The sequence below is a fragment of the Streptomyces sp. NPDC028907 genome, from assembly GCF_055564995.1.
Window position 1 is genome coordinate 225418 of sequence record NZ_JBVHVE010000008.1, and the last position, 54624, is coordinate 280041.

56 protein-coding genes, 2 pseudogenes and 1 riboswitch (1 of these 59 only partly in view) are annotated in these 54624 nt (G+C 70.4%); of the genes and pseudogenes, 36 read left to right on the plus strand and 22 right to left on the minus strand.

What is annotated here, in order from left to right; translation table 11 throughout:
• The 3 genes from ACZ4UU_RS25465 to ACZ4UU_RS25475 form a co-directional block, all read left to right on the plus strand.
• On the plus strand, positions 1-188 hold the final stretch of the coding sequence (locus ACZ4UU_RS25465; protein WP_471905676.1) for a nuclear transport factor 2 family protein. Its footprint begins 253 nt before the window's first position; the window shows 188 of its 441 coding nt (coding positions 254-441); its start codon lies off the left edge, out of view; the stop codon is at positions 186-188.
• Positions 185-739, plus strand: a complete 555-nt coding sequence (locus tag ACZ4UU_RS25470; protein WP_471905677.1) for a TetR/AcrR family transcriptional regulator — start codon at positions 185-187, stop codon at positions 737-739. Before ACZ4UU_RS25465 ends, ACZ4UU_RS25470 begins: the two co-directional genes overlap by 4 nt.
• A 453-nt stretch (positions 740-1192) precedes the next feature.
• On the plus strand, positions 1193-2008 hold the full coding sequence (locus tag ACZ4UU_RS25475; protein WP_471905678.1) for an SOS response-associated peptidase: 816 nt from the start codon (positions 1193-1195) through the stop codon (positions 2006-2008).
• 78 nt (positions 2009-2086) lie between these two features.
• Here the strand turns inward: ACZ4UU_RS25475 and cuyB are convergent, their stop codons facing one another.
• The 3 genes from cuyB to ACZ4UU_RS25490 are packed head-to-tail and all read right to left on the minus strand — an operon-like array spanning position 2087 to position 4584.
• On the minus strand, positions 2087-2791 hold the full coding sequence (gene cuyB, locus ACZ4UU_RS25480) for a cysteate racemase (RefSeq protein WP_471905679.1): 705 nt from the start codon (positions 2789-2791) through the stop codon (positions 2087-2089).
• Between the two features lies 1 nt (position 2792).
• On the minus strand, positions 2793-3569 hold the full coding sequence (locus ACZ4UU_RS25485; protein WP_471905680.1) for a sulfite exporter TauE/SafE family protein: 777 nt from the start codon (positions 3567-3569) through the stop codon (positions 2793-2795).
• Positions 3562-4584 carry a TauD/TfdA family dioxygenase gene (locus ACZ4UU_RS25490; RefSeq protein ID WP_471905681.1) on the minus strand — a complete coding sequence of 341 codons (1023 nt, stop codon included), beginning with the start codon at positions 4582-4584 and terminating at the stop codon, positions 3562-3564. Before ACZ4UU_RS25490 ends, ACZ4UU_RS25485 begins: the two co-directional genes overlap by 8 nt.
• 63 nt (positions 4585-4647) lie before the next feature.
• Here ACZ4UU_RS25490 and ACZ4UU_RS25495 point away from each other — a divergent pair, with 63 nt between their 5' ends.
• Both ACZ4UU_RS25495 and ACZ4UU_RS25500 read left to right on the plus strand, forming a co-directional pair.
• Positions 4648-4794 carry a hypothetical protein gene (locus tag ACZ4UU_RS25495; RefSeq protein WP_159058753.1) on the plus strand — a complete coding sequence of 49 codons (147 nt, stop codon included), beginning with the start codon at positions 4648-4650 and terminating at the stop codon, positions 4792-4794.
• 88 nt (positions 4795-4882) lie between these two features.
• Positions 4883-5917 (plus strand): annotated as a pseudogene (locus ACZ4UU_RS25500) (benzoate/H(+) symporter BenE family transporter); the annotation flags it as partial.
• A 12-nt stretch (positions 5918-5929) separates the two neighbouring features.
• Here ACZ4UU_RS25500 and ACZ4UU_RS25505 read toward each other — a convergent pair.
• Complete coding sequence (locus ACZ4UU_RS25505) at positions 5930-6994, minus strand: helix-turn-helix transcriptional regulator (RefSeq protein WP_471905682.1); 1065 nt, start codon at positions 6992-6994, stop codon at positions 5930-5932.
• Between the two features lie 129 nt (positions 6995-7123).
• On the opposite strand from ACZ4UU_RS25505, the gene ACZ4UU_RS25510 reads away from it, so the two are divergent.
• The 9 genes from ACZ4UU_RS25510 to ACZ4UU_RS25550 all read left to right on the plus strand — a co-directional run bounded on the left by ACZ4UU_RS25510 (position 7124) and on the right by ACZ4UU_RS25550 (position 16230).
• On the plus strand, positions 7124-7753 hold the full coding sequence (locus ACZ4UU_RS25510) for an alpha/beta hydrolase family protein (RefSeq protein ID WP_471905856.1): 630 nt from the start codon (positions 7124-7126) through the stop codon (positions 7751-7753).
• A gap of 258 nt (positions 7754-8011) precedes the next feature.
• Positions 8012-8707, plus strand: a complete 696-nt coding sequence (sigR, locus tag ACZ4UU_RS25515) for an RNA polymerase sigma factor SigR (protein ID WP_234768037.1) — start codon at positions 8012-8014, stop codon at positions 8705-8707.
• Entirely contained in the window at positions 8704-9006 is a 303-nt protein-coding gene (rsrA, locus tag ACZ4UU_RS25520; RefSeq protein WP_394726703.1) for a mycothiol system anti-sigma-R factor, read from the plus strand. Before sigR ends, rsrA begins: the two co-directional genes overlap by 4 nt.
• Before the next feature lie 107 nt (positions 9007-9113).
• Entirely contained in the window at positions 9114-10415 is a 1302-nt protein-coding gene (locus tag ACZ4UU_RS25525) for an HD-GYP domain-containing protein (protein WP_471905683.1), read from the plus strand.
• Positions 10412-11653 carry an HD-GYP domain-containing protein gene (locus tag ACZ4UU_RS25530; protein ID WP_471905684.1) on the plus strand — a complete coding sequence of 414 codons (1242 nt, stop codon included), beginning with the start codon at positions 10412-10414 and terminating at the stop codon, positions 11651-11653. The genes ACZ4UU_RS25525 and ACZ4UU_RS25530 overlap by 4 nt, the downstream gene beginning before the upstream one ends.
• A gap of 109 nt (positions 11654-11762) precedes the next feature.
• Entirely contained in the window at positions 11763-12743 is a 981-nt protein-coding gene (locus ACZ4UU_RS25535) for a tetratricopeptide repeat protein (protein WP_471905685.1), read from the plus strand.
• 75 nt (positions 12744-12818) lie between these two features.
• Entirely contained in the window at positions 12819-13469 is a 651-nt protein-coding gene (def, locus tag ACZ4UU_RS25540) for a peptide deformylase (protein WP_370264639.1), read from the plus strand.
• A 299-nt stretch (positions 13470-13768) separates the two neighbouring features.
• Positions 13769-14854 (plus strand): epi-isozizaene synthase, encoded by a 1086-nt coding sequence (gene cyc1 / locus ACZ4UU_RS25545; RefSeq protein ID WP_471905686.1) that lies wholly within the window; start codon positions 13769-13771, stop codon positions 14852-14854.
• On the plus strand, positions 14851-16230 hold the full coding sequence (locus ACZ4UU_RS25550; protein WP_471905687.1) for a bifunctional albaflavenone monooxygenase/terpene synthase: 1380 nt from the start codon (positions 14851-14853) through the stop codon (positions 16228-16230). Before cyc1 ends, ACZ4UU_RS25550 begins: the two co-directional genes overlap by 4 nt.
• 1 nt (position 16231) lies before the next feature.
• On the opposite strand, the gene ACZ4UU_RS25555 is transcribed toward ACZ4UU_RS25550, so the two are convergent.
• Positions 16232-17197, minus strand: a complete 966-nt coding sequence (locus ACZ4UU_RS25555; protein ID WP_471905688.1) for a helix-turn-helix domain-containing protein — start codon at positions 17195-17197, stop codon at positions 16232-16234.
• A 92-nt stretch (positions 17198-17289) separates the two neighbouring features.
• Between ACZ4UU_RS25555 and ACZ4UU_RS25560 the strand changes: the two genes are divergently transcribed.
• Entirely contained in the window at positions 17290-17544 is a 255-nt protein-coding gene (locus ACZ4UU_RS25560; protein ID WP_471905689.1) for a hypothetical protein, read from the plus strand.
• Here ACZ4UU_RS25560 and ACZ4UU_RS25565 read toward each other — a convergent pair.
• The 6 genes from ACZ4UU_RS25565 to ACZ4UU_RS25590 all read right to left on the minus strand — a co-directional run bounded on the left by ACZ4UU_RS25565 (position 17457) and on the right by ACZ4UU_RS25590 (position 25033).
• Positions 17457-18482, minus strand: coding sequence for a ribonucleotide-diphosphate reductase subunit beta (locus ACZ4UU_RS25565; protein WP_471905690.1), 1026 nt, complete (start codon positions 18480-18482; stop codon positions 17457-17459). The two genes, ACZ4UU_RS25560 and ACZ4UU_RS25565, sit on opposite strands and share 88 nt — an antisense overlap.
• Complete coding sequence (locus tag ACZ4UU_RS25570; RefSeq protein ID WP_471905691.1) at positions 18482-20857, minus strand: ribonucleoside-diphosphate reductase subunit alpha; 2376 nt, start codon at positions 20855-20857, stop codon at positions 18482-18484. The genes ACZ4UU_RS25565 and ACZ4UU_RS25570 overlap by 1 nt, the downstream gene beginning before the upstream one ends.
• Positions 20858-20959: 102 nt before the next feature.
• A riboswitch (cobalamin riboswitch) is annotated at positions 20960-21129 on the minus strand.
• 42 nt (positions 21130-21171) lie between these two features.
• The gene (locus tag ACZ4UU_RS25575; RefSeq protein WP_471905692.1) at positions 21172-21678 is read right to left on the minus strand and encodes a GNAT family N-acetyltransferase; all 507 of its coding nucleotides are present in this window, start codon (positions 21676-21678) and stop codon (positions 21172-21174) included.
• Positions 21679-21766: 88 nt separating this feature from the next.
• Complete coding sequence (gene mctP, locus ACZ4UU_RS25580) at positions 21767-23377, minus strand: monocarboxylate uptake permease MctP (protein WP_471905693.1); 1611 nt, start codon at positions 23375-23377, stop codon at positions 21767-21769.
• A complete protein-coding gene (locus tag ACZ4UU_RS25585; RefSeq protein WP_471905694.1) occupies positions 23374-23637 on the minus strand; it encodes a DUF3311 domain-containing protein in 264 nt (87 codons plus the stop codon). Before ACZ4UU_RS25585 ends, mctP begins: the two co-directional genes overlap by 4 nt.
• A 631-nt stretch (positions 23638-24268) precedes the next feature.
• On the minus strand, positions 24269-25033 hold the full coding sequence (locus ACZ4UU_RS25590; protein WP_471905695.1) for a GntR family transcriptional regulator: 765 nt from the start codon (positions 25031-25033) through the stop codon (positions 24269-24271).
• A 309-nt stretch (positions 25034-25342) separates the two neighbouring features.
• Here ACZ4UU_RS25590 and ACZ4UU_RS25595 point away from each other — a divergent pair, with 309 nt between their 5' ends.
• The 6 genes from ACZ4UU_RS25595 to ACZ4UU_RS25620 all read left to right on the plus strand — a co-directional run bounded on the left by ACZ4UU_RS25595 (position 25343) and on the right by ACZ4UU_RS25620 (position 30913).
• Positions 25343-26620: an extracellular solute-binding protein gene (locus ACZ4UU_RS25595; RefSeq protein WP_471905696.1), complete on the plus strand. Its 1278-nt coding sequence runs from the start codon at positions 25343-25345 to the stop codon at positions 26618-26620.
• Positions 26621-26735: 115 nt separating this feature from the next.
• Positions 26736-27722: a carbohydrate ABC transporter permease gene (locus ACZ4UU_RS25600; protein WP_471905697.1), complete on the plus strand. Its 987-nt coding sequence runs from the start codon at positions 26736-26738 to the stop codon at positions 27720-27722.
• Entirely contained in the window at positions 27719-28549 is an 831-nt protein-coding gene (locus ACZ4UU_RS25605; protein WP_471905698.1) for a carbohydrate ABC transporter permease, read from the plus strand. Before ACZ4UU_RS25600 ends, ACZ4UU_RS25605 begins: the two co-directional genes overlap by 4 nt.
• Positions 28550-28558: 9 nt before the next feature.
• Positions 28559-30052 carry a glycoside hydrolase family 3 protein gene (locus tag ACZ4UU_RS25610; RefSeq protein ID WP_471905699.1) on the plus strand — a complete coding sequence of 498 codons (1494 nt, stop codon included), beginning with the start codon at positions 28559-28561 and terminating at the stop codon, positions 30050-30052.
• Positions 30053-30131: 79 nt separating this feature from the next.
• On the plus strand, positions 30132-30380 hold the full coding sequence (locus tag ACZ4UU_RS25615) for a helix-turn-helix transcriptional regulator (RefSeq protein ID WP_471905700.1): 249 nt from the start codon (positions 30132-30134) through the stop codon (positions 30378-30380).
• Positions 30377-30913, plus strand: coding sequence for a hypothetical protein (locus tag ACZ4UU_RS25620; RefSeq protein WP_471905701.1), 537 nt, complete (start codon positions 30377-30379; stop codon positions 30911-30913). The genes ACZ4UU_RS25615 and ACZ4UU_RS25620 overlap by 4 nt, the downstream gene beginning before the upstream one ends.
• Before the next feature lie 31 nt (positions 30914-30944).
• On the opposite strand, the gene nagB is transcribed toward ACZ4UU_RS25620, so the two are convergent.
• Positions 30945-31730: a glucosamine-6-phosphate deaminase gene (nagB, locus tag ACZ4UU_RS25625; protein ID WP_471905702.1), complete on the minus strand. Its 786-nt coding sequence runs from the start codon at positions 31728-31730 to the stop codon at positions 30945-30947.
• A gap of 230 nt (positions 31731-31960) precedes the next feature.
• Between nagB and ACZ4UU_RS25630 the strand changes: the two genes are divergently transcribed.
• From ACZ4UU_RS25630 to ACZ4UU_RS25640, 3 genes and pseudogenes are all read left to right on the plus strand, one after another.
• Positions 31961-33049, plus strand: a complete 1089-nt coding sequence (locus ACZ4UU_RS25630; protein WP_471905703.1) for an SIS domain-containing protein — start codon at positions 31961-31963, stop codon at positions 33047-33049.
• Positions 33050-33058: 9 nt separating this feature from the next.
• A pseudogene (locus ACZ4UU_RS25635) lies at positions 33059-33142 on the plus strand (TetR/AcrR family transcriptional regulator); the annotation flags it as partial.
• A gap of 434 nt (positions 33143-33576) precedes the next feature.
• Positions 33577-35043, plus strand: coding sequence for a sensor histidine kinase (locus tag ACZ4UU_RS25640; protein WP_471905857.1), 1467 nt, complete (start codon positions 33577-33579; stop codon positions 35041-35043).
• A gap of 190 nt (positions 35044-35233) precedes the next feature.
• Here the strand turns inward: ACZ4UU_RS25640 and ACZ4UU_RS25645 are convergent, their stop codons facing one another.
• Entirely contained in the window at positions 35234-35491 is a 258-nt protein-coding gene (locus tag ACZ4UU_RS25645) for a WhiB family transcriptional regulator (protein WP_016639615.1), read from the minus strand.
• A gap of 320 nt (positions 35492-35811) precedes the next feature.
• A complete protein-coding gene (locus tag ACZ4UU_RS25650) occupies positions 35812-36780 on the minus strand; it encodes a diacylglycerol/lipid kinase family protein (protein WP_471905704.1) in 969 nt (322 codons plus the stop codon).
• 221 nt (positions 36781-37001) lie between these two features.
• Between ACZ4UU_RS25650 and ACZ4UU_RS25655 the strand changes: the two genes are divergently transcribed.
• Positions 37002-37448: a hypothetical protein gene (locus ACZ4UU_RS25655; protein ID WP_471905705.1), complete on the plus strand. Its 447-nt coding sequence runs from the start codon at positions 37002-37004 to the stop codon at positions 37446-37448.
• Positions 37449-37458: 10 nt separating this feature from the next.
• Here ACZ4UU_RS25655 and ACZ4UU_RS25660 read toward each other — a convergent pair whose 3' ends face one another.
• From ACZ4UU_RS25660 to ACZ4UU_RS25670, 3 genes are all read right to left on the minus strand, one after another.
• On the minus strand, positions 37459-38589 hold the full coding sequence (locus ACZ4UU_RS25660; RefSeq protein WP_471905706.1) for an RNA polymerase sigma factor SigF: 1131 nt from the start codon (positions 38587-38589) through the stop codon (positions 37459-37461).
• A 17-nt stretch (positions 38590-38606) separates the two neighbouring features.
• Positions 38607-39020 carry an ATP-binding protein gene (locus ACZ4UU_RS25665; protein WP_004925829.1) on the minus strand — a complete coding sequence of 138 codons (414 nt, stop codon included), beginning with the start codon at positions 39018-39020 and terminating at the stop codon, positions 38607-38609.
• 249 nt (positions 39021-39269) lie between these two features.
• Positions 39270-39530: a UBP-type zinc finger domain-containing protein gene (locus ACZ4UU_RS25670; RefSeq protein WP_062717999.1), complete on the minus strand. Its 261-nt coding sequence runs from the start codon at positions 39528-39530 to the stop codon at positions 39270-39272.
• 62 nt (positions 39531-39592) lie between these two features.
• On the opposite strand from ACZ4UU_RS25670, the gene ACZ4UU_RS25675 reads away from it, so the two are divergent.
• Positions 39593-41188, plus strand: a complete 1596-nt coding sequence (locus tag ACZ4UU_RS25675; protein WP_471905707.1) for a Na+/H+ antiporter — start codon at positions 39593-39595, stop codon at positions 41186-41188.
• Here the strand turns inward: ACZ4UU_RS25675 and ACZ4UU_RS25680 are convergent.
• A complete protein-coding gene (locus tag ACZ4UU_RS25680) occupies positions 41170-42096 on the minus strand; it encodes a 1-aminocyclopropane-1-carboxylate deaminase/D-cysteine desulfhydrase (RefSeq protein WP_471905708.1) in 927 nt (308 codons plus the stop codon). The two genes, ACZ4UU_RS25675 and ACZ4UU_RS25680, sit on opposite strands and share 19 nt — an antisense overlap.
• A 64-nt stretch (positions 42097-42160) precedes the next feature.
• Positions 42161-42751, minus strand: a complete 591-nt coding sequence (locus ACZ4UU_RS25685) for an N-acetylmuramoyl-L-alanine amidase (RefSeq protein WP_471905709.1) — start codon at positions 42749-42751, stop codon at positions 42161-42163.
• A gap of 330 nt (positions 42752-43081) precedes the next feature.
• On the opposite strand from ACZ4UU_RS25685, the gene ACZ4UU_RS25690 reads away from it, so the two are divergent.
• From ACZ4UU_RS25690 to ACZ4UU_RS25700, 3 genes are all read left to right on the plus strand, one after another.
• Positions 43082-44488 carry a family 2B encapsulin nanocompartment shell protein gene (locus tag ACZ4UU_RS25690; RefSeq protein WP_471905710.1) on the plus strand — a complete coding sequence of 469 codons (1407 nt, stop codon included), beginning with the start codon at positions 43082-43084 and terminating at the stop codon, positions 44486-44488.
• 141 nt (positions 44489-44629) lie between these two features.
• Positions 44630-45769: a family 2 encapsulin nanocompartment cargo protein polyprenyl transferase gene (locus tag ACZ4UU_RS25695; RefSeq protein WP_471905711.1), complete on the plus strand. Its 1140-nt coding sequence runs from the start codon at positions 44630-44632 to the stop codon at positions 45767-45769.
• Positions 45770-46033: 264 nt separating this feature from the next.
• Complete coding sequence (locus ACZ4UU_RS25700) at positions 46034-46627, plus strand: GNAT family N-acetyltransferase (protein WP_471905712.1); 594 nt, start codon at positions 46034-46036, stop codon at positions 46625-46627.
• A 16-nt stretch (positions 46628-46643) separates the two neighbouring features.
• Here ACZ4UU_RS25700 and ACZ4UU_RS25705 read toward each other — a convergent pair whose 3' ends face one another.
• A complete protein-coding gene (locus ACZ4UU_RS25705) occupies positions 46644-47234 on the minus strand; it encodes a TetR/AcrR family transcriptional regulator (RefSeq protein ID WP_471905713.1) in 591 nt (196 codons plus the stop codon).
• Positions 47235-47358: 124 nt separating this feature from the next.
• Between ACZ4UU_RS25705 and ACZ4UU_RS25710 the strand changes: the two genes are divergently transcribed.
• From ACZ4UU_RS25710 to ACZ4UU_RS25730, 5 genes are all read left to right on the plus strand, one after another.
• Complete coding sequence (locus ACZ4UU_RS25710; protein WP_471905714.1) at positions 47359-47943, plus strand: dihydrofolate reductase family protein; 585 nt, start codon at positions 47359-47361, stop codon at positions 47941-47943.
• Between the two features lie 26 nt (positions 47944-47969).
• Complete coding sequence (locus tag ACZ4UU_RS25715) at positions 47970-48194, plus strand: hypothetical protein (RefSeq protein ID WP_471905715.1); 225 nt, start codon at positions 47970-47972, stop codon at positions 48192-48194.
• A gap of 94 nt (positions 48195-48288) precedes the next feature.
• Positions 48289-48702, plus strand: a complete 414-nt coding sequence (locus tag ACZ4UU_RS25720; RefSeq protein ID WP_471905716.1) for a YciI family protein — start codon at positions 48289-48291, stop codon at positions 48700-48702.
• A gap of 31 nt (positions 48703-48733) precedes the next feature.
• Positions 48734-49960, plus strand: a complete 1227-nt coding sequence (locus ACZ4UU_RS25725) for an RNA polymerase sigma factor (protein ID WP_471905717.1) — start codon at positions 48734-48736, stop codon at positions 49958-49960.
• A gap of 9 nt (positions 49961-49969) precedes the next feature.
• Positions 49970-50302, plus strand: coding sequence for a DUF952 domain-containing protein (locus ACZ4UU_RS25730; RefSeq protein ID WP_471905718.1), 333 nt, complete (start codon positions 49970-49972; stop codon positions 50300-50302).
• A gap of 145 nt (positions 50303-50447) precedes the next feature.
• Here the strand turns inward: ACZ4UU_RS25730 and ACZ4UU_RS25735 are convergent, their stop codons facing one another.
• On the minus strand, positions 50448-51212 hold the full coding sequence (locus tag ACZ4UU_RS25735) for a VOC family protein (RefSeq protein WP_471905719.1): 765 nt from the start codon (positions 51210-51212) through the stop codon (positions 50448-50450).
• Between the two features lie 131 nt (positions 51213-51343).
• Between ACZ4UU_RS25735 and ACZ4UU_RS25740 the strand changes: the two genes are divergently transcribed.
• Positions 51344-52498: an inorganic phosphate transporter gene (locus ACZ4UU_RS25740; RefSeq protein WP_471905720.1), complete on the plus strand. Its 1155-nt coding sequence runs from the start codon at positions 51344-51346 to the stop codon at positions 52496-52498.
• 19 nt (positions 52499-52517) lie between these two features.
• A complete protein-coding gene (locus tag ACZ4UU_RS25745; protein ID WP_471905721.1) occupies positions 52518-52751 on the plus strand; it encodes a hypothetical protein in 234 nt (77 codons plus the stop codon).
• Between the two features lie 76 nt (positions 52752-52827).
• On the opposite strand, the gene ACZ4UU_RS25750 is transcribed toward ACZ4UU_RS25745, so the two are convergent.
• Positions 52828-54135, minus strand: a complete 1308-nt coding sequence (locus ACZ4UU_RS25750; protein WP_471905722.1) for a glycosyltransferase family 39 protein — start codon at positions 54133-54135, stop codon at positions 52828-52830.
• Between the last annotated feature and the right edge of the window lie 489 nt (positions 54136-54624).

Genomic DNA, 54624 nt, shown 5'->3' on the forward strand with positions numbered 1-54624 from the left:
TGACGCGGCGGGCCGTGCTGGTGGCGTGGCGCTTCTCGGGGACCCTCGCCGGCACCGGTCAGCGCGTGGAGTTCCACGGCGACGACCGTCTGGAGCTGGGCGAGGACGGGCTGATCCACGCCTACCGATGCCTGTACGACAACCACCTCGTGCTGAGCCAGCTCAGCCGCGCGGAAGCCGAGAAGTGACCGAGCCGGGCCGCTCTCGTAAGCCCGCGGCGGTGCGGCGGGCCGAGATCATGGAGGCGGCCGACGCGGAGTTCGCTCTGAAGGGGCTGTCGGGTGCGGGGATCGAGGCGATCGCCGCCCGTGTCGGGATCTCGCACCCCCGCATCGTGCAGATGTTCGGCTCGAAGCGTGATCTGTTCCTTCAGGTCGTCCATGCGGCCTACGACAGGATCGAGGCCACGTTCGAGAGCGCCGAACCGACGCTGAGCGCGCTCGGTGACGCCTACCGGCATCTCCTGCAGACCCGGCCCACCGTCGGTCCCGTCCTGTTGCAGGCTTACGCCGCGGCAGGCGATGCGGTGGTCCAGGAGTCGGTACGGCGGCGCCAGCTCGACCTCCAGCAGACGATCACCCGTCTGTCGGGTGCCGACCCGATGCAGGTGCGCTCCTTCTTGGCCACCGGTCTCGTACTGACGGTTTCCTCGGTGCTGGAACTGCCCGGGCGGCGCGCCGACCTGGAGTGGTGCGCCTGGATCATCGGCCTCACGGACACCCCCGCCGACGGGCTATGAGATCCAAGCGGCGACAGAACCGTCCCCGGGGGGGGGGGGCACCCGCAGCGCCGCCACACCGTGCGGTCGACGGGCCGTCGACCTCGGGTCGCTGCGGCCGTCGCCGCATCTCCACCCGCCGCCCCGCCCTGGCGGTCACGCGCGGCTTTCGCCGTTCGAGACCGGTTGGGGGGCTCGCCGCATCCTGCTCACGGTTCGGATGCCATCGTCCTGGCCGTCATCTACTCGTCTCGCCTCCGTAAAGCAGTGAGAACCGTGGGCCACGACCGGTCGCCTCGCAACCTGCCACACTGGTTCGCCACGGCGGCGCTCGGACAACTGTCTGCCCGGTGGTCAAGGTGATGGATGTGGCGCTGACCGGGCACCGTACTGACTTGGTGCCGGCTAAAGCGACATGACCTGGCGTTTGCACAGGTCGGAGGGTTGTTGTGATAGGCGTGGACGGGGTTTGACATGTGCGGACGGTATGCGGCCAGTCGTGGGCCCGAGGATCTCGCAGGAATCTTTGAGATCGAGAAGTGGGAGCCCGAGGAGACCCTGGAACCTGACTACAACGTGGCCCCCACCAAAGAGGTCCACGTCGTCCTCGACCGTCCTCTGAAAGACGCGCCGGACCCGCGGCCGGTTCGCCAGCTGCGCAAGTTGAAGTGGGGACTGGTGCCCAGCTGGTCCAAGACCCCCGAGACCGCCTTCAAGATGATCAACGCGCGCGCGGAGACGGTCCACGAGAAGCCGTCGTACCGGCGGGCCTTCACCTCCCGGCGGTGCGTCATCCCCGCCGACGGCTACTACGAGTGGGTCACCGGCAAGCAGGAGTTGGACCTGGAGCAGGAGGGCCGGCGCAAACGGCCGCGCAAGCAGCCGTACTTCGTGCTGCCCGCCGACGGGTCGGTCTTCGCGATGGCGGGGCTGTACGAGTTCTGGCGGGACAGGACGCTGCCCGACGAGCATCCGCAGGCCTGGTGGGTGACCTGCTCCGTCATCACGACGGAGGCGGAGACGACCCCGCTGGCGGTGACGCCGCCCGAGGGCCCGCACTCGCTGGCCGACATCCACCCCCGGATGCCGCTGATGCTGACCCCGGACCGCTGGGACGCCTGGCTCGACCCGGCCCGCACCGACCCCGAGGAGCTGCGCACGCTGCTCGACCCGCCCCCGGCCGGGCTGATGCGCGCCTACCCCGTCTCCACGTTGGTCAGCAACGTCCGCAACAACGGCCCGGAGCTGCTGAAGGAGCTGGACGGGCCCGAAGAGGGCACCCTCTTCTAGGCGCACTCCTCGGACCCGGCCCACCGCCCGGACCACGGCTCGACCCACTGCCCGGCCCACCGCCCGGACCAGCCCCGATCAGACGGCTTCGGTCGGCGTCAGGGCCTCCCGTACCGTCGCCCGGGCCAGTGCGGCCGTGGGGTCCACCACCGGGAGGCCCACGCTGTGGTCGCCGAGCAGGAGGGGCAGCTCGGTGCAGCCCGCCACCAGCAGGCCCGCCCCTCGGACCGCCAGCTCCTCGGCCGCCCGCTCGATCAGGGCGGCCGGGGCCGGGCCGAGGTCGCCCGCCTTGACCCGGCGGATGGCGCCCGTGACGGCCTCGCCCTGGGAGAGCTCGCCCGGCACCAGGACCCGCAGACCGGCCGCCTCCAGGGCTCGCTGATAGAGCCCGGCGCGGACCGTGCCGGTCGTGGCCAGAAGCCCGACCGAGGCCACGTCCGGGTGGTGGTGGCGGATCTCGGCGACCGTCTCCACGATCATGTCGAGCATCGGGACCCGCACCGTGGTCCGTACCTCGTCGAGGAAGGCGTGCGCGGTGTTGCACGGCGTGGCGATGACCCGCGCCCCCATGGCCTCGAGCCGGTGTGCGCCGCGCACGAGCCACGGCGTCGGGTCGGGGCCGTGCCCGATCAGCGCCGCCGATCGGTCCGGGACGGTGGGGTCGGCCCAGACCACGACCGGCAGATGGTCCTGGTCGACGTCGGCCGGGGTCGCGTCGATGACCTTCCGGTAGAAGTCGACCGTTGCCAGCGGCCCCATTCCGCCCAGAATTCCGATGGACATCTCACGTCCCCCATTGGTCGATTGCCAGCTTGCCGACCAGCACGGTCACGACGACGAGCAGCACCGCCCGTACGAAACCGCTGCCGCGCTTGAGTGCCATGCGGGCTCCCACCGAGGCGCCCGCGAGGTTGAACACCGCCATGAAGGGCGCGAGGGTCCACAGCACCGTCCCCTGGTACGTGAACATCGCGAGCGCGCCCAGGTTCGTCCCGACGTTGACGACCTTCGCGGTCGCCGATGCCGTGACCATGTCCATCGACAGGACCGCGACCAGGCCGATCACCAGGAACGTCCCGGTGCCGGGGCCGAGCAGGCCGTCGTAGAAGCCGATGCCCGCCCCGACCACCACGACGGCGGCCAGGACCCGCCGCCGGGTCACGACGCCGCCCGGCCGCTGCCCGAACTGCGGCTTCAGGACGACGAAGGCGGCGACCGCGAGCAACAGCACCATGATCACCGGGCGCAGGACCTCGCTGTTCACGCCGGCCGCGAAGAACGCCCCGGCCACCGCGGCCAGGGCCGCGACCGAGCCGAGCCTGGCCGCGAGCCGCACGTCGATCGCGGCCCGTCGGGCGTACGTGACGGCCGCCGCCGACGTGCCGACGACGCCGACGGCCTTGTTGGTGCCGAGGGCGTACGCCGGGGCCAGCTGCGGGAAGGCGATCAGCAGGGCGGGCACCTGGAGGAGCCCGCCGCCGCCGACCACCGCGTCCACCCAGCCCGCGAGCGCGGCGGCGACGCAGAGCAGCACCGCCGTGGTGAGGGTCAGGTCATGCACGGGCGTAGCTGTCCTTGCCGAGCACCCGGCCGCCGGCTCGGACCAGCACGTCGGCCCGCAGCTCGCCGGGGTACGGGTAGAACCGGCGCAGCCAGCGGTCGTCGCCGTCGTAGCGCGGCGTGAAGTCGCTGCGGCCGTGCACGACGATCCGGTTGTCGACGAGGAGCAGTTCGCCCCGGTCGGCGCGTACCGCGCGGTGCACGGTGTGCATGGCGCGGTTGAGGCGCTCCAGGGCCGCCTGGGCCTCGGGATCCGTGCCGAAGGTGTTGTGCATGTTGAACCGGACCCGGGTGCCGGGGGCGTCGGCCGGGCCGTCCGTGAGCACCGGGTGCGGCTCGGTCACCGGACGCTCGTCCTCGGCGAGACCCCGGGTGAAGGAGAGCGGGAAGCGGCTGCGGTAGCGGTCGGTGCGCAGCAGCTCGCGGTCGTCGGCCGTGAGCAGCGGCTCGGCCTCGCGCACCGAGGCGACCATGGTGGCCGCCCGCCGGTCGTGGTCGGGGCGCAGGCACAGCAGGCCCAGGTGCGAGGGGCGCACCGGGTGGTGGACGTTCTCGGTGTGGAAGTCGAAGAGCGTGGAGCCGGAGTTCAGAGGCTTCGCCGCGTCGGTGGGGACCGGGTACACGTCGTGCACGAGCGCCCCGGACTTCTCGTCCTCGTACCCGATCAGCCCGCCCAGCGGGTGGGCCACCAGGGCCACGAGCAGGCTGGAGGGGTGCGTCTCGCCGAGGACGTTGGAGCCGTACGTGGCCGGAGTCGGCGGGATGTCGCCGACGGGCAGTCCGCGCACCACGAGCAGACCGTGGTCCGGCGGCGTGTCACGGAAGGACTCGATTCCCTCGCGCAGCCGGGCCGGCAGCCGCTCGGCGAGCGCGGCGAACGCCTCGCTCTGCAGGGCCTGTTCCAGGGGCTCCGTCAGTCGCGCCGCGACCTGGATCAGCCCTTCAAGGCGCTTGGTGTCGGACGGGTCGAGGGTGAGCGCGGCGAGGTCCGCACGGGGTTCCGCAGTAGTCGTCATGCCGAAGATCTTTCGTCCCCAACAAGGGCTGGGAACAGGAGAGTTGACCGTCCGGAAACGTCCATGACCCGCACCGGTCACACCTCGCACCTGTCCGGTACGGGACGCGGCCTGATGCGGACGCGTCCCGGCGCGTCACCGCCGCGTGCGGTACGGCAGCATGTGGGGTGGCGCGGCCATGTCTACGGGGGAGGTGTCCGCCATGTCTGAAGTTTCCTTGTTCTCCTTCATATGGGGATGATCGGTGCGATCCATGCGGTCGGTGTCCTTGTCCGCGGTCAACGCCGGCGTGGTGGCGATGGCGGTCTCCTACGCGGGGCCGCTCGCCCTCGTCCTGGCCGCCGCCGACGCGGCCGGTCTGAGCCCGGCGCAGACCTCGTCATGGGTGTGGGCGATATCCGTCGGCGCGGGCCTGACCTGTGTGGGGCTGAGCTGGTGGAGCCGCATGCCGGTGATCACGGCGTTCTCGACGCCGGGCGCGGCCATTTTGGTCACGGCCCTCGCCCAGCACGACTACGCCGAGGCCGTCGGCGCCTTCCTCTTCGCGGGCGTCGCGGCCACGGTGCTGACCGCCACGGGGGTGTTCACCCGGGTCCTCGCCCGGATCCCGGAGGGAATCGTCTCGGCGATGCTCGCCGGGATCCTCTTCTCGTTCGGCACGGCCATCTTCACCTCGCTGCGCGCGGCCCCGTTGCTCGCGGGCGCGATGGTGATCGCCTATCTGCTCGCCAAGCGCCGGTGGCCGACCTACGCGGTGATGTGTGCGCTGGCCGCCGGGCTTGCCGCCGCCTGGGCCGGCGGCGGCCTCGGCGCCGACATCGCCGGCCCCGGCCTGGCGGTGCCGCACTTCACGGCACCGCACTTCTCGGCCGGGGCGCTCATCGGCATCGGCGTACCGCTGCTCGTGGCCACGCTCGCCGGCCAGTACGCGCCCGGAATGGCCGTGCTGCGCGCCGACGGCTACCGGCCGAACGAGCGCGTGGTGTGCGCGACCACCGGTGTCGCCTCGACGCTGCTCGCGCCCTTCGGCTCGCACGCGATCAACCCGGCGGCCATCACCGCCGCCATCTGCACCGGGCCCGAGGCGCACCGGGATCCGGCCAGGCGGTGGATCGCGGGAGTGAGCTGCGGCGTCGGCTACCTGGTCGTCGGCTGCTTCGGCTCGACGCTCGTCGCCCTGTTCACCGGGCTGCCGACGGCGCTCGTGGCGACCCTGGCCGGACTGGCGCTGCTCGGGGCGCTCTCCGGCAGCCTGGCCCGTACGGTCGCCGACGAACGCGACCGCGAGGCCTCCGTGATCACCTTCCTCGCGACCGCCTCCGGAGTGACGGTCGCCGGTATCGGCTCACCCTTCTGGGGACTGCTCGCCGGAGTCGTCGCGCACGTCCTGCTCAAGATCCGCGGGCGCGAGCCAGCCCGCACGCTCGGCGAGGACGGCGACCTGGAACCGGCTGGTGGCGCCGAGCGTCGACGTCAGGTCGTTGACCATCCGGCGGACGGTGCGGTCGGAGACACCGAGCCGCCGGGCGACCGCCTCGTCGGTCAGACCCTCCGCGAGTAGCCGCAGGACGGCCCGCTGCCGCCGGTCGGGCCGCCCCTCCGGAACCTCGGCCACGGCGGAGCGCGCCCCCGTGTCGAAGGCGGCGGCCTGCGCCCACGCGTACTCGAACTGACTGCGGAACACCTCGACCAGGTAGGGGTCGTAGACGACGACGGCCGCCTGCTGCCCGTCCGAGCCGGTGGCGGGCACGATCGCCAGATGCCGGTCGACGACGATGAGCCGGTGCGGCAGCGTCACGGCGGTACGGACCCGCCCGCCCGCCTTCTGCAACTCCCGCAGGTACGCGCCCATATGGGGCTGCGCGGCGGACGAGGCGAGATGGACCGTGCGCATCGCGACACCGCGGCGCAGCGCCCGCCGGTCGCGCGACAGCCCCTCCTCCACCATGTGCTCGGGCACCCCACGCCCCGGATGCAGTGAGACCACCTCGTCGTGGGCCTGCTGGGCCGCGTCCTCCAGCGCGGCCGCGATGTTGGTCGTGCCCTCCACGAGCTGGGCCTGGGTGCCGGACAGGCGCATGGCGTGGATGGGGTGGAAGTCGGTGAGCATCCGAACCATGGCCTCGCGGGTGCGGGTGGTCTGCTCGACGAGCTCGGCGACCCGGCGCGCGTCGGCGGCGAGCAGGTGGTCCAGCGCGGACTCGGACGACACACAGGCCCACCCGCTGGGCGTGGCGGTCGTCCGCACCAGCAGCCCCAGCCCGGACAGGACGTGGATGGCAGTCGCGTACTCCTCGCTGCTCCAGCCGAGCCGCCGGCACACGGACGGCGGCGTCCAGCCGGCGTCCTGGACGGCGATGACATAGAGACTCTGCGCAAGCTTGTGCTCCAGCGCAGTCGTCCTGGTCAATGGGTCCCCCTCGTCGACGCTGCCCCGGTCGCGAGGAAGGGCCCTCCCTCCCGCACGGGGGAGTGACGGCCTCGTCACACAGTCGGACACCCTACGTCGAAGAGGGCACACTCTTCTGTTGTGACTGATGTGACGACCGAGATCGTTGGCACTGACGCCGGAGACGCCCGCATCACCTGGCACCCGGCGCGCGAGCCCCGGCTCGTACTGGCGGTGAGCCACGGCGCCGGCGGTGGCATCGAGGCCCGGGACCTGCGTGCGCTCGCCGAGGTCCTGCCGGCCCATGGGGTGACCGTCGCCCGCGTCGAGCAGCCCTGGCGCGTGGCCGGCAAGAAGGTGGCGCCCGCGCCGAAGACCCTCGACGCCGGCTGGCGGGGCCTGTGGCCCGCGCTGACCGCGCCCGGACTCCCGGTGATCTCCGGTGGCCGCAGCGCCGTCGCCCGCGTCGCCTGCCGTACGGCCGTCGAACTCGGGGCACACGCCGTCCTCGCCCTCGGCTTCCCGCTCCACCCGCCGGGCAGGCCCGACAGGTCCCGCGCCGACGAACTGCTCGGCGCCGGGGTCCCGACGCTCGTCGTACAGGGCGGGAACGATCCGTTCGGGAAACCGGAGGAGTTCCCGGACGGGGACTTCGAGATGGTCGAGGTGCCGTACGGCGATCACGGGTTTGCCGTGCCCAAGCGGGCGCCCCTCGACCAGGACGAGGCAGTGGCGATCGTCACGGACGCGGTCGTGCAGTGGGTCGGGTCACTCGGGTAAAGACTCGGGAATGTCCAAGGCCGGGCCTCTGTTGTGGCGGACAGCGGGTGCTGAAGCACCAGCGCAGACGTCGTAGGAGAGGAAGTCCGCCGCATGGGTTCGACCTACTGCCCGAGCCGCAGCAGCCGCGCCGACCTGGACTGGACGGTGCTGCACGCGGCCAAGACCGCTCCTATTCGAGGGGCGGCAGGTACGGCAGGTCGTCTATCCTCCGATTCAGGTGGGACCGGATTCGGCCCTGCCCGCAATCTTGAGGAGGTGGGTCCGGTTCCCGGTACCGACGCAGGGACCGACAACGGCCAGGCGGAGCAGCCCGAGGGCCAGGGCATGAGCGTGGACACGTCCGCGGAGACGACCGCCGAGCGCAGCGCGCGCTTCGAGCGGGACGCGCTCGAATTCCTCGACCAGATGTACTCGGCCGCCCTGCGCATGACGCGCAACCCGGCCGACGCCGAGGACCTGGTGCAGGAGACGTACGCCAAGGCGTACGCGTCCTTCCACCAGTTCCGTGAGGGCACCAACCTGAAGGCGTGGCTGTACCGGATCCTCACCAACACGTTCATCAACTCGTACCGCAAGAAGCAGCGTGAACCCCAGCGCTCCGCGGCCGAGGAGATCGAGGACTGGCAGCTCGCGCGTGCCGAGTCGCACATGTCGACGGGCCTGCGCTCCGCCGAGTCGCAGGCGCTCGACCACCTGCCCGACTCGGACGTGAAGGAAGCGCTTCAGGCGATCCCCGAGGAATTCCGTATCGCCGTGTACCTCGCCGACGTCGAGGGCTTTGCGTACAAGGAGATCGCGGACATCATGGGGACACCCATCGGTACGGTGATGTCCCGGCTGCACCGGGGCCGCCGTCAACTGCGCGGCATGCTCGAGGACTACGCCCGTGAGCGCGGGCTGGTCCCGGCCGGCGCCGGAGAGTCGAACGAAGCGAAAGGCTCGGGCTCATGAGCTGCGGAGAGCCGCACGAGACGGACTGCAGTGAGGTACTCGATCATCTCTACGAGTTCCTCGACAGTGAGATGCCGGACGTCGATCGCGACAAGTTCAAGCAGCACTTTCGCGAGTGCTCGCCGTGCCTGGAGAAGTACGGGCTCGAAGAGGCCGTGAAGAAGCTCGTCAAGCGCTGCTGCGGACATGACGACGTGCCGACGGACCTGCGCGCCAAGGTCATGGGGCGGATCGACCTGATCCGCTCGGGCCAGGCCGTGCCCGAGCACGACGTGACGGCGACGCCGCAGGAGTCCTGAACGCAAGGCCGTCACTCGAACGTGCTAATCCCGCTGTCCTGGACTGCGGACCTCCCCCACCCGCCCTAGGGTCCCGTGCTTGAAGCGCGTTGCCGGGGAGGGGCGTTATGGAAGCGGCAACCAGGGCGACACCCGTACGGGTCCGTGGCTACGTCGTCTGTGTCACCCTCGGCGCCCTGTTCTGTCTCCACACGCTGCCGTCGACGCACACTCCCTGGTGGGCGCCGGCCCTGCTCGCCGCGCTGTATGCCGGGGGCGCGTGGCTGTCCGGCTCGTTCTATCCCGTGCTCCTCGCCGGCGCTTTCCTGCTGCCTCCGTCCGCCGCCGCGCTGGTGGCGGTGCCGGGGGCACTGATCGCCCCGGTCGCCGGCCGGCCGTACCTGCTGCGACGGGTGTGGCGGGCGGCGCAGCTCGTGATCGCGGTGTGGGTGGCCGCCCGAGTGCACTGGGCGCTCGGCGAGCACGACGCCGTACAGGCGTCCGACTTCCCGTACGCGCTCGCCCCCGCCGGGGCCGCGGTGCTGTCGTTCTGCCTGGTGCTGACGGCGCTCGACGGCGGGATCCTGGCCCTCGCCGACCGTGTGCCCGCACGGCGTGCCTGGCGGGGGCTGTTCCTGCGCTCGCTGGCGCCGATCGCCGTGCACGGTCTTGCCGGGCTGATGATGGCCGTGCTGTGGCGCAGTCCCTACGGCCCGGTCGCCGCGCTGCTCGTGCTGCTGCCGATGTGCGTGTCGTGGTGGGTGTTCGCCCAGTACCACCGGGAACGCGCGGCGCATCAGGCGACCATCCGCGCGCTGGTCCAGGCCGTCGACATCAAGGACGGCTACACCCGCGGCCACAGCGAGCGGGTCGGACAGGCCACGATGATGATCGCGCGGGAGCTGGGCATGGCCGACGAGCGCGTCGAGGTGCTCCGCTTCGCCGGGATCCTGCACGACGTCGGGAAGCTCGGGGTGCCGACGCGACTGCTGCGCAAGGACGGGCCGCTCACACCCGAGGAACGGCGCGTCATCGAGCTGCACCCCGAGTACGGGCACGAGATGGTCCGGGGGATCTCCTTTCTCGGCGAGGCCCGGGCCGCCGTACTGCACCACCATGAGCGGCTGGACGGGAGCGGGTACCCCTACGGGCTGGCGGGCGGTCAGATCCCGGAGTCGGCACGGGTGGTGGCGGTCGCCGACGCGTTCGACGCGATGACGTCGAACCGGTCGTACTCAAGGGCCCGACCCGTGCCCGTCGCCCTGCGGGAGCTGGAGAAGTGCGCGGGCTCGCACTTCGACCCCCGGATGGTCACGGCCCTCGTCCGAGCCGTGGACCAGCAGGGATGGCATCCCGCCGTGACCGCCGACGAGGCGTCCGTGCCGCCGCCCCGCCCACCCGTCGCCAGCGCCCCGGGCGCGCACCGATGAGCGCCCCGAGGCCGCGCCTCCTGCTCGGTCTCGTGCACGCGGGCGCCGCTCTCCTCGTCGCCGTCTGCCTGGTCGACACCCTGGGCAGCGGTCTCGTCGAACGTGGCACGGCGCTGGCCTTCGGAGTCCTCGTCGCCCTCGGCGAGCTCGCCCGCTGGACGGGAGCGGCGAGCAGGGAGGCCGCACCACTCGGCGCCGCCGCGGCGCTGTCGTACGCCCTGGTGGGGGAGAACGGCGGACAGTCCACCCAGCACGGCGTCGCCCAGGTGATCGGAGTCGTCCTCGCCGCCTCGCTGCTCGGCAGCGTGCCGCACATCGCGCGCGGCCGCCCCGTCATCGACCATCTCGCCCGGCGCGTCCTCACCGTCGGCTTCGCGGCCGTCTGCTTCCAACCGCTGTACAACCAGGGCACGTTCCACGGCTGGGGCACCGCATACGCCCTGCTGCTGCTCGCGATCCTCACGCTCACCGCCCTGTGCGACGCCCTGCTCGCCGCCGCACTCGCGCACGCCCGCACCCGGTGGCCGTTCGGGCCGCTGCTGCGGGACGAGCTGCGGGCGACGCTCGGGATCGGTTCGGCCGTCTGCGCGACGGGCGCGGTGACGGCGCTCGCCGTCGCCGTGGCCGGGCTGTGGGCGCTGCCCGTCTTCTCGCTCCCCCTTCTGCTCACCCAGATGTCCCTGCGTCGGTACGCCGCCGTCCGGGCCACCTACCGGCAGACCATCGCCTCCCTCGCCCGGGCCACCGAGATCGCCGGGTACACCCCGGCCGGACACGCCCGGCGGGTGGCCGCGCTCAGCCGGGAGGTGGGGCGTGACCTGGGACTGTCCGAGGCCGAGCTCACCGTGCTGGAGTACGCGGCCCTGATGCACGACATCGGGCAGCTCAGCCTGGTCGACCCGGTGCCGGCCGGGGCGACCGCCGTACTGCCCGTCGAGGAGCAGCGGCGGATCGCGCTGCTGGGCGGGGCCGTCGTACGGCAGACCGGGGTGAACCCGCAGGTGGCGATGGTCGTGGAGCGGCTCGCCGACCCGTGCCCGGAGCAGCCGGTCGCGGCGCGGATCGTGCGGGCGGTCAACGCCTACGAGGAGAAGATCCGCGATGCCGGGCCAGGAGGGCCGCTGAAGGCGCTGGAGGAACTGCGGCTGGGCAGCGCCGGGGACTATGCGCCGGAGGTGGTCAGATCGCTCGCACGGGTGCTGTCCAGAGACTGTCTGACACCCCCTGTGGTTGGGTAACCCATGGGTAATGAGCGCCCTTCCAGCCGTACGTGGTTGGATGCGAATGAGAGTGTGTCCGGGGGCGAGCACTAGCCAGCCCACTCCACGGAACTGGCAGGCGGGAATCGTGAGGATCTTCGGCAAGGGACGGCACCGGCCCTCCGCCTCCTGGCGGCAGGCCACCGACCGTGCGTTCACGCTCATCGGCGACGGCCGGTACGAGGACGCGGGCGCGCTGCTGACGCGGGCCGCCGATCTGGAGCCCTGGCTTTCGGAGTCCTGGTTCAACCTCGCCCTGCTGCACAAGTTCCGGCACGACTGGGAGCAGGCCCGCGCGGCCGGGCTGCGGGCGGTGGCGCTGCTTGACCGGGAGACCGGGGCGCCCGACTGGTGGAACGTCGGAATCGCGGCCACCGCCCTGCAGGACTGGCCGCTGGCCCGGCGGGCCTGGCAGGCGTACGGGCTGCGGGTGCCGGGTGCCGCGACCGACTCCGGTGAGCCGGTCGGGATGGACCTGGGCAGCGCGGCCGTACGGCTGTCCCCGGAGGGGGAGGCCGAGGTCGTGTGGGGGCGGCGGCTGGACCCGGCCCGGATCGAGGTGCTGTCCATCCCGCTGCCGTCCTCCGGGCGGCGCTGGGGCGAGGTCGTACTGCACGACGGCGTGCCGCACGGGGAGCGGACCACGTCGGCGGGGCACGCCTACCCTGTCTTCGACGAGATCGAGCTGTGGGCGCCGTCGCCGGTGCCGACGTGGGTGGTGCTGCTGGAGGCCGCCACGGAGGCCGACCGGGATGCGCTGGAGCAGCTTGCCGCCGACGCGGGGTTTGCCGCCGAGGACTGGTCTTCCTCGGTGCGGTTGCTGTGCCGGATGTGCTCCGAGTCGCGTATGCCGTCGGACGAGGGGGACGGGGAGCATCTGGATCCGCACGATCACAGTGAGCCGGGGCATCCTGGGCCGCTGGGGCATCGGACGGACGGGCAGCTTTGGGTGCCGGAGCGGGAGTGCGGGGTGGCGGCACCGGCCGCGCTGGTTCGGGGGTTGCTGGACGGGTGGGTCGCGGACAGCCCCGATTCCCGGGACTGGCGGGATCTCGAAGAGGTCTGCTGAGGATTCGCCGTACCCTGTATCAGCATCACACCCCCCTTTGGTTCATTTGGTTGTGCAGGAAGGCATACGTCGGTCATGGCCCAGCAGGACACCGAGCAGCAGCACGCGGGCGTGCTCCCCGTGGACGACGAGGGGTTCGTCGTCGACACCGAGGACACGGAGGAGCGCGAGAACGCCTGGCGTGAGCGCGGCACCTCGCGGCCGATCACCGTCGTCGGGAACCCGGTGCTGCACAAGGAGTGCAAGGACGTCACCGAGTTCGGCGCGGAGCTGGATCAGCTGGTGGCGGACATGTTCGCCTCGCAGCGCACCGCCGAGGGCGTCGGTCTCGCAGCCAACCAGATCGGCGTCGATCTGAAGGTCTTCGTCTACGACTGCATGGACGACGAGGGCAGGCGGCACGTCGGTGTCGTGTGCAACCCGAAGCTCGTCGAGCTGCCCGCCGACCGGCGCCGGCTGGACGACAGCAACGAGGGCTGCCTGTCCGTGCCGACCGCGTACGCGCCGCTCGCCCGGCCGGACTACGCCGAGGTCACCGGGCAGGACGAGAAGGGCAACCCGATCAAGGTGCGCGGCACCGGGTACTTCGCTCGGTGTTTGCAGCACGAGACCGACCACCTGTACGGCTACCTCTACATCGACCGTCTCTCCAAGCGGGAGCGCAAGGACGCGCTGCGGCAGATGGCCGAGAACGAGCCCCGCTACCCCGTGGTCGCGAACGACTGAGGCCTCCTCCGAGACCCCACAAGTCACTTACGCACGGCGCCTGTTCAGGTACACCCTCCTGACCAGGCGCCGTTCGCATGTCCGGCACGTGTTCGATCCCATACAGGCAGGTACTGATCCAAATCCAGTCATAAAATGGGAGACTCACGGCATCCAGGGGTAGTGAAAGAAGCAAATCCGTTCCCAGAACGGTCGGTTATGGTGCTGAATGGAAGCGCGGGGATACGCGACGGCGCACGCCCGGTACAGCGGGAGGGGTGTGCGCGGCTGTATGAATGGCGGCTGAGAGGAGTTTGTTCGTGCATGCTTTCTCAGACAGCACCACAGCGACATCGACGGCGGTCCCGGTTCCACCGTCGCTCTCTCTCCCGGTGATCGAAGCAGCGTTTCCCAGGCAACTCCATCCGTATTGGCCGCGGCTCCAGGAGAAGACCCGCGCCTGGCTGCTGGAGAAGCGGCTGATGCCGGCCGACAAGGTCGCGGAATATGCCGACGGTCTTTGCTATACCGACCTCATGGCCGGGTACTACATGGGCGCCCCGGACAATGTCCTGCAGGCGATCGCGGACTTCAGCGCCTGGTTCTTCGTGTGGGACGACCGCCATGACCGCGACATCGTCCACCACCGCCCGGCCGCCTGGCGGCGGCTCAGGTTCCGGTTGCACGCGGCGCTGGACGCACCCGAGGACCATCTGCACCACAAGGACCCGCTGGTCGCGGGGTTCGCGGACAGTGCGGGGCGGCTGTACGCGTTTCTGCCCGGCACCTGGAACGCACGGTTCGCCCGGCATTTCCATCTTGTGATAGAGGCGTACGACCAGGAATTTCGCAACCGCGTCGAGGGGAGGATTCCGACGGTCGAGGAATATCTCGAACTGCGTCGGCTCACCTTCGCGCACTCGATATGGACAGATCTGCTGGAGCCGAGCGCCGGAACGGAACTGCCGGACTCCGTGAGAAAGCATCCGGCTTTTCGGCGGGCGGCATTGCTGAGCCAGGATTTCGCCGCCTGGTACAACGATCTCTGCTCCTTTCCGAAGGAAATAGCGGGTGCGGAGGTCCATAACCTCGGAATCAGTCTGATCACGCACAAAGGGCTGACCCTCGAAGAGACGGTGACGGAAGTCAGGCGTCGGGTCGAGGACTGCATAGCCGATTTCCTCGCGGCCGAGTGCGAGGTCCTGGAATTCGCCGACTCCCTCGCCGACGGCACGCAGCGGGGAACCGAACTCCGCGCCGCCGTACGTGCCTGCGTCGCCAATATGCGCAACTGGTTCAGCTCGGTCTACTGGTTCCACCACGAGTCCGGTCGCTACCGCGTCGACAGCTGGGACGACCGGTCCACGCCCCCGTACGTCACCAACGAAGCGGCAGGTGAGCTATGACCGTCGAGTCCGTCCGCCCCGAGGCCGGCCCGCCCGCGACCCCGGAACTGCGTGAACCGCCCCTCGCCGGCGGGGGCGTTCCGCTTCTCGGCCACGGCTGGAAGCTGGTCCGGGATCCGCTGGCCTTCATGGCGACCCTGCGCGACCACGGCGACGTCGTACGGATCGGGCTCGGGCCGAAGACGGTGTACGCCGTCACCACGCCCGAGCTCACCGGCGCGCTGGCGCTGAGCCCCGACTTCGAGATCGCCGGGCCGCTGTGGGAGTCCCTGGAAGCCCTGCTCGGCAAGGAGGGTGTGGCCACCGCCAACGGCCCCCGGCACCGTCGGCAGCGGCGCACCATCCAGCCCGCCTTCCGCCTCGACGCGATCCCCGGGTACGGGCCGATCATGGCGGAGGAGGCACGGGCGCTGACCGAGCGCTGGCGGCCCGGCGAGACCGTCGACTGCACCGCCGAGTCGTTCCGGATCGCCGTACGGATCGTCGCCCGTTGTCTGCTGCGCGGCGCCTACATGGACGAGCGGGCCGACCGGCTGTGCGCCGCACTCGACGTCCTCTTCTGCGGGATGTACCGGCGGATGGTGATCCCGCTCGGGCCGCTGTACCGCCTGCCTCTGCCCGCCAACCGCCGGTTCAACGGTGCCCTGGCCGATTTTCATCTCCTGGTCGACGAGGTCGTCGCCGAACGCCGGGCATCCGGTCAAAAGCCGGACGATTTGCTGACGGCATTGCTTGAGGCGAAGGACGAGAATGGCGACCCCATCGGGGAGCAGGAGATCCATGACCAGGTCGTCGCGATATTCACCGCGGGCGCCGAAACCGTGGCCTCCACGATCTTGTGGCTGCTCCATGTGCTCGCGGAACATCCGGAACACGCGGACAGGATCTGCGCGGAGGTCGAATCCGTCACCGGCGGCCGGCCCGTGGCATTCGAGGACGTCCGCGGGCTGCGGCACACCAACAATGTCATCGTGGAGGCGATGCGTTTACGTCCGGCGATCTGGATTCTGACGCGACGGGCGGTGACCGATACGTCACTGGGTGGCTATCGCATTCCAGCCGGGGCCGACATCGTATACAGCCCCTACGCCGTCCAGCGCGATCCGCGGTCGTACGTCCGCAACCTCGACTTCGACCCCGATCGCTGGCTTCCGGAACGCGTCAAGGAGGTACCGAAATACGCCATGAGCCCGTTCGGCGTCGGCAACCGCAAGTGCCCGAGCGACCACTTCTCCATGGCGATGCTGACGCTGATCACGGCGGCTCTGGCCGGCAGGTACCGCTTCGAGCAGGTGCCCGGCTCGAACGACGCGACTCGGGTGGGGATCACGCTGCATCCGCACACGCTGCTGCTGACGCCGGTGGCGCGGGAGTAGCTCAGGCGGCTTCGGGGCCCCGGAACGTCCGTCGGTAGGCGTTCGGGGTCGTGCCCAGGGCCCGGACGAACTGATGGCGCAGCGCGGCCGCGGTGCCGAACCCGGTCCGGCCGGCGATCGTGTCCACCGTCTCGTCCGTCGCCTCCAGCAACTCCTGGGCCAGCAGCACACGTTGGCGCAGGATCCAGCGGTAGGGGGTCGTGCCGGTCTCCTGCTGGAAGCGGCGGGCGAAGGTGCGCGGCGACATCAGCGCGCGCTCGGCGAGCTGCTCGACGGTGACCTCCTCGTCGAGGTGCCGCTCCATCCACGCCAGCACCTCGCCGACCGTGTCGCACTGGGAGCGGGGCAGGGGGCGCGCGATGTACTGGGCCTGTCCGCCGTCCCGGTGCGGCGGGACCACCATGCGCCGGGCGATCTTGTTGGCGACCTCGGGCCCCTGCTCCTGCCGCACGATGTGCAGACACGCGTCGATGCCGGCGGCGGTGCCGGCGCTGGTGATCACCGGCCCTTCGTCGACGTACAGCACATCGGGCTCGACGACCGCCCGCGGATGCCGCGAGGCCAGCTCCTCGGCGTGCCGCCAGTGCACACTGCACCGCCGCCCGTCGAGCAGCCCCGCCGCGCCCAGCACGAAGGCGCCGGAGCAGACGCTGAGCACCCGCGCGCCCCGCTCCACCGCCCTGACCAGGGCGTCCAGCAGCTCGGGCGGATAGGTGCGGGTCACGTACTCGCTGCCGGCCGGTACGGCGATCAGGTCGGCCTCGTCCAGCCGCTCCAGGCCGTACGGCGTCGAGACGGTGAGCCCGCCGACATGCGTGCCGAGCGTCGGCCCCTCGGCGGAGACGACCGCGAAGTCGTAGGTGGGCAGCCCCTCGTCGCTGCGATCGATGCCGAACACCTCGCAGACGACGCCCATTTCAAAGAGATGTACGCCGTCGAGGAGGACGGCGGCGACGTTCTTCAGCATGCTGCCAGTGTGCCTCGAAGCTGGCAGTAAATCGAGGGTGTGCGGCAGTCCTGCCACTGTTCGTAAGGAGTGTCCGGCGCGACAGTGGTGTCATGACTGCAGAACAGACACAGACACTGCTCGCCATGGTCGTCGTCCTCGGCATGCTCGTCCTCCTGGTCCTCCCGTCAGTGATCGGGATCGTGCACGACCGGCGCATCGACCGTCAGATCAGGGAGGCCCAGGAACGCGACAAGGTCAGGACTCGGCAGACCAGCTCTCAGAAGTCCTCGTCCAGGTCGACGGTGCCCTCCACCGCCACCTGGTACGCCGACGGACGCCGCTCGAAGAAGTTGGTCAACTCCTGAACGCCCTGGAGCTCCATGAAGGAGAAGGGGTTCTCGGAGCCGTACACCGGAGCGAAGCCGAGGCGCGTGAGGCGCTGATCGGCGACACACTCCAGGTACTGCCGCATCGAGTCGGTGTTCATCCCCGGGAGGCCGTCACCGCACAGGTCGCGCGCGAACTGCAGCTCGGCCTCGACGGCCTCCCTCAGCATGTCGGTGACCTGCTGCTGGAGCTCGTCGTCGAAGAGCTCCGGCTCCTCCTTGCGGACGGTGTCGACCACGTCGAACGCGAAGGACATGTGCATCGTCTCGTCGCGGAACACCCAGTTGGTGCCGGTGGCCAGACCGTGCAGCAGCCCCCGGCTGCGGAACCAGTAGACGTAGGCGAAGGCGCCGTAGAAGAACAGGCCCTCGATGCACGCCGCGAAGCAGATCAGGTTCAGCAGGAACCGGCGCCGGTCGGCCTGGGTCTGCAGGCTCTCCAGCTTCTCGACCTCGTTGATCCACTTGAAGCAGAACTCGGCCTTCTCGCGGATGGACGGGATGTTCTCGACGGCGTCGAAGGCCGCCGCCCTGTCCTCCGGGTCGGGCAGATAGGTGTCGAGCAGCGTCAAGTAGAACTGGACGTGCACGGCCTCCTCGAAGAGCTGCCTGCTCAGGTACAGGCGTGCCTCGGGGGAGTTGATGTGCTTGTACAGCGTCAGGACCAGGTTGTTCGCCACGATCGAGTCGCCCGTCGCGAAGAACGCGACCAGCCGGCCGATCATGTGCTGCTCGCCCTCGGACAGCTTCGCCAGGTCGGCGACGTCCGAGTGGAGGTCGACCTCCTCCACGGTCCAGGTGTTCTTGATGGCGTCCCGGTAGCGCTCGTAGAAGTCCGGGTAGCGCATGGGGCGCAGGGTCAGCTCGAAGCCCGGGTCGAGGAGGTTGGCGTTACGGGTGTTCGTGGGGGTGGTCATTACTGGCAGGCCTCGCAGGACTCGGGGTTTTCCAGGGAGCAGGCGACGGCGTCTTCGGGCGCCGGCTGCTGTACGGGGATGGTGGCTTGGGCCTGGGCGGCGCGGGCGATGCGGGTCGCCGGGCGCGAGCGCAGGTAGTACGTCGTCTTCAGGCCCGACTTCCAGGCGTACGCGTACATCGAGGAGAGCTTGCCGATGGTCGGCGTCTCCATGAAGAGGTTCAGGGACTGCGACTGGTCCAGGAACGGGGTCCGGGCGGCGGCCATGTCGATGAGCCCGCGCTGCGGGATCTCCCACGCCGTGCGGTACAGGGCCCGCACGTCGGTCGGGATCCAGGCGAAGTCCTGCACCGAGCCGCCCGACTCGCGCAGCGCCTCACGGGTGCGGGCGTCCCAGACGCCGAGCGCCTTCAACTCGTCGACCAGGTAGGAGTTGACCTGGAGGAACTCGCCGGACAGCGTCTCGCGCTTGAACAGGTTGGAGACCTGGGGCTCGATGCACTCGTAGACGCCGGCGATGGACGCGATGGTCGCGGTGGGCGCGATGGCCAGGAGCAGGGAGTTGCGCAGGCCGGTGGTGGCGATACGGCCGCGCAGGGCCGCCCAGCGCTCGGGCCAGGTGAGTTCGGCGTTCGGGAAGTGGTCGGGGTGCAGGACGCCCTGCGCGGTACGGGTCTTCTCCCAGGCCGGCAGCGGGCCGTTGCGCTCGGCGAGGTCGGTGGACGCCTCGTAGGCGGCCAGCATGATGCGCTCGGCGATCCGGGTGGAGAGCTGCTTCGCCTCCGCCGAGTCGAAGGGGAGCCGCAGCTTGAAGAAGACGTCCTGGAGCCCCATCGCGCCGAGTCCCACCGGCCGCCACTTGGCGTTCGAGCGGCCCGCCTGCTCGGTCGGGTAGAAGTTGATGTCGACCACGCGGTCGAGGAAGGTGACGGCGGTACGCACGGTGGCGTCCAGCCGCTCCCAGTCGATGTCGCCGGTCGCCGTGTCGACGAACGCGCCGAGGTTGACGGACCCCAGGTTGCAGACCGCCGTCTCCCCGTCGTCCGTGACCTCCAGGATCTCCGTGCAGAGGTTGGAGGAGTGGACGACATGGCCGGGCAGGGCGGTCTGGTTGGCGGTGCGGTTGGCGGCGTCCTTGAAGGTCATCCAGCCGTTGCCGGTCTGCGCGAGGGTGCGCATCATCCGGCCGTACAGGTCGCGGGCCGGGATGGTCTTCTTCGCCAGGCCCGCCTCCTCGGCCTTGCGGTAGGCGGCGTCGAACTCCTCGCCCCACAGGTCGACCAGCTCGGGCACGTCGGCGGGGGAGAACAGCGACCACAGGCCGTCGGCGTTGACCCGGCGCATGAACTCGTCCGGCACCCAGTGCGCGAGGTTCAGGTTGTGCGTACGGCGGGCGTCCTCACCGGTGTTGTCGCGCAGCTCCAGGAACTCCTCGATGTCGGAGTGCCAGGTCTCCAGGTACACCGCGGCCGCGCCCTTGCGCCGGCCGCCCTGGTTCACCGCGGCGACCGAGGCGTCCAGGGTCTTCAGGAACGGGACGATGCCGTTGGAGTGCCCGTTGGTGCCGCGGATCAGCGAACCGCGGCCGCGGACGCGGGAGTACGCGATGCCGATGCCGCCGGCGTGCTTCGAGAGGCGGGCGACCTGGTGATAGCGGTCGTAGATGGAGTCCAGCTCATCGAGCGGGGAGTCCAGGAGGTAGCAGGACGACATCTGGGGGTGCCGGGTGCCGGAGTTGAAGAGGGTGGGGGAGGAGGGGAGGTAGTCGAGGCGGCTCATGAGCCCGTAGAGCGCGGCGACTTCGTCCAGGGCCCGGGGGGTGTCGTCCTCGGCGAGACCGGCGGCGACGCGGAGCATGAAGTGCTGGGGCGTCTCGATGACCTTGCGGGTGATCGGGTGCCGGAGCAGGTAGCGGCTGTGCAGGGTGCGCAGGCCGAAGTAGCCGAAGCGGTCGTCGGCGGCCGTGTCGACCAGGGCGTCGAGGCGGGCCGCGTGGATCCGCGCGAACTCGGCGGTCCGGTCGGCGATGAGGCCCTCGCGGTGGCCGACCGCGACCGACTCGGTGAACGACGTGACGCCCTGCGAGGCGGCCTCCGCGCGGATGCCGATGGTGAGCAGCCGGGCGGCCAGCCGGGAGTAGGCGGGGTCCTCGGAGATCAGACCGGCGGCGGCCTCCGTCGCCAGCTCCCGCAACTCCGCCTCGTCCGCGGCGGCGGACCGGCCGCGCAGCGCGGCGGCGGCGACCCGCCCGGGGTCGGCGTCGGGGAGGTCGGCGGTCAGCTCGGTGAGGGTCCGCAGCAAGGCCGTTCCGGGGGCGTCCTCGTCGATGGCGACGGTCGGGACGGCTGAGGCCGGATCTGCTGGCGCGATGGTCACGTGGGGGCTCTCCCTCGCTCGGCACGGGGGCCTTGCGGAGGGCAGGGGGCAGCACACGAGCGCACGCGGCGTCGCGTCCACCGGCCCATTCCACGAGGCCCGGACGTCAGTGCGCACCGGCCGGGTGGCCGGGCGCGCTGTCGGCAGGTCCTCGGACTGACTCCTGTGCACGGTTCTGGGAACAGATATGCACAAGTACACCGTTGCGGGACAGTTCCGGATTCGCACCGGATTCCCCTGCGGCGACAGCGAGCATGAGCATACATCTTGTGCCGTGCTGTCGTGTCACCCCCAGATGTTGTGTCGCGCTGGTTTCAGAGCGTCAACTGGTAGGTGAGGAGAGTGATGTCGTCCAGGTGCGGGACCGGGTTCCAGTCCCGCTCGGGTGTGCGGACGAAGTCCAGGCGTTCGTAGATGCGGTGGGCGCTGTGCATGGTGCGCTGGGTCGACAGGACGATACGCGCACAGGTCTCCGTGGCCCGTGCGCGGTCGACGCAGGCACGTACGAGAGCCTCGCCGGCACCCCGGCCGCGCGCCGCCCGGTCGACGGCGAGCATCCGGATCTCGGCCTCCCCGGCGCGGGCTATGTCGGCCATCGGACCGCCGCTCGGCACGAAGGTCACGCCGCCGAGCAGCCGGCCGTTGTCGACGGCCACCAGCACGTCAGCGGCTGCGGCCCGCTTGGCCACGTCCCTGAGCTCGCCGACGTACTCGTCGCTCTCGCCGAAGTCGAGGAGACCGTCCTGGAGGTAGGCCTGGGCGGTGATCTCGCCGAGGGCGTCGTACTCGTCGGGGCTCGCGCGCCGAATCTGGAAGTCCATGCGGGTGAGTGTGCCCGACACACACGCCGACGGGCCGCCGGATTTCTCCGACAGCCCGCCGATGTCAGTTCAGGTCAGGTCCAGGGACTCAGTGGGACTTGCCCGCCGTCGCCGGCGGCAGTTCCGCCTGGACGCCCGGGTCGCCGGCGTCCGCCGTGTAGTCCTCCGGGCTGGTCTCGTCGATGCCCTCGGGGGCCTTCGCGGCCTTCAGGACGAAGGTCAGGACCACCGTGACGACGACGTTGAGCACGAACGCCGTCAGGCCGATGTAGCCGATCTCGCCGATGCCGGGGATCTCCGCCGAGGAGCCGCCGAAGTGCTTCTGCGTCGGCGTGGAGACGTTGTACGCGGCGACCGTGCCGTAGACCATGCCGACCGCCCAGCCGGCCAGCAGCGCCCAGCGGTGGAACCAGCGGGTGAACAGGCCGCCGACCAGGGCCGGGAAGGTCTGCAGGATCCAGATGCCGCCCAGGAGCTGGAAGTTGATCGCGACCGTCTTGTCCATGGTGAGGACGAAGATCAGCGCACCCACCTTCACCAGCAGCGAGACCAGCTTGGAGACCTTGGTCTCCTGGGCGGGCGTCGCGTCCGGCTTGATGAAGTCCTTGTAGATGTTGCGGGTGAAGAGGTTCGCGGCCGCGATGGACATGATGGCGGCCGGGACCAGGGCCCCGATGCCGATCGCCGCGAACGCCACGCCCGCGAACCAGTCGGGGAACATGTTCTCGAAGAGCTGCGGGATCGCCAACTGGGGGTTGGTGACGAGAACTCCGGCCGCGATGGCCATGAAGCCGAGCAGCGCCAGCAGGCCGAGCATCAGGGAGTACAGCGGCAGGATCGTCGTGTTGCGGCGAATCACCTCACGGCTGCGCGACGAGAGCGTCGCCGTGATCGAGTGCGGGTACATGAACAGCGCCAGCGCCGAGCCGAACGCCAGCGTGGCGTACCCCCACTGGGCCGCCGCGGGCGGGATGAGGCCGCCGGCACCGGCCTCCGTGTACTTCTTGTCCGCCGCGGCGAAGATCTCGTCGAAACCGCCCAGCTTGATCGGGATGTAGATGATCGCCACCGCGATGACGATGTAGATCAGCGTGTCCTTCACGAACGCGATCAGCGCGGGCGCGCGCAGACCCGAGGAGTACGTGTACGCGGCCAGCACACCGAAGGCGATGAGCAGCGGCAGGTCCTTGATGAACCAGTTCGTGTTCTCGCCGCCACCGATGCCCATCACGTCCAGCACGGCCTGGATGCCGACGAGCTGGAGCGCGATGTACGGCATCGTCGCCAGGATGCCGGTCAGCGCGACGGCCAGCGACAGGCCCTTCGAGCCGAAGCGGCCGCGCACGAAGTCCGAGGTCGTGACGTAGCCGTGCTTGTGGGAGACCGACCACAGGCGGGGCAGGAAGGTGAAGATCAGGGGGTAGACGAGGATCGTGTACGGCACCGCGAAGAAGCCCGCCGCGCCGGCCGCGTAGATCGCCGCCGGGACCGCCACGAAGGTGTACGCCGTGTACAGGTCACCGCCGAGCAGGAACCAGGTCACCCAGGTGCCGAAGGATCGGCCGCCCAGGCCCCATTCGTCGAGGCTGTGCTCGTTCTCGGCCTTGCGCCAGCGCGCGGCCAGGAAACCCATGACCGTCACGGCCAGGAAGAAGAAGATGAAGACGCCGAGCGCGACGCCGTTCACGCCGTCGTTCATTCCGACGCACCGCCCTTCTGGGAGGCACGGGCGCGCTGGTCACGCTGCCACAGCTTGTACGCGACCATCGTCAGCAGCGTGGAGACCAGGACCCACAGCATCTGGTACCAGTAGAAGAACGGGATGCCGGCGAACTCCGGATCCGCCTTGGCGTACGAACCGACCCACAACATCGCCACAAAGGGCGCGATGAGGCAGAGCGCGATGACGACCCGGACGGGTGTCACCAGCCCTCTGTTCACCTCTGGGGCATCTGACATCTGACGGCTCCGTCCCCTCACTGATCACCTGTGAAACGCCCGGGCAATGTAGGTGACGGTGCAACTACAGCGGAAGACCCTGTCCGCATATCGGATGTGGAGGATTGGTGTGTACGGCGGCAGCGGAACCCCTGGCGCGGTCCGCCTCCTGACGGCCGGTCCGCATCCGCTCGAACCCGTACCGCCCCTCAGTCCTGCGGCCGCTTCAACCTCGCCACGCTGCATCGTCGCGGGGGATAACCCCCGGACCCCCAGCCGACCCCACGCGTGCCGCCCCTCAGTCCTGCGGCCGCTTCAACCTCGCCACGCTGCATCGTCGCGGGGGATAACCCCCGGACCCCCAGCCGACCCCACGCGTACCGCCCCTCAGTCCTGCGGCCGCTTCACCCTCGCCACGCTGCGTCGTCCCGGGGGATAGCCCCCGGACCCCCAGCCGGCCCGCGCGTACCGCCCCTCAGTCCTGCGGCCGCTTCAACCTCGCCACGCTGCATCGTCCCGGGGGATAACCCCCGGACCCCCAGCCGACCCCACGCGTACCGCCCCTCAGTCCTGCGGCCGCTTCAACCTCGCCACGCTGCGTCGTCGCGGGGGATAGCCCCCGGGCCCCCAGCCGGCCCGCGCGTGCCGCCCCTCAGTCCTGCGGCCGCTTCAACCTCGCCACGAACTTGTACCGGTCGCCCCGGTACACCGATCGCACCCACTCCACCGGCTGTCCTTCCCGGTCCAGCGAGTGCCGGGACAGCATCAGCATCGGCAGGCCCACGTCGGTGCCGAGCAGGCCGGCCTCGCGCGGGGTGGCCAGGGAGGTCTCGATGGTCTCCTCGGCCTCGGCGAGATGGACGCCGTAGACCTCGGCGAGCGCGGTGTACAGGGAGGTGTACTTGACCAGGGAGCGGCGCAGGGCGGGGAAGCGCTTGGCGCTCAGGTGGGTCGTCTCGATGGCCATCGGCTCGGCGTTCGCCATGCGCAGCCGCTCGATGCGCAGCACCCGGCCGCCGGCGGTGATGTCGAGCAGCTCGGCGAGGCGGTCGTCGGCGGTGATGTAACCGATGTCCAGGAGCTGCGAGGTGGGTTCCAGGCCCTGGGCGCGCATGTCCTCGGTGTACGAGGTTAGTTGCAGCGCCTGCGAGACCTTCGGCTTGGCGACGAACGTGCCCTTGCCCTGGATGCGCTCCAGGCGGCCCTCGACGACCAGCTCCTGGAGGGCCTGGCGCACGGTCGTGCGGGAGGTGTCGAACTCGGCGGCCAGCGTGCGCTCGGGCGGGACCGGGGTGCCGGGCGACTGCGTCTCCGTCATGTCGAGCAGGTGCTTCTTCAGGCGGTAGTACTTGGGCACGCGTGCGGTACGAACGCCTGCCCCACCCTCGTTCTCCGCACTGCTGACGTCGGTACTCATGGCCTGCCTTCCCGGCTCCGGAGGAGGGTCACCTCGTGATCCCTTCTGTATACCCGTCGCCGCCTCTTTTGGTCTAGTCCACAGCGCCGAGTGGTCTAGCGGACGAGAGTACTCCGGCGCGGCTGTTTTCGCTGCCTTCTTACTTAAAGGTTCCTGCATATGTAGGTCCCATAACGGCTGGTCAGAGGCTATTCGGCCACCCTTGACACGCTTCGTGGTCTGGTCCAAGCTCCCCCTACTGGTCTACACCATTGGTCCAGGTCCCGGCCTGTGGGCGGGGGAGGTGTGGGCATCCCTGAGGAGGGTGGCGTGAAGCGCAAGCTGATATCCGCGATCGGTGTCGCGGGCATGATGATCTCCCTGGCGGCGTGCGGGGGCGACAACGGCGACGGCGGGGACAAGGCCGGGGCGGACGGGTTCGCGGGCCAGACGCTCACGGTGTGGGTGATGGACGGCTCCTCCCCGGACCAGTGGCAGAAGGACGTGGCCGCGGCCTTCGAGAAGAAGACCAAGGCCAAGGTCAAGTTCGAGGTCCAGCAGTGGAACGGCATCCAGCAGAAGCTGACCACCGCCCTGTCCGAGGAGAACCCGCCGGACGTCTTCGAGATCGGCAACACCCAGACCCCGGCCTACGCCAAGACCGGCGGCCTCGCCGACCTCGCCGACCTCAAGACCGAGATCGGCGCCGACTGGACCGCGTCCCTGAACGAGTCCTCCATCTACGACGGCAAGCAGTACGCCGCTCCGTGGTACTTCGCCAACCGCGTCGTCCTCTACAACAAGAAGATCTGGGCCGAGGCGGGCATCAAGGACACCCCCAAGACCCGCGACGAGTTCTACGCCGACCTCAAGCAGATCGGTGAGAAGACCGACGCCGAGCCCATCTACCTGCCGGGCCAGAACTGGTACCACTTCGTCGGCCTGACCATCGGCGAGGGCGCCGAGCTGGTGAAGAAGGACGGCGACAAGTACGTCTCCAACCTCGCCGACCCGAAGATCGCCGCCGCCATGGAGACGTACAAGAAGTTCCAGGCGCTGTCCAAGGCCCCCAAGGACAAGGACGAGGCCACCCCGCAGCAGGGCGAGGTCTTCGGCAAGGGCAACGTCGGTGCCTTCATCGGCATGGGCTGGGAGGCCGGCATCGCCGTCAAGGCCAACCCGAAGATCGAGAAGGAGATCGGCTACTTCACCATCCCGGGTGCCACGGCCGACAAGCCCGAGGGCGTCTTCCTCGGCGGCTCCAACCTCGCGGTCGCCGCGGGCAGCCAGAAGCAGGAGCTGGCCAAGGAATTCCTGCGGATCGCCCTGTCCGACCAGTACGAGGGCGAGCTGGCCAAGCTCAACGGTGTCATCCCCAACAAGGCGGCGCTGCAGACCAACCTCAAGGGCAACGCCGTCGCCGAGGCCGCCGCGCCGGCCGCCGCGGGCGGTGGCACCACGCCGCTGATCCCCGAGTGGGCCGCCGTGGAGAACGCGCCCAACCCGGTCAAGACGTACATGACCGCCGTGCTGAACGGCAAGTCCCCGGCCGAGGCCGCCAAGCAGGTCGAGGACGAGTTCAACAAGCGCCTGGCGCAGCAGCAGTAACCAGCCGCAGCAAGGCGCCGGTGTTCGCGCCGGGGTGGGGGATGCGCATGGCGCCCCCCGCCCCGGCGACCGCACGCGGGTCTACGTACGTAGGTCGAGAAGAGAGATCGCGAGCATGACCGTGCAGACCGAACGGCCGCCCTCCGGCCCGGTGGACGTGACCAAGAGGGATGAGAGCGGGCCCGCCGGGCCGCGGCCCCGTGCCGCGTTCCGCGCCGGCGCGCTCACCCCGTACCTCCTGTTGCTGCCCGCCTGCGCGGCCACCGTGCTGCTGCTCGGCTGGCCGCTGGTGAAGGACGTGCTGCTGTCGTTCCAGAACCTCAACATGGCGCAGCTGATCCAGCACGTCACCGAGTGGAACGGCGTCGACAACTACAAGGAGGTCCTCACCGGCGAGGACTTCTGGCGCGTCACCCTGCGCTCGATCCTGTTCACGGCGGTCAACGTCGCCCTGATCATGGTCGTGGGCGCGCTGGTCGGCCTGCTGCTCGCCCGCCTCGGCAAGCGGATGCGGGTCACGCTGCTGATCGGGCTCGTGCTGGCCTGGGCGATGCCCGTGGTCGCCGCCACCACCGTCTACCAGTGGCTGTTCGCGCAGCGCTTCGGCGTCGTCAACTGGGTGCTGGACAAGCTGGGCTGGCACTCCATGGCCGACTACAGCTGGACCAGCAGCCAGATGTCGACGTTCTTCGTGGTGACGGTCCTGATCGTCTGGATGTCGATCCCGTTCGTCGCGATCAACCTCTACGCGGCCACGACCACCATCCCGAGCGAGCTCTACGAGGCCGCGGCGCTCGACGGGGCCGGCGGCTGGAAGAGCTTCACCACGGTGACGCTGCCGTTCCTGCGGCCGTTCCTCTACGCCACGACGTTCCTGGAGGTCATCTGGGTCTTCAAGGCGTTCGTGCAGGTCTTCACCATCAACGGCGGCGGCCCCGACCGGCTCACCGAGATCCTGCCCGTCTACGCCTACATCGAGGGCGTCGGCAACCAGCACTACGGCATGGGCGCGGCCATCGCCGTCCTGACCATCCTGATCCTGCTCGGCCTCACCGCGTACTACCTGCGGATCGTTCTCAAGCAAGAGGAGGACGAGCTGTGAAGCGCTCGCTCTTTGGCCGCCTGTGGCCCAACGTCACGGCCGTCGTCCTGTTCATCGGCTTCGTCTTCCCCGTCTACTGGATGTTCTCCACGGCCTTCAAGCCGACCGGCGACATCATCTCGGAGAACCCGGTGTGGTTCCCGACCGACGTCACCTTCGAGCACTTCAAGCGGGCGATCGGCGTCGACCACTTCTGGACGTACGTCGCCAACTCGCTGATCGTCACGCTCTGCGCCGTGGGCCTCGCCCTGGTCGTCGCGCTCGCCGGTTCCTTCGCGCTCGCCCGGATGCGGTTCAAGGGGCGGCGCGGGTTCGTCATCGGCTTCATGGTGGCCCAGATGGCGCCGTGGGAGGTCATGATCATCGCGATGTACATGATCGTGCGGGACGCCTCGATGCTGAACAGCCTCGTGCCGCTGACGGTCTTCTACATGATGATGATCCTGCCCTTCACCATCCTGACCCTGCGCGGTTTCGTCGCCGCCGTGCCCCGGGAGCTGGAGGAGGCCGCGATGGTCGACGGCTGCGGCCGCGCCCAGGCGTTCCGCAAGGTCATCCTGCCGCTGCTGGCCCCGGGCCTGATGTCCACGTCCCTGTTCGGCTTCATCACCGCATGGAATGAATTCCCGCTGGTCCTGGTGCTGAACAAGGAGGCGGAGGCGCAGACCCTGCCACTGTGGCTGTCCAGCTTCCAGACCGCCTTCGGCAACGACTGGGGCGCCACGATGGCGGCGTCCTCCCTCTTCGCCGTCCCGATCCTGATCCTCTTCGTCTTCCTGCAGCGCAAGGCTGTCAGCGGCCTGACGGCCGGCGCCGTGAAGGGATAACGCCCCCCGATGACGACATTCGCCAGCGGCACCGACACTCTGACGCGCGATGCCCTGACCGTGCTCCAGCCGGGCTTCACCGGCACCACCGCCCCCGACTGGCTGCTCCGCCGTCTCGGCGAGGGCCTCGCCTCCGTCGGCCTGTTCGGCCGCAACATCGCCTCGCCCGAGCAACTGGCCGCGCTGACCGCCCAGTTGCGCGCCGAGCGGGACGACGTGCTGGTCGCGATCGACGAGGAGGGGGGTGATGTGACGCGGCTGGAGGTGCGCACCGGCTCCAGCTTCCCCGGCAACCACGCCCTGGGCGCGGTGGACGACGTGGAGCTGACCCGGGAGGTGGCCTTCGAACTGGGCCGCCGCCTGGCCGCCTGCGGGGTGAACCTCAACTGGGCCCCGTCGGCCGACGTGAACTCCAACGCGGCCAACCCGGTGATCGGCGTCCGTTCCTTCGGCGCCGACACGGCGCTGGTGGCCCGCCACACCGCGGCCTACGTCACCGGCCTCCAGTCGGCCGGCGTGGCGGCCTGCACCAAGCACTTCCCGGGCCACGGCGACACGGCCGTCGACTCCCACCACGCGCTCCCGCGCATCGACGCGGACGCCTCGGTGCTGGCCGACCGCGAACTCGCCCCGTTCCGCGCGGCCATGGCCGCCGGCACCCGGGCGGTGATGAGCGCGCACATCCTCGTCCCCGCCCTGGACCCCGACCACCCGGCGACCCTCTCCCGCCCGGTCCTCACCGACCTCCTGCGCGGCGAGCTCGGCTACACCGGCCTGATCGTCACCGACGGCATGGAGATGCAGGCCATCGCCGCCACCTACGGCATCGAACGCGGCAGCGTCCTCGCCGTCGCGGCCGGCGCCGACGCGATCTGCGTGGGCGGCGGCCTGGCGGACGACGAGACCGTACGCCGCCTGCGCGACGCCCTGGTCGCGGCGGTCCGCTCGGGCGAACTCCCCGAGGAACGGCTCGCGGAAGCGGCGCAGCGGGTACGCGAACTGGCCCGCTGGACGGCCTCCGAGGCACCGGTGACCGACGGCGACCGGTGGCCGGACGTGGGCCTCGTCGCGGCCCGGCGCGCGTTGACCGTGACCGGCGCGCAGGGCGCGGGCCCCTTCACCCCCCTCACCGAACCGCCGTACGTCGCCGCCTTCACCCCGGTGGCGAACATCGCGGTCGGCGACGAGACCCCCTGGGGCGTCGCCGCCGAACTGGCCCGCCTGCTCCCTGGCACGGAGACCGGCAGCTACACGGGCGAGGACGCGGGGCGAGCGGCGCTGGAAGCGGCCGGTGGACGCCGCGTGGTGGCCGTGGTCCGCGACGAACACCGCCACCCCTGGATGGCGACGGCCCTCGACACCCTGCTGCACGCCCGCCCCGACACCGTCGTCGTCGAAATGGGCGTCCCACAGGCCGAGCCCCGCGGCGCCCTGCACATCGCCACCCACGGCGCGGCCCGCGTCTGCGGACGCGCGGCGGCGGAGGTCATCGCCGGGACCTGAGACCACCACGGGCTGCCCTGGCCGCAGTTGGCTGCCTTCGCTGTTGCACCCCTCCCTCTGAATGTAGTACTTCTTATACATGAGCGAGCAGGTGCACAACAGATTGGCGATGGTGCGTGCCGAACGCAAGGTGTCGCGCCAGAGCCTGGCCGAGGCAGTGGGAGCCCACTACCAGACCATCGGCTATATCGAGCGGGGGCAGTACAACCCGAGCCTCGACCTGGCTCTGAAGATCGCGAAGTTCTTCGAGCTGCCGGTCGAGGCCCTGTTCTCCCTCGAACCGTTCCGCCCGCTCACGGACGAGGTCTACGGGAGGAAACAGATATGACGACCACACGCCTGACGCGCCACGACCGGAGCATGCTGCGGCTGATGAACGACCGCCGGGCGCTCCCGCTCTACGCCACGGCCACCCGCCGACGTCTGGTCGTCGCCACGCATGTCACGCTCACCGTGGCCATCGTGGCGCTGATCGGGTACTTCTGCCTCGCGCGTGCCGAGCCGGTGTGGTCCGCCGCCGTCGGCCTGGTGCTCATGCTGCCCTGGATGGTGGCGACCGGCGTGATCAACGGCGCCACCCGGGGCCTGATGGAACTGCGCGAACACGTCCTGGACGAGCGCCAGTCGGCGGAACGCAGGCGGGTGCTCGCCCGAGCCCACCGCCTGATGACCTGGCTGCTGCTCGGTTCCGTGGTCGGCCTGCTGGCGGCGGGCGCGGCCGACGGCGAGGCCCTCCGGGTCTACGCGGCCCCCGCCCTCGTCGCCGTCCTCACGGTCCACTGGCTGATGCCGCTGTGGGTGGCGGGCCTGGCCGCCCGGGACGAGCCGGCCGACGACGAGGCGGCCGCCCCTCAGGGCTGAGCGGCCGGGCTCCGTCTCCGCGGTGGGGTGTCTAGATCCCCTGCCAGTCCGGCTTGTTGGCGTACGTGTGCCGGAAGTAGTCGGCCAGCTTCAGCTTGGACGCGGCGGCCTCGTCGACGACGACCGTGGCGTGCGGGTGCAGTTGGAGCGCCGAGGCCGGACAGACGGCCGCGACCGGCCCCTCGACGGTCGCGGCGACGGCGTCCGCCTTGCCCTCGCCGGTGGCCAGCAGCACCAGGTGCCGTGCCTCCAGGATCGTCCCGATCCCCTGCGTGATGACGTGGTGCGGCACCTGCTCGATGTCCCCGTCGAAGAACCGCGCGTTGTCGATCCGGGTCTGCTCGGTCAGCGTCTTGATCCGCGTCCGCGAGGCCAGCGACGAACAGGGCTCGTTGAACCCGATGTGCCCGTCGGTCCCGATCCCGAGCAACTGCAGGTCCACACCCCCCGCCTCGGCCAGCGCCACGTCATACGCCTCGCACGCCCCCTGCACGTCCGCCGCCGTACCGTCCGGCCCCATGAACGCGTCCATCCCGATCCCGAGCGGCTCCAGCACCTCACGCCGCAGCACCGACCGGTACGACTCCGGGTGCTCGGCGGGCAGCCCCACATATTCGTCCAGCTGCGCGATCCGTGCCCGCGAGGCGTTCACGGCACCGGAGCGCACCTTGGCCGCGAGCGCCGTGTAGATGGGCAGCGGGGTCGACCCGGTGGCCACACCGAGCACGGCGTCGGGCTTGCGCGCGAGCAGCCGGGCCATGGCCTCGGCTATCAGCTCGCCACCCGCCTGGGCGTCCGGAACGATGACAACTTCCACGCTGGGCCTGCCGATCTGAAGAGGGACTCGAAGGGCACCCTGAAGGGCCATGTGGTTTAGACCAATCTAACAGAGCGGAGCCCCGCAGCCCAGGTGAACGCAAGCCCCGCGGACATTTCGGGAGCCCGTCGGGAAGGCGTCATCCCCCGTGGGGGAGTGGAATGGAGACTGTCCGTCCGAGGCGCCGGACGCCATGCCCGGCACGACGAGTGCGAGAGCAGGAAGGGCCCATGACCACCACGACGCCGTACCCTCCCGACCCCCACGCCCCGCACAACGAACTCCCCGGCCTGATCATGGCCCGCGAGATGGCCGAACAGCCCGCCGTACTGCGCCGCGTCCTCTCCCACGGCGCCCCCGCCATCCGCCGGGTCGCCCAGGAGATCGCCGCCCGCGCACCACGCTTCGTCCTGCTCACCGCCCGCGGCACCTCCGACAACGCCGCCCTCTACGCCAAGTACCTCCTGGAGATCCGCCTCGGCCTGCCGTGCGGCCTGACCTCGATGTCGACCACCACCGCCTACGGCGCCCGCCCCGACCTCACCGACGTCCTCGTCGTCACCGTCAGCCAGTCCGGCGGCTCCCCGGACCTGGTCGCCTCGACCCGGGCCGCCCGCGAGGCCGGCGCGATCACGCTCGCGGTGACCAACAATCCCGACTCCCCGCTGGCCGCCGTCTCCGAGTACCACCTCGACATCATGGCCGGACCCGAACGGGCCCTCCCAGCGACCAAGACCTACACGGCCTCCCTGCTGGCCCTGTACCTCTTCGTCGAAGGCCTGAGCGGCGGTGACGGCACCCCCGCCAAGGTGCTCCCCGACCTCGCCGAGCAGACACTCGCCCGGCAGGACGAGGTCCGCGCCCTCGCCGCCCGCTACCGCTTCGCCGAGCGCATGGTGATCACCTCCCGCGGCTACGGCTATCCCACCGCCAAGGAGGCCGCACTCAAGCTGATGGAGACCAGCTACATCCCGGCCCTCGCCTACTCCGGCGCCGACCTCCTGCACGGCCCGCTCGCCATGGTCGACAACGTCTCCCCGGTCATCGCGGTCGTCACCGACGGCAAGGGCGGCGAGGCCCTCCAGCCCGTCCTCGACCGGCTTCGCGGCCGCGGTGCCGACCTGGTCGTCATCGGCGCCCGCCACCAGGTCGAGCGGGCCTCGGCGGGCTTCGTCCTGCCCACCGACGGCTTGGCCGAGGAGCTCCAGCCGATCCTGGAGATCCTCCCGCTCCAACTCCTGGCGTACGAGGTCACCATCGCCCGGGGCCAGGACCCGGACGCACCGCGGGCACTTGCGAAGGTGACGGAGACCCGCTGAGAACGCCCCTCACAACAGGCGCGGGACGGGGCGAGCCGGGAGGAACCGGCGGCGCTCGCGGAAATTGCCATGGCCAACTGGCCCCGCACATGAACCCACACGGGTTAGGCTGCGTGATGGATACCAGGGCGTCCTACTAGTCCTCCAACTGGTCGGAGCCCCGCGAAGAAGCGTCAACAGCAAACAGGCTCCAACGCATGGACACACCGGAGTGGTCTAGTCCACAATTGCGGAGGAGTGCGTAGTACGAGAACGCACCGACTTCCGTCCTCCCCGCACAGGAGGACGGACCGAGGAACCGGAGCTCTCTGCCCTGACTGCCCCGGGTCCTCATCCTTCGGCCGACCGGGACCGCACACCCCATGGCCGATGTTGCTCCGGGCTGCGGTGCCGGGAGGGTTGAGGGTCCCTCTCAGGCGCCGCGGCCCGCGGGTGTTTCCAGGGCCCTTCATCGCCAGGATCGCCTCCGCGATGGCTGGTTTCGGACCATGTCCGTACCGCCAGGTACGCTCGGCCACGTGCCCTCCATGAACGAACTCGTACGCCAGCACACGGCCCTCGACGACTCCGACCTCGAGTGGCTCCACCTGCTGGTGTCGGAGTGGCAGCTGCTCTCCGACCTCTCCTTCGCCGACCTCGTCCTGTGGGTCCCCACCAGCGACGGCACCCGCTATGTCTCCGTCGCCCAGATGCGGCCGAACACCGGCCCGACCTCGTACCAGGACGACATGGTCGGCCATCTCGTCCCGCGCGGCCGCCGCCCGATGCTGGACGCCGCGCTCGACGAGGGCCGCATCGTGCGCGAGGGCGACCCCGAGTGGCGCGAGGAGGTACCGGTCCGCGTCGAGTCGATTCCGGTACGCCGGGACGGGCGCGTCCTGGGCGTCATCGCCCGCAACACCAACCTGCTGACCGTCCGCACCCCGAGCCGCCTGGAGCTGACATACCTCCAGAGCGCATCGGACCTCGCGCAGATGATCGCGGCCGGATCGTTCCCGTTCGCCAATCAGCAGGTCGACATGGACGCCTCGCCGCGCGTCGGCGACGGCCTGATCCGCGTCGACGCCGACGGCATCGTCCAGTACGCCTCGCCGAACGCGCTGTCCGCCTACCACCGCCTCGGCCTCGCCGCCGACCTCGTCGGCCACCACCTGGGCATGACCACCGCCGAACTCGCCCCGACCCACGGGCCGGTGGACGAGGCCCTCGCCAAGGTCGCCAGCGGCTGGGCTCCCCGCGAGTTCGAGATCGAGTCGGGCGACGGCGTCATCCAGTTCCGGGCGATCCCGCTCAAGCCCAAGGGCACCCGCATCGGTTCGCTGGTGCTACTGCGGGACGTGACCGAACTGCGCCGCCGCGAGCGCGAGTTGATCACCAAGGACGCCACCATCCGGGAGATCCACCACCGGGTGAAGAACAACCTCCAGACGGTGGCCGCCCTGCTCCGCCTCCAGGCCCGGCGCATCGAGTCCGACCGCGGCCGCGAGGCCCTGGAGGAGGCGGTACGGCGGGTCGGCTCGATCGCGATCGTGCACGAGACCCTCTCCCAGAACCTCGACGAGCGCGTGGAGTTCGACGAGATCGCCGACCGGGTGCTGGCGATGGTCGCCGAGATCTCGCCCGGCAAGGTCACCGGCCGGCGCACCGGCCGCTTCGGCATCCTGGACGCCGAGGTCGCCACGCCCCTGTCGATGGTCCTGACCGAGATCCTTCAGAACGCCCTGGAGCACGGCTTCCGCGAGGGTGACACCGGAGCGGTCGAGGTCTCGGCCGTCCGCGGCGGTACGACCAAGCAGGCCCGCCTCCTGGTCACCGTCCAGGACGACGGCGTGGGTCTGCCCGAGGGCTTCGACCCGCACACCGCCGGCAACCTCGGGCTCCAGATCGTACGGACCCTGGTGGAGGGCGAGTTGGGCGGCACGTTCGACATGGTCCCGGCGCCGGAGCGGGGGACCCGGGTGATCCTCGACATCCCGGTGCGGGCGCACAAGTAGACCCACCGCCGTACCGTCGGCGCGTCGCGGACAGCAAAGAGCCCCAGCCCGTTCAGGGGGCTGGGGCTCAACATGCTCGTTGCCAGCGTTTGCTGCGCATCGGGGGTACTGCGCGCTGCGGCTCGGGGGCGGGAGATGCGTACTCGCTGTACGCGCCGCCAAGCTCAGGCTGTTTGCGGGGCGGGTGTTGTCAGGCGGAGGCCTGACGGGCCCGGTTGCGGGCGGCGCGGCGCTTCATGGCGCGGCGCTCGTCCTCGCTGAGACCACCCCAGACGCCGGAGTCCTGACCGGACTCGAGCGCCCACTGCAGGCACTGCTCCATGACAGGGCAGCGACGGCAGACGGCCTTGGCTTCCTCGATCTGCAGCAGCGCAGGACCGGTGTTGCCGATGGGGAAGAAGAGCTCGGGGTCTTCCTCGCGGCAAACGGCGTTGTGACGCCAGTCCATGGCTGCTACCTCTCCTTGGTATTACGTGCTGATTGCTTGTGAATGTGAACGCTTTCACGAATCCCTCAACAAGTGAAGGGCCAACCGCCAGGTTCCCTGGCGTGGGTCCTGTGATTTGAAGGGGGATTCCGGTGATCAGTGGAGGCCGGTCCTGCGGGCCGTCCCGATCGCCACGTAGAGACTCGCAAACCTCAGCGACGGATACAACCCCTTCCGGAAAGTTTTTTTTGATTCCTCGGTGTCGACTAGGTCACAGCCGTACTTCCATGGGGTGGATCCTGGCCTAAACGTTCGAGTGAAAGGACTTTAGCCCGTTCCGCTCACACAATCACACGCAGTGCACGGCGTACGCCTGTGAACGTCACGCTCGTACGCAGCCCGAGGTGGTCGCCGTCCATCTGGAGGGGCAACGGCACCTTCGAATGCAAGGTGAACTGGTCCAGGTCGTGGAGTGTGACCGCATGCTTGCCACGGGCCCCGCGCTCGGGGGACGAAGTGAGCAACTGGGTCGCATACCGGGCAACCGCGACCGTGGACATACGGCTGAGACCGAGTACGTCGAGACCGGTATCGAACGAGGCCTTAGGGGCCGCGTACACCGGGCGATTGCCCAAATATGTCCACGGAGCGGTATTGCAGACTATGGACAGCACCAAATCGGTCACCGGGTCCTGGCCCGGCCGCTCCAGCGTGATCGTGCCGTGCCGGCGGTTGGGCTCCTGGAGGAACTGGCGTACCACCTGGCGCAGGTAAAGGGCGTGTGTGGATTTCTTGCCCCGTTCGCGCTGCTGCTCGACCCGGCCGACGACACCCGCGTCGAAGCCGAGCCCCGCGCAGAAGGTGAACCATCTGGCCGGAGCCGCCTCGTCCTCGGTGCCCGGCGTGCCCGCCGCTATGCCCATGCCGACCGTACGTTCGCTGCCCTCGCTCAGGGCGTCGAGCAGGGCGCCGGTCGCCTCCACGGCGTCGTTGGGCAGACCGAGCGCGCGGGCGAAGACGTTGGTGGAGCCGCCGGGGACGACGGCGAGGCGGGGGAGGCGGTCCGGGTCGGGGCCGTTGTGCAACAGTCCGTTGACGACCTCGTTCACCGTGCCGTCGCCACCGAGCGCGACCACCAGGTCGACGTCGTCGCTGTCCGCGGCCAGTCGGCCCAGGTCGCGGGCATGGCCGCGGTACTCCGTGGTGACAACCTCGAGTTTCATCTCGCTGGCGAGCGCATGGATCAGGACATCGCGCGTACGTGCGCTTGTGGTGGTTGCTGCCGGATTGACCACGAGAAGTGCACGCATGGGTTGCAGCGTACCTACTGGGGGGTACCGGGCACAGGTCGAGGTGGGGATCAGGTAAGAGATGCAGCGTGAGCCTCAACACGGGGGGCTCCGCCGGTTGGGCCGGGCTATTGGGTGCCGCTCGCTGCCTCGTCCTCAAACGCCGGACGGGATGGGTGGTGCCGGTCTGCCTTGGCGGTCCTGGCCGGTGAGGCGATGTAGTGGAGGACTACCCTTCAGGGGTGACCAAGGAGCAGAGCCCCGCCACCCCGGAAACCACCGTCCCGCGACCGCGGCGGCTGACGTATGCGGCCGTGCTGACCGCGCTGGAAGGTGTGGGCCTTGCCGTCGGGGGCGTGTGGGTGCTCGTGCTGGGGGTTGCCGGGGATCCGGACGACCGGCAGCAGGCCGTCACGCTCGGGGTGACGCTGGTCGCGCTCGCGCTGTTGCCGTTGCTCGCCGCGCGGGGGCTGTTCGGCTTGCGCAGCTGGAGCCGGGGGCCGTCCATCATTACGCAGATCCTGGCGCTGCCGGTGGCCTACAGCCTGTTGCAGGCGGACAGCATCGCCATCCCGGCGGGCATCGTGATCGCCGTGATCGCGGTCGCCACGCTCGTCCTTCTGGTCAATCCGGCGACGACCGAGGCCCTCGGGATCCGGGGGCCCGGCAACACGCCGGATCAGCAGTAGCCGACGGCCGTCACTCCTCCACCAGCAGCTTCTCCCGCAGCTGCGCCAGCGTGCGCGCCAGCAGGCGGGACACGTGCATCTGGGAGATCCCGACCTCCTGCGCGATCTGCGACTGGGTCATGTTGCCGAAGAAACGCAGCAACAGGATCCGCTTCTCGCGCGGTGGAAGGTCTTCCAGCAGCGGCTTGAGGGACTCGCGGTACTCGACGCCCTCCAGCGCCTCGTCCTCCGCGCCGAGGGTGTCCGCGACCGCCGGGGACTCGTCGTCCGTGTCGGGGACGTCCAGGGACAGCGTGGAGTACGCGTTGGCGGACTCCAGGCCCTCCAGGACCTCCTCCTCCGAGATCGACAGCTTCTCGGCGAGTTCATGGACCGTGGGGGAGCGGCCGTGCTGCTGGGACAGCTCGGCGGTGGCCGTCGTCAGTGCCAGGCGCAGCTCCTGGAGCCTGCGTGGAACGCGGACCGCCCAGCCCTTGTCACGGAAGTGCCGCTTGATCTCACCGACGACAGTCGGGGTCGCGTACGTCGAGAACTCGACGCCGCGCTCCGGGTCGAACCGGTCGACCGACTTGATCAGACCGATGGTGGCGACCTGGGTGAGGTCGTCCAGCGGCTCGCCGCGGTTGCGGAAGCGACGCGCGAGATGCTCGACGAGCGGCAGGTGCATCCGGACCAGCCGGTTGCGCAGCTCCGCGTACTCGGCGCTGCCGTCCTGCAGCTTGCGCAGCTCGACGAACATGGCGCGCGCCCCGCTGCGGTCCTGAGGGTCGTGCTGCGTGGCCTGCACGCTGTGCGTGCTCATCGCCTCGTCCTCGGCGTTTCGCTGGTGCTCGCTCATCGTCCCGCCCGTTGCCCTCTCCCGAGCCCTCGCCTCTACTCGGACTGGGGAGACCCCCATCCGCCCGCCCAGAGGCGCGCCCTGCACGGCACCTTCGTCATCCCGTCCCTCGGCCAGGAGGCCGGCCTCCACGGAGTCGTCCTCCGGGTGCGGCCGGGCCTGCTCGGGGATGCCGTCGATGCCGTCCGCCATGCGTCGGGAACCGCTCGGACCGCTCGGGCCCGCCCCCAGGGTCTCGGCCGCGTCCGAGAAGGGGGCAGCGCCGTCCGGCAGCTCCCGTGTGCCGCGCTCTTCGTCCCGCACCGGCCCGTCCCCGTTCCTCACGCCGGCCCGGGTCCCGCGCCGCGCTGTTTGTAGAGGCTGATCGAAACGGTTTTGTCCTCGTCCACGGCGGAGGAGACCTTGCCCGCGAGGGCCGACAGGACGGTCCAGGCGAAGGTGTCCCTGGAGGGGGCGTGGCCGTCCGTGGTCGGGGCCGAGACGGTGACCTCGAGTGAGTCGTCGACGAGTCGGAAGACACAGCTGAGCACCGAGCCTGGCACGGCCTGCTGGAGCAGGATCGCGCAGGCCTCGTCCACCGCGATGCGCAGGTCCTCGATCTCGTCGAGGGTGAAGTCCAAACGGGCCGCGAGGCCGGCAGTCGCCGTACGCAGCACCGACAGGTAGGCACCCGCGGCCGGCAGCCGGACTTCCACGAAGTCCTGGGTCGCGGGCTCGCCTGCGATCTGGGACACCCTCACCTCCAAGGTGGTACAAGCTTCTCGGGGCCGAGGGTCGCCCCCCGGGGTAACGCGATGTGTGGTTCAGCGGTGACGCTATCGCGCTCTGAACTTTCCTGTCCCCAGGACCCCAACCCCTTGCCGTCACTCACAGTAAACCTGTGGACACGCTCCGTGTCTAGGGGTCTGCGGCTCCAATTGGGAAGAGCGCGCGCCGGGTTGACGTACCCAGACGTCAGACGGTCGAACCGTCCGGATCCAGGGTCACACGAGTACGTGGTCGACGAAGCACCAACGCCATTCCTCGCCCGGCTCGAAGGTCCGCATCACCGGGTGACCGGACTCCTTGTGGTGTTCTGTCGCATGCCTCCCTGGCGATGAGTCGCAGCAGCCGACGTGCCCGCAGCTGAGACAGAGCCGCAGTTGTACGGGGTGCATGCCTTCCGCCAGACACTCCGGGCACGTCTCGTTCAGCGCCTCGGGTTCCGGGTGCGGCAGCGCGTCGGCGTGCGTGCACTGTTTCATGATTGCCAGGTTACGACGGCCGCGACGATGGCCGCGCGGAAAAACGAGGGCGGGCGAGAACCATGGACGTGATGCCGCTGCTGTTGCTGGTGGCGGGGAGCGCCGCCGTGGCCGCGGCCGGGCGGCGGTCGCCCGTGCCGGCGCCGCTGCTGCTGGTCGCCGCGGGGCTCGCCGTGTCGTATCTGCCGGGGGTGCCCGAGTACACGCTCGACCCGCACGTCGTCCTGCCCCTGGTGCTGCCCCCGCTGCTGCACACCGCGGCGACGGACAGCTCGTATCTCGATCTGCGGGCTCAGCTGCGGCCCGTGATGCTGCTGTCGGTCGGTTACGTGCTCTTCGCGACCTTCGCCGTCGGCTGGGTCGCCTATCTCGTCGTACCGGATCTGCCGCTGACCGCGGCCCTGGTGCTGGGCGCGGTGGTGGCGCCGCCGGACGCGGTCGCCGCCACGGCCGTCGCGCGCCGGGTGGGGCTGCCGTCCCGGATCACCACGATTCTTCAGGGCGAGTCCCTGGTGAACGACGCCACCGCGATCACCGCGTACCGGGTCGCCCTCGCCGCGGCCGTCGGCGAGGGCGCGACCTGGGCCGGCGGGATCGGTGAGTTCCTGCTCGCGGCGTTCGGCGGCATCGGGGTCGGGCTGGTGCTGATGGTGCCGATCCACTGGCTGCGCACGCACGTGAAGGAAGCGCTGCTGCAGAACACGCTCTCCCTGCTGATCCCGTTCGTCGCCTACGCGGCCGCCGAGCAGGTGCACGCCTCCGGAGTGCTGGCGGTCGTGGTCGTCGCGCTGTACCTGGGACACCGCGCGTGGGAGGTCGACTTCGCCACCCGGCTCCAGGAGGAGGCGGTGTGGAAGATGGTCGCGTTCGTGCTGGAGTCGGCGGTGTTCGCGCTGATCGGACTGCAGCTGCCGGTGGTCCTGAAGGGCCTCGGGGAGTACGAGGGCGGCCGCGCCGCCTGGTACGCGGTCGCCGTCTTCCTCGTGGTCGTCGTCTCGCGGTTCGTGTGGGTGTATCCGGCGACGTTCCTGCCGCGCATGATGTCGGCCCGGATCAGGGAACGCGAGGGCGATCTGACCTGGAAGGCGCCGTTCGTCATCTCCTGGGCAGGAATGCGCGGCGTGGTCTCGCTGGCCATCGCTTTCTCGATCCCGCTCACGGTGCACGGCGGCGAGCCGTTCCCGGAGCGCAACCTCATCCTCTTCCTCACCTTCACCACGGTCATCGGCACCCTGGTCGTCCAGGGCGTGACCCTGCCGCCCCTGATCCACCTGCTGAAACTCCCCGGCCGCGACGCGCGGGCCGAGACCCTCGCCGAGGCCAACGCCCAGGCGCAGGCCTCCCGGGCCGCCGAACGACGCCTGGAGGAACTCCTCGCCGACGAACGCAACGCCCTGCCCGACCCGCTGGCCGACCGCCTGCGAGCCGTCCTGGAACGCCGCCGCAACTCCGTCTGGGAGCGCCTCGGCCAGGCCAACCCCGTCACCGGCGAGTCCGTCGACGACACCTACCGCCGGCTGTCCCGCGAGGTGATCGGCGCCGAGCGCGCGGTGTTCGTGAAGCTGCGCGACGGTCGCTACATCGACGACGAGATGCTGCGGACCCTGCTGCGCAGGCTGGACCTGGAGGAGGCGGCGGCCTATCGGGAGGCGGGGTGAGGGGCCGCCGCGGGCCACGGTGACCCGGTGATCACGGCCGCCACCGTCGTCCCGGGAGCGAAGGCACCCTCCTCCACCAAGGCGACAAGTCCATGCAGCAACTTGGCGACATAGAGACACTCGACGGGCATCCCGTGCCGTGCCTCGAAGTCCTCGGCGAAGTCGTCGAGTTCCGGTGTCGTACGGGCGTATCCGCCGAAGTGGAACCGCTCGTCGAGCCACCAGTCGCCCCGCGGGCCGCCGAACGCCTCGGCTTGCAACTTTCGTATGTCGTCGGCCAGGAAGCCGCCCTTGAGGACGGGGACGCCCAGGGCCCGTTGCCCGGGTCCGAGCCCGGCCGCCAGGCCCGCCATCGTGCCGCCCGTGCCGCACGCCACCGCGACCACCTCGGCCCGCCCGCGCAGCTCCTCGCCGAGCGCCCGGCACCCGCGTACGGCGAGGGCGTTGCTGCCGCCTTCCGGGACGACGTACGCCCCCTCCGCGTCCGCCGCCCGCAGGACGGCCGCCAGCGTGTCCGGATCGGTCTTGCGGCGGTACGTCGACCTGTCGACGAAGTGCAGCCGCATACCGTCGGCCACGCATCGTGCGAGGGACGGGTTGAGCGGGCGGTCGGCGAGTTCCTGGCCGCGGACCACGCCGAGGGTGTGCAGGCCGAGGAGGCGGCCGGCGGCGGCGGTGGCGCGCAGATGGTTGGAGTAGGCGCCGCCGAACGTCACGACCGTACGGCCCGCGGCGGCCTTCAGGTTCGGCGCGAGCTTGCGCCACTTGTTGCCGATCAGCTCCGGATGGATCAGGTCGTCGCGCTTGAGGAGCAGCCGCACGCCCCGCCGCGTGAACCGCTCGTCCGCCGACTCCTGTGCGGGGGAGGGCAGCCGGGGGTGGAGGGCGGTGAGGTCGGGCCTGGTCACTCGGTCATTGTCGCCCGGCGCCGTGGATTCGGCCGCCCTGCCTCAGCGGCACACCGGCTCCGCCCTACTTCAACCGCTCCCGGATCCGCTCCCGCATCCACGCCATCGTGAACCCGCGCGGATCCACCTTCCCGGGCTGCCACTCCAGATGCCCGATCACCGAGCGCTCCGTCCACCGGTGATGACGGCAGACGGCCGCCGACACCCGTTCGATCGCCTCCAGCTGGGGCTTTGGCCACGGGTCCTTGCCGTCGCCCAGGTTCTCGCACTCGAAGCCGTAGAAGTGCCGGTTGCCGTCGGTGTTGGCCTCGTTGTCGGGCGGCAGAGCCTTCTCCGCGATGACCGCGCGCAGGACGTCGTCGTCGCCGAGACCGGCGTGGTTGGCGCGGCCGTAGCCGACCAGATGGACCCGGCCGTCCTTGGTGATGACGCCGTGGCAGAGCGGGCCCGGCAGCCCCGCGTAGCCGTTGCGGCACAGGTCCACCGTGTGCGCGCTGCCCTTGGTCACCGTGTGGTGGATCATCACGCCGTGCACGGGGCCCCACGGGCCCACATGGTTGCGGTTGTGGTGCTCCCAGTCGCCGACCTCTACGACCGTCGCGCCCTCGGCCCTGAGTCTCTGCAGGAATCTGCTCGCGGACATGGGTGTGGCCATGGCCGCCTCCTTCACGCCGTACGCCGGCCGCCGTGCGCGGCCGTCTCGTACCGGTGCTTTACCGAAAACGGGCAGACGGGACTCCTCGCCTCGCACGGTGTGCGATGCGTTTCGGACAAGTTGCGTGGCGGGTTCGGGACGACCGTCGTGGCCGCGCGAGACGGCGCTGCGACTGGACAAGGTCCCCCTGTTTGCCCAGGTGGACGGTGATCCATTCCCGCTCTTTCGGGTAATAGCACCGGCACCCTCCGTGATGCAAGGCTCGGACATGGAGATCGCGATGCGTGGCGCCAAAGCGGTGCCGGTGCACGACCGGGAGGGCAATTCCTTATGTCGGTAGGCGAAGAGGTCCGCACGGAGCAGGGCCAGCCGCAGCAGAGTCTCGGCACTGCGGCCGCGCGGAACCTGGCCACCACGACCAAGTCCGCACCCCAGATGCAGGAGATCAGCTCCCGCTGGCTGCTGCGCATGCTGCCCTGGGTGAATGTGCAGGGCGGCACGTACCGGGTGAACCGGCGCCTGACGTACGCCGTAGGGGACGGACGCATCACGTTCGTGAAGACCGGGGACCGGGTCGAGGTCATCCCGGCCGAGCTGACGGAACTGCCGGCGTTGCGGTCGTACGACGACGAGGACGTGCTCGCCGAGCTCGCCCAGCGCTGCCAGCAGCGGGAGTTCGCGGCAGGCACACTGATCGCCTCGTTCGGCAGCCAGACCGACGAGGTGTACCTGCTCGCCCACGGCAGGGTGGAGAAGCTCGGCACCGGCCCCTACGGCGAGGACGAGTCCCTCGGCGTCCTCGCCGACGGCGCCTACCTCGGTGAGCAGGCGCTGCTCGACTCCGACGCCATCTGGGAGTACACGGTCCGCGCGGTCACCGCCTGCACCGTCCTGGTCCTGCCCCGCCAGGAGGTCGAGCGCGTCGCGGAGCGCGCCGAGTCGCTGAGCGGCCACCTGGAGCGGCTGCGGACGATCCCCTCGCAGCGCACCAACAAGTACGGCGAGAAGGAGGTCGACCTCGCGGCCGGCCACAGCGGCGAGCCCGACATCCCGCACACCTTCGTCGACTACGAGGCCCGGCCCCGTGAGTACGAACTGAGCATCGCCCAGACCGTGCTGCGCATCCACACGCGCGTGGCCGACCTGTACAACCAGCCGATGAACCAGACCGAGCAGCAGTTGCGGCTGACGGTCGAGGCGCTGAAGGAGCGCCAGGAGCACGAGCTCGTCAACAACCGCGAGTTCGGACTGCTCCACAACTGCGAGTACGACCAGCGGCTCCAGCCGCACGACGGTGTGCCCAGCCCCGACGACATGGACGAGCTGCTGTGCCGGAGGCGCGGCACCAAGCTGTTCCTCGCCCACCCGCGCGCGATCTCCGCGTTCGGGCGTGAGCTGAACAAGCGCGGGCTGGTTCCCGAGACGATCGAGATGGGCGGCAACCGCATCCCCACCTGGCGCGGGGTGCCGATCTTCCCGTGCAACAAGATCCCGGTCACCGACGCCCGTACGACCTCGATCATCGCCATGCGTACGGGCGAGTCGGAGCAGGGCGTCATCGGGCTCCAGCAGGCGGGCATCCCGGACGAGATCGAGCCGAGCCTGTCCTGCCGTTTCATGGGCATCAACGAACAGGCCATCATCAAGTACCTGGTGACGGCCTACTACTCGGCCGCGGTCCTGGTTCCGGACGCCCTCGGTGTGCTGGAGAACGTCGAGATCGGGCGCTGGCGGTGACTCTGCCCGCCCGGTTCTCCGCCGCCCGGACTCTCGTCGGGGGCCCGCCGTGTCCGGTGGTCCCCGCACGGGTAGACCTTCCGGGTAGGCGCCCAGCCGTAGCGGAAGTGCCACTGTCCGCCGACTCTCCGAGGCGATGCCATGGGTGAGTTCATGACGGAGACGGGGGCGCGCCCCGCGGGGGTGCGGCCGTCCACCGAGACGCTCGAAAGGCGGGGCTCCATCGCGACCGACAGCCACGGCGGTCCCGGTCCGCTGGACGGGCCCGAGGCGGCGGTGATCCTGGAGCGGGTCCGGGCGACGGTCGACCCCGAACTGCGCGCCGCCGTCGAGTGGTTGCCGACCTCCCTGCGCCGGATCACGCGCTATCACTTCGGCTGGGAGCGCGCGGACGGTACCCCGGCGGCGGGCAACGCGGGCAAGGCGATCCGGCCCGCCCTCGTCCTCACCGCGGCCGCCGCGCTCGGCGGACCCCGGGCGCGGGCGGCAGCCGTCCGGGCGGCGGTGGCGGTGGAGCTGGTGCACAACTTCACGCTGTTGCACGACGACGTGATGGACCGGGACGCCACCCGCAGGCACCGGGCCACCGCCTGGACCGTGTTCGGCGACGCCGACGCGATCCTCGCCGGGGACGCCCTGCAGGCCCTGGCCCTGCGACTGCTCGCCGAGGACCCGCACCCCGCGTCCGCGGCGGCCGGCGCCCGGCTCGCGGACTGCGTAGTCGAACTGTGCGCCGGCCAGCAGGCCGACACGGCGCTGGAGAAGCGGGGGCCCGGCGAGGTCGACCTGGACGAGGTGCTCGCCATGGCCGAGGCCAAGACCGGGGCCCTGCTGGGGTGCGCCTGCGCCCTCGGGGCGCTGTACGCGGGCGCTGCGGACGAGGACGTGGTGGCGCTGGACGCGTTCGGCCGGGAGGCCGGGCTCGCCTTCCAGCTCATCGACGACGTGATCGGCATATGGGGCGACCCGGGGCACACCGGCAAGCCGGCCGGTGCGGACCTCGCCGCCCGCAAGAAGTCCCTGCCGGTCGTCGCGGCGCTGACCTCCGGTGGTCCGGCGGCGGCGGAGCTGGCCGCGCTGTACGAGGTGCCGTACGCCGAGGAGGACCTTCAGCGGACCGCGCTGGCCGTGGAGCGAGCGGGCGGCCGTGACTGGGCGCAGACCCAGGCCGCCGAGCGGATGGCCGGCGCCATGCAGCAACTGGCCCGTGCGGTCCCCGACCCGGAGGAGGCGGGCGGACTGCTGGCGCTGGCGGAGTTCGTGACGCGGCGCAGCAGCTGACACGGCGACGAGTCGACGACCGCCGCCGAGGTGGCCGGCGGTAGGGAAGACCCCGGAGTCCCCGGGACCGTACGGTTCCTGACCCCGTACGGCCGCCGGGCGGCTCCGGACCGGCGGGTCCCGCACATCCCCACGGTGTGCGGGGCCCGCCTCTGGCCCGCCTCTGAGTACCGTACGGATCTCGACAATCTCCACCCCGCGGACCGCGCACACGTCCGCATCGCCCTACGATCAACGGCAGTTGACGCGAAGGGGCGGGAAGACATGGGCGTGGCGATCCGGACGGCGGACGAGGGAGACCGGGAGCTGGTGGCCCGGCTGCTGGACGCGGCCTTCCAGGACGATCCGGTCAGCGGCTGGGTGTTCCCGGGCGCGGAGCACCGCCGTGTCGCCCACCCCCGGCTCATGGCCGCGTTCACCGACATCGTGCTCGCCGTCGGCCGTATCGACGTCACCGAGGACGGCTCGGCCTGCGCCCTGTGGATATCCGTGCCGGCCGACGAGCCGGAGCACGACGAGGAAGGACCCGCGCGGCTGCGTGAGGCCGTCGACCCGGAGAACGAGCGCGTCGAGCTGATCGGCCGTCTGACGGACGGCATCCACCCGACGGGACGTGCGCACGAATACCTGTGGATGATCGCCACGACCCCCGAACGCCAGGGCGAGGGACTCGGCACCGCCCTTCTCAACTCGGTCCTCGACCGCTGCGACCGGGAGGGACTGTCCGCCTATCTGGAGGCGAGCAGCGAGCGCAGCCGCAAACTGTACGAGCGCCTCGGCTTCGTTCAGAAGGGCCGACCCCTCGACCTTCCGGACGGCCCTCAGATGTGGCCGATGTGGCGCGAGCCGCGGGGCTGAGCCCAGGAGGTCCGGCCTACTTCGCGGGCACGATCGTCTCCGCGATCCGCTCCACCAGCCCTTCTGGCACACTCACCCCGGGCAGGACGCCTTCCAGCACGTCCGGCAGCGTCAGATGCTCCAGGAGCAGCCCGAGCATCGCGAGATAGAGGACGGTGACGACCGTGTCGTCCCCGGGCAGCCCGGCGTCGCGGTGGAACTCCATGGCCTCGTCGAGGTCGCCGCGCACGGACTGGGTGAAGGAGGAGCGCAGTTCCGGACGGCGGGTGGCCTCCAGGCGCATTTCCAGCAGGGCCAGATAGCCCGTCCGGTCGCGGTTCGCGCGGCCCATCAGGTCATGCATGAACGCGGTGACCAAGCCACGGTCCTTGGGCCGGGTCAGCAACTCGGTGATCACGTCCGGGTCGGGCGCCAGCCGTACGTGCAGTCGGGCGTCGATCTGGCGGAGCAGGTCGTCGCGGCCGGTGAAGTAGTTGGAGGCGGTGCCCACCGGCACCCCGGCCTCGGCGTCCACCGCGCGGAACGTCAGCCCGCGTGCCCCCTCACGGGCGAGCACCTCGACGCCCGCGTCGACGAGGGCGGCACGGCGCTCCGGATTGCCCGCCATACGGAATCCCCTCTCTCGCTTTCCTCCGGTCCTCAAATGCCCTTGCAACCACTACAAGCGAAGTACTACAACTGGAGCACTACAACCGGAGTGGTTGTTCGACACCCTACGAAAAGAGACCGGCTTGCGAAAGCTCACCTACTTCATCGCCTGCTCGATCGACGGTTTCATCGGCGGCCCGGACGGTGACGCCACGGCGATGTACCCGTTCGTCGACGAGGAGTTCCTGGAGTTCATCAAGGCGGAGTACCCGGAGACCAACCCGACCCAGGTCCGCCGGGCCATCGGCACCGACGACCTCCCGAACCGCAGGTTCGACACGATCATCCAGGGCCGCGGCAGCTACGACCTGGCACTGAAGGATGGCATGACCAGCCCGTACGCCCACATGCGGGAGTACGTCGCCTCGCGCACCCTGGCCGAGTCGCCCGACCCGAACGTCGAGATCGTCGGCGACGACGTGGTCGCCAAGGTCCGCGAACTCAAGGCCGAGGACAGCGAGTTCGGCATCTACCTGTGCGGCGGCTCGCAACTCGCCGGCGCGCTGCTCGACGAGGTCGACGAACTCGTCATCAAGACCTACCCCATCGTGTACGGGACGGGCATGCCGATGTTCGGCTCTGACTTCGACGTCACCGAGTTCACCCTCGGCGAGGTCCGTTCGTTCGGCAACGGCGCCGTGGTTCGTACGTACAGCAGGAAGCGCTGAGCCCTCTCCCGCCCTACTCTGAGGGCATGGGCAGCAGCGCAGAGCACCACTGTCCCGACTGCGGACAGCCCGTCGACACGGTCGTCCGGCGCCACAAGACGCTGGGTGCCTGGGTCCCCACATGGGTGGCCGGCCCGTGCCGGAACCCCGAGTGCGGCGCGTACGCCGAGGGCGGCGCCGAGCACGAAGAGCACCACGAGCACCACAAGCGGCCCGAAGAGCCCGAGGAACCTTCCGAGAAGAATTCCTGAACCCTGTCGAGAATCCCGGACCGGCTCCGACGTTCCCTGTGAGAGCCGCCGAAACGGTGGCCCGAGCCGACGGAAACCGAAGGAGCGGACTGTGATGAAGTACCTGGTCATGGTGCAGGGCACGCAGCAGGACTACGAGGCGATGAAGGGCAAGGGGTCCGACAACTCCGTGGCCTGGAGCCAGGAGGACGTCCAGGCGATGTACGCCTTCATGAGCGACCTCAACAACGACCTCGCCGAGAGCGGCGAGATGGTCGACGGACAAGGGCTGGCCGAGCCCGCGAAGACCCGGCACGTCACCCTGGGCGACGACGGCAAGGCGGTGATCACTGACGGGCCGTACAGCGAGACCAAGGAGCTGCTGGCCGGGTACTGGGTGCTGGACTGCGCGAGCCTGGAGCGGGTCACGGAGATCGCCGAGCGCGTCCTGCAGTGCCCCCAGCCCGCCGGCGCACCCGTGTACCCGGTGGTGATCCGGCCCATCGACGACGGCTCCGGGGACGTCTGAGCCGTACGAGCCCCGGGAGCGCCCACCCGACATGAGCGTGACACCCGAGACCGAGGACCTGCTGCGCCGTCACGCGCCGCAGGTCCTCGGCGCGCTGGTACGACGGTACGGCCACTTCGACATCGCCGAGGACGCCGTACAGGAGGCACTGCTCGCCGCCGCCGAACAGTGGCCGCGCACCGGCGTCCCCGACAACCCGCGCGGCTGGCTGATCAAGGTCGCCGCACGCCGGCTGACCGACGCGCTGCGCGCGGAGGAGGCACGCCGGGCCCGGGAGGAGAAGGTCGCGGCGCTGTCGCCGCGCGACGCCTTCACCGCCCCGCCGCCGGGCGCGGACCGCGCTCCCCGCGAGGACGACACCCTCACCCTGCTCTTCCTGTGCTGCCACCCCGACCTGACCCCGCCCGCCCAGGTCGCCCTCACTCTGCGCGCCGTCGGCGGTCTGACCACGGCGGAGATCGCCCGCGCGTATCTGGTCCCCGAGGCGACCATGGCCCAGCGCATCAGCCGGGCCAAGCAGAAGGTCCGCGGCGTCCGCTTCGCGCGCCCCGACAACGGGGAGGAACGGCTGCCCGCGGTCCTCCAGACGCTGTACCTGATCTTCAACGAGGGCTATACGGCCACCTCGGGCACCGCCCTCCAACGGCGGGAACTCGCCGGCGAGGCGATCCGGCTGACCCGCGAGGTCCACCGTCTCCTCCCCGGCCACGGCGAGGCCGCCGGGCTGCTCGCCCTGATACTGCTCACCGACGCCCGCCGCGACGCGCGCACCGGCCCGCACGGCGAGCTCGTCCCGCTCGACGAACAGGACCGCGACCGCTGGGACAAGGCCGCGATCGACGAGGGCGTCGCCCTGGTCACCGGCGCCCTCTCGCAGGGGCGCGCCGGCCCGTACCAGCTGCGCGCCGCCATCGCCGCCGTCCACGACGAGGCACCCTCCGCCCAGGCCACCGACTGGCAGGAGATCCTCGGCCTCTACGACATCCTCGTGCGCCTCGTCCCCGGGCCCGTCGAGCGCCTCAACCGCGCCGTCGCCGTGGCCATGGTCCTGGGGCCGCGCGCGGGACTGGCCGAACTGGCCGAACTGGAGGGCGAGTTGGGTGCCGGGCACCGGCTGGACGCGGTCCGCGGACATCTGCTGGAGCGGGCGGGCGCGCGCGACGAAGCCATCGCCGCCTACGAGGCCGCCGCCGCCAAGACCCTGAGCCTGCCGGAGCAGCGGTATTTGCACGCGCGGGCGGCACGGCTGAAGCCGTAGCGTGGACTCATGCCCGAACAGACGTTCATCCTCCACATCACCGAGCGCTCCCTTTGGGACGCGGCCCGCGAGCGCGGCACGTACGCGATGTCGACGCGCGGCCGCACCCTCCAGGAGGAGGGCTTCATCCACTGCTCGACCCGAGCACAACTCCGACCCGTGGCCGACTTCCTGTACGGCTCCTACGACGGCCCCGACGAACTCGTGGTCCTGGTCGTGGATCCCACACGGCTCGACGCGCCGCTGAAGTACGAGGCGCCGGAGCCCGGGGGAGAGGCGTTCCCCCATGTGTACGGGCCCATTCCGGTGGACGCGGTGGTGGACGTGGAGCCGTGGGGGTGAGGGGGCGCGGCCGGTTATGGCGGTGGGCCGTGGCAGTGTGGGTGATGCCCCACCAGTTCGGTGCCGTCGCCTCCACAGGGGTGGGAATCGGCGTGCACGACGCCCACGCCGAACGAGGACGGCCGGGCGCACAGGCTCTGCGTCTTCAGCTCGGGCTAGGGGCAGGCAGCCCACCCGTCTCCGGATCCCGCCCCGTCAGGCAGTAGACGCCGCCCGCCGGATCCCGCATCACCGTCCAGTGGGCACCCTGGGCGACGAAGGCCGCGCCGAGCTCCTCGTGCCGGGCGCGGGTCGCCGCGATGTCCGCGCAGGCGAGGTCCAGGTGGGCGGAGGCGGCGCGCTCACCGTCGGCCCGCTCCTCGCCGAGCCGCTGGAGCAGGACGCGGACCGGCAGCCCGTTCGGCGGCCGGAGCACATGGAACTCGGGGCGGGAGCCGGGCGCCGACGTCCAGTCGGCCAACAGGTCGCTCCAGAAGGCGACTTCGGCCTCGTACAGGGACGTCGGTACGTCGACGCAGACCTGGTCGAGCCGGCTGCCGCGCACCACGGGAGGCCGTACCGACTCCCCGTGCCAGGGCACGGCGCAGAACAACTGCCCGGCGGGCGAGCGCAGTACGGCCCACCCCTCGTGCTCGGCGGCGATCCCCGCGCCCCGCTGAAGCGCCGACTTCACGAACCCCGGTACGTCGTCCACGGCGAAGTCGAGATGCGCGCCGCCGGTGCCCGAGCCGACTCCCTGGACCTTCACACAGGCGTCGGCGCCGGAGTCCGGCACCAGCGTCACGAACTCCCCCTGATCACCGCGGAATTCGGACAGCCGGGTATCCGTCACCGCGGTCCAGAAGGCATGGGCCCGGGCGAAGGACGCGGCGGGGCGGTCGACGAAGGCGTATGTCCAGCGGATGCTCATGCGGGCGATCGTAGATCCGTCGCGGTCACCATCGCGGCTTCGCAGGACCCTTACCAACCGCGCGCCGACTCCTGGGACACGCTTTGCCATCGGTTCGCCGTGAATTGGCCCGCGCTTGTTTGCATTGGGGAATGGACCACATCACGTTCCTGGTGGCGGTCGTCATCGTGACGGCCCTCGCTTTCGACTTCACCAACGGATTCCACGACACGGCGAACGCGATGGCCACATCCATCGCCACGGGGGCGCTCAAACCGAGGACGGCCGTGCTCATCAGCGGCGTCCTGAACGTCGTCGGTGCCTTCCTGTCCACCGAGGTCGCCAAGACGATCTCCGGCGGCATCGTGGACGACGCCCTCGTCAGTCCGGGCATGATCTTCGCCGGGCTCGTCGGGGCCATTCTGTGGAATCTGCTGACCTGGCTGGTCGGGCTGCCGTCCAGCTCGTCGCACGCGCTGTTCGGCGGGCTGATCGGAGCCGTCTGGGTGGGTGCGGGGTCGCACGGCGTGCACTTTGACAAGGTTGTCGAGAAGGTGCTGATCCCGGCGGTGGCCTCGCCGATCGTCGCGGGGGTCGCGGCGCTGCTGGCCACGTTCCTGGCCTACAAGCTCACCGCCCGCGCCCGCAGCCGGTCCGTCACCAAGGGCTTCCGCGTCGGGCAGATCGCCTCGGCCTCGCTCGTCTCCCTGGCGCACGGCACCAACGACGCGCAGAAGACGATGGGCGTCATCACGCTGACCCTGATCTCGGCGGGTGCGCTGGGCCACGACTCCGGCCCGCCCCTGTGGGTGATCACCTCGGCCGGCCTGGCGATCGGCCTGGGCACCTACCTCGGTGGCTGGCGGATCATCCGCACCATGGGCAAGGGCCTCACGGAGATCCAGTCCCCGCAGGGCTTCGCCGCCGAGACGGCCTCCACGACGGTCATCCTCACCTCGGCCCACCTGGGCTTCGCCCTGTCCACCACGCAGGTCGCCTCGGGCAGCATCCTCGGCGCGGGCCTCGGCCGGCGTCTGGCGGAGGTCCGCTGGGGCGTCGCCGGGCGCATGGTCGTGGCCTGGATGGTCACCCTGCCGGCCGCCGCCCTCGTCGGCGGCGTCTCGGCGAGCGTGGTCAAGCACGGCGGCAACCTCGGTACGGCCGTGGTCGCCCTGGTCGGCGCGGCCGTGGCCGCCGGCATCGTGCTCGTCTCCCGGCGCAACCCGGTCTCCGCGCACAACGTCAACGACGCCCACGAGGTCACGATCCGCGGCACCGAGCCGACCAAGGTCGGTACGGCCGCCTGAGACAAGGGGAGTTCCCATCATGAACCTCGAATGGACCGCACTCGGCCAGGTCGCCGCGGTGAGCCTCGCGGTGACCGTGGCCGTGGTCGCCGTCTTCGCCCTCGGCGTGCTGGGCCTGGCCCGCCACGAAGGCGCGCGCGAGGAGTCCGGCGCCACCTCCGCCCTCGGCCTCACGCAGGCCGGGCTGTGCTTCGTCGCCTGCGCGGCGGTGGTGGCGTACGGGATCCATCTGATCGTGCCGCAGTTCCACTGACGGACGGTTCCAGTGAAGGACGCATTCAGGGCCCGGCAGGGGGAACGGCCGGGCCCTGAATGCCGCTGTTCCCTGTTCAGAGCCGCTCGTAAGCCGTCACACGTCGCCCACGGACCTGTACGTCCGCCACCACCGTGAAGTGCTCCTCCAGCACGGCGGTCTTCGTCCGGTCCCGCTCGGCGGACACGGGCCGTGCCACCGCGGGCACGTCGGTGACCAGCAGTATGCGCCGCTGCGCCAGCATCGCGTCCCGTATCCCCGCCGGGCCCGCCTCCTCACCCTTCAGCGTCCCCGACTCGACCGGGTCTTCCGCCAGCGCTATGTCCCGCAGACCGGCGAAATCGTCGGGGCAGACCAGCGCGGTGTCGCGCCGGGCCGCCGGTACGAAGACGACCGCGTCCCCGTCCTGCTTCAGCCGCCGTACGTCGGCCGCCACCGCCAGGACGTCGTCCACCCGGCTCGACGGGGACCGCTTGGCCAGCGACTGCGGCAACAGGGCGACGACCGCCACGGTGACCGCGATGGGGACGAGCCAGGGCGCCGCTCTCGGAAACCGCGGCCTGCTCGCCCGTACGGCCGTCCCCAGCGCCGTGCCGATCAGCAGGGCCAGGCCGAGCATGCTGAACAGCACATAGCGGTCCAGGAAGAGCGGTCGGACCAGGGAGAGCCCGAGGAGGCCGAGTTGCGGCACGGCCAGCAGCGGCAGCCCGACCGCCGCCACCGACAGCCGTCCCGCGCACGGCCGGTCCACGAGGGCCGCGAGCCCTCCGATCGTCAGCAGGATCGCCGGGCCGATCAGCATGTGCCAGGTCAGCGGCGGGATCCAGGACACCTGGGCGGACTGGCGCCGGCTGAAGAGGATCAACGGCAGTACGGCCACCAAGGCGATTGTCGCGGCAGTCGCCCAGCACCTCCAGGTGCGGCGGGGTGCCCGTACCCGGAAGAGGGTGGCCAGGTGGGCGGGCAGGATCAGCAGGGACAGCCAGTTCAGCAGCCCGCAGACCGCGACCGTGCCGGCGTACGCGGCCCAGTGCACCGGGCGGCCCCGTCCCTCCAGGGCGGTCACCAGCAGCAGGGTCGAGATCCCGGCGCCGGCCGCGACCAGCGCGTACGGGCGGCCCTCCTGGAGATAGAACTGCACGGCCGGAAGCAGCCCGAACGCCAGTCCTCCCGCCAGGCCCGCCCAGACCCCTGCCAGCCGCTGCCCGATGACCGTCACACAGGCCGCCGCCACCGCCATGGCCAGCACGGAGGGCAGGCGCAGGGCCGTCGTCCCGGCGCCGAAGCAGGCGAACACGCCGTGCATCAGCAGGTAGTAGAGCCCGTGCACGGCGTCGACCTGCCCCAGCATGTGCCAGATGTCGGCGACCGGCCGCCGGGCCACCTGCCAGGTCGCGGCCTCGTCCCGCCAGACACTGTGTTGCCGGGACAGCCCCCACAGGCCGAGCGCGAGGGTCCACAGCAGCGGGATCGGCCAGAGAGGCAGGCGGCGGCGCAGGGGGTTCTCCCGGGAGTCGGCGTTCCGTCCGGCGGGGGCCGGCCAGGCCGCCGGGTGACTGGTCCCCTGATGTGGTCCCCACTCGCCCGCTCGTCGCCGAGCACGAAAAACCCCGCCTCGGCCGTGTGGGCCGAGACGGGGTCGGAGCGATGCTCACTCCCCCTGTGAATTCATCAAGAACCTACGGGACACGGAGGACGCGGGGCCACTGGCCGGCGCGTGAACACAATCACCGTGAATTCGGGGAACCTTGAGGGAGGGGGGTGACCCATTTGCGCCGCTTGACCAGTAATTGAAGGGCGTGTCGTCTCCCTGTGCGGGGCCGGGAACAAGACCGCACCCGGACCGTCACGACCGCCGTTCTCGGCGGCCTGC

Bases quoted from the DNA above. Each gene is read 5' to 3' on its own strand.
- ACZ4UU_RS25475 (WP_471905678.1), top strand. From the start codon at position 1,193: ATGTGCGGACGGTATGCGGCCAGTCGTGGGCCCGAGGATCTCGCAGGA.
- cuyB (WP_471905679.1), bottom strand. From the start codon at position 2,791: ATGTCCATCGGAATTCTGGGCGGAATGGGGCCGCTGGCAACGGTCGAC.
- ACZ4UU_RS25490 (WP_471905681.1), bottom strand. From the start codon at position 4,584: ATGACGACTACTGCGGAACCCCGTGCGGACCTCGCCGCGCTCACCCTC.
- ACZ4UU_RS25495 (WP_159058753.1), top strand. From the start codon at position 4,648: ATGACCCGCACCGGTCACACCTCGCACCTGTCCGGTACGGGACGCGGC.
- rsrA (WP_394726703.1), top strand. From the start codon at position 8,704: ATGAGCTGCGGAGAGCCGCACGAGACGGACTGCAGTGAGGTACTCGAT.
- ACZ4UU_RS25525 (WP_471905683.1), top strand. From the start codon at position 9,114: ATGGAAGCGGCAACCAGGGCGACACCCGTACGGGTCCGTGGCTACGTC.
- ACZ4UU_RS25530 (WP_471905684.1), top strand. From the start codon at position 10,412: ATGAGCGCCCCGAGGCCGCGCCTCCTGCTCGGTCTCGTGCACGCGGGC.
- def (WP_370264639.1), top strand. From the start codon at position 12,819: ATGGCCCAGCAGGACACCGAGCAGCAGCACGCGGGCGTGCTCCCCGTG.
- ACZ4UU_RS25550 (WP_471905687.1), top strand. From the start codon at position 14,851: ATGACCGTCGAGTCCGTCCGCCCCGAGGCCGGCCCGCCCGCGACCCCG.
- ACZ4UU_RS25555 (WP_471905688.1), bottom strand. From the start codon at position 17,197: ATGCTGAAGAACGTCGCCGCCGTCCTCCTCGACGGCGTACATCTCTTT.
- ACZ4UU_RS25560 (WP_471905689.1), top strand. From the start codon at position 17,290: ATGACTGCAGAACAGACACAGACACTGCTCGCCATGGTCGTCGTCCTC.
- ACZ4UU_RS25565 (WP_471905690.1), bottom strand. From the start codon at position 18,482: ATGACCACCCCCACGAACACCCGTAACGCCAACCTCCTCGACCCGGGC.
- ACZ4UU_RS25575 (WP_471905692.1), bottom strand. From the start codon at position 21,678: ATGGACTTCCAGATTCGGCGCGCGAGCCCCGACGAGTACGACGCCCTC.
- mctP (WP_471905693.1), bottom strand. From the start codon at position 23,377: ATGAACGACGGCGTGAACGGCGTCGCGCTCGGCGTCTTCATCTTCTTC.
- ACZ4UU_RS25585 (WP_471905694.1), bottom strand. From the start codon at position 23,637: ATGTCAGATGCCCCAGAGGTGAACAGAGGGCTGGTGACACCCGTCCGG.
- ACZ4UU_RS25590 (WP_471905695.1), bottom strand. From the start codon at position 25,033: ATGAGTACCGACGTCAGCAGTGCGGAGAACGAGGGTGGGGCAGGCGTT.
- ACZ4UU_RS25600 (WP_471905697.1), top strand. From the start codon at position 26,736: ATGACCGTGCAGACCGAACGGCCGCCCTCCGGCCCGGTGGACGTGACC.
- ACZ4UU_RS25610 (WP_471905699.1), top strand. From the start codon at position 28,559: ATGACGACATTCGCCAGCGGCACCGACACTCTGACGCGCGATGCCCTG.
- ACZ4UU_RS25615 (WP_471905700.1), top strand. From the start codon at position 30,132: ATGAGCGAGCAGGTGCACAACAGATTGGCGATGGTGCGTGCCGAACGC.
- ACZ4UU_RS25620 (WP_471905701.1), top strand. From the start codon at position 30,377: ATGACGACCACACGCCTGACGCGCCACGACCGGAGCATGCTGCGGCTG.
- ACZ4UU_RS25630 (WP_471905703.1), top strand. From the start codon at position 31,961: ATGACCACCACGACGCCGTACCCTCCCGACCCCCACGCCCCGCACAAC.
- ACZ4UU_RS25640 (WP_471905857.1), top strand. From the start codon at position 33,577: ATGAACGAACTCGTACGCCAGCACACGGCCCTCGACGACTCCGACCTC.
- ACZ4UU_RS25645 (WP_016639615.1), bottom strand. From the start codon at position 35,491: ATGGACTGGCGTCACAACGCCGTTTGCCGCGAGGAAGACCCCGAGCTC.
- ACZ4UU_RS25650 (WP_471905704.1), bottom strand. From the start codon at position 36,780: ATGCGTGCACTTCTCGTGGTCAATCCGGCAGCAACCACCACAAGCGCA.
- ACZ4UU_RS25670 (WP_062717999.1), bottom strand. From the start codon at position 39,530: ATGAAACAGTGCACGCACGCCGACGCGCTGCCGCACCCGGAACCCGAG.
- ACZ4UU_RS25675 (WP_471905707.1), top strand. From the start codon at position 39,593: ATGGACGTGATGCCGCTGCTGTTGCTGGTGGCGGGGAGCGCCGCCGTG.
- ACZ4UU_RS25685 (WP_471905709.1), bottom strand. From the start codon at position 42,751: ATGGCCACACCCATGTCCGCGAGCAGATTCCTGCAGAGACTCAGGGCC.
- ACZ4UU_RS25690 (WP_471905710.1), top strand. From the start codon at position 43,082: ATGTCGGTAGGCGAAGAGGTCCGCACGGAGCAGGGCCAGCCGCAGCAG.
- ACZ4UU_RS25695 (WP_471905711.1), top strand. From the start codon at position 44,630: ATGGGTGAGTTCATGACGGAGACGGGGGCGCGCCCCGCGGGGGTGCGG.
- ACZ4UU_RS25700 (WP_471905712.1), top strand. From the start codon at position 46,034: ATGGGCGTGGCGATCCGGACGGCGGACGAGGGAGACCGGGAGCTGGTG.
- ACZ4UU_RS25705 (WP_471905713.1), bottom strand. From the start codon at position 47,234: ATGGCGGGCAATCCGGAGCGCCGTGCCGCCCTCGTCGACGCGGGCGTC.
- ACZ4UU_RS25715 (WP_471905715.1), top strand. From the start codon at position 47,970: ATGGGCAGCAGCGCAGAGCACCACTGTCCCGACTGCGGACAGCCCGTC.
- ACZ4UU_RS25720 (WP_471905716.1), top strand. From the start codon at position 48,289: ATGAAGTACCTGGTCATGGTGCAGGGCACGCAGCAGGACTACGAGGCG.
- ACZ4UU_RS25725 (WP_471905717.1), top strand. From the start codon at position 48,734: ATGAGCGTGACACCCGAGACCGAGGACCTGCTGCGCCGTCACGCGCCG.
- ACZ4UU_RS25730 (WP_471905718.1), top strand. From the start codon at position 49,970: ATGCCCGAACAGACGTTCATCCTCCACATCACCGAGCGCTCCCTTTGG.
- ACZ4UU_RS25735 (WP_471905719.1), bottom strand. From the start codon at position 51,212: ATGAGCATCCGCTGGACATACGCCTTCGTCGACCGCCCCGCCGCGTCC.
- ACZ4UU_RS25740 (WP_471905720.1), top strand. From the start codon at position 51,344: ATGGACCACATCACGTTCCTGGTGGCGGTCGTCATCGTGACGGCCCTC.
- ACZ4UU_RS25745 (WP_471905721.1), top strand. From the start codon at position 52,518: ATGAACCTCGAATGGACCGCACTCGGCCAGGTCGCCGCGGTGAGCCTC.